This is a genomic window from uncultured Gemella sp. (genome assembly GCF_963529685.1).
Lineage (GTDB): Bacteria > Bacillota > Bacilli > Staphylococcales > Gemellaceae > Gemella.
Genome location: NZ_CAUSAI010000008.1, coordinates 1 through 42,618 on the forward strand (window position 1 = coordinate 1; position 42,618 = coordinate 42,618).

66 protein-coding genes and 1 pseudogene are annotated in these 42,618 nt (G+C 31.6%); 4 read left to right on the forward strand and 63 right to left on the reverse strand.

Going from position 1 to position 42,618, the window contains the following annotated elements:
* The 43 genes from RWS90_RS02260 to RWS90_RS02465 form a co-directional block, all read right to left on the reverse strand.
* Window positions 1–3,505, reverse strand: a 3,505-nt coding sequence (locus tag RWS90_RS02260) for a phage tail tape measure protein (protein ID WP_314548347.1), incomplete at its 3' end; no start/stop codon positions are given.
* 202 nt (window positions 3,506–3,707) lie between these two features.
* The gene (locus RWS90_RS02265) at window positions 3,708–4,154 is read right to left on the reverse strand and encodes a hypothetical protein (RefSeq protein WP_314548348.1); all 447 of its coding nucleotides are present in this window, start codon (window positions 4,152–4,154) and stop codon (window positions 3,708–3,710) included.
* 51 nt (window positions 4,155–4,205) lie between these two features.
* Window positions 4,206–4,865 (reverse strand): hypothetical protein, encoded by a 660-nt coding sequence (locus tag RWS90_RS02270; protein ID WP_065377840.1) that lies wholly within the window; start codon window positions 4,863–4,865, stop codon window positions 4,206–4,208.
* Between the two features lie 12 nt (window positions 4,866–4,877).
* Window positions 4,878–5,300: a hypothetical protein gene (locus tag RWS90_RS02275; protein ID WP_314548352.1), complete on the reverse strand. Its 423-nt coding sequence runs from the start codon at window positions 5,298–5,300 to the stop codon at window positions 4,878–4,880.
* Complete coding sequence (locus RWS90_RS02280) at window positions 5,300–5,644, reverse strand: hypothetical protein (RefSeq protein WP_314548353.1); 345 nt, start codon at window positions 5,642–5,644, stop codon at window positions 5,300–5,302. Before RWS90_RS02280 ends, RWS90_RS02275 begins: the two co-directional genes overlap by 1 nt.
* Window positions 5,644–5,994 (reverse strand): phage head closure protein, encoded by a 351-nt coding sequence (locus RWS90_RS02285; RefSeq protein WP_314548354.1) that lies wholly within the window; start codon window positions 5,992–5,994, stop codon window positions 5,644–5,646. The genes RWS90_RS02280 and RWS90_RS02285 overlap by 1 nt, the downstream gene beginning before the upstream one ends.
* A complete protein-coding gene (locus RWS90_RS02290; RefSeq protein WP_314548356.1) occupies window positions 5,975–6,175 on the reverse strand; it encodes a hypothetical protein in 201 nt (66 codons plus the stop codon). Before RWS90_RS02290 ends, RWS90_RS02285 begins: the two co-directional genes overlap by 20 nt.
* Window positions 6,165–6,461, reverse strand: a complete 297-nt coding sequence (locus RWS90_RS02295; RefSeq protein ID WP_082147408.1) for a hypothetical protein — start codon at window positions 6,459–6,461, stop codon at window positions 6,165–6,167. The genes RWS90_RS02290 and RWS90_RS02295 overlap by 11 nt, the downstream gene beginning before the upstream one ends.
* Before the next feature lie 4 nt (window positions 6,462–6,465).
* On the reverse strand, window positions 6,466–7,593 hold the full coding sequence (locus RWS90_RS02300) for a phage major capsid protein (RefSeq protein WP_314548357.1): 1,128 nt from the start codon (window positions 7,591–7,593) through the stop codon (window positions 6,466–6,468).
* Window positions 7,594–8,271, reverse strand: a complete 678-nt coding sequence (locus tag RWS90_RS02305; protein WP_314548358.1) for a head maturation protease, ClpP-related — start codon at window positions 8,269–8,271, stop codon at window positions 7,594–7,596.
* On the reverse strand, window positions 8,240–9,490 hold the full coding sequence (locus tag RWS90_RS02310) for a phage portal protein (RefSeq protein WP_314548360.1): 1,251 nt from the start codon (window positions 9,488–9,490) through the stop codon (window positions 8,240–8,242). The genes RWS90_RS02305 and RWS90_RS02310 overlap by 32 nt, the downstream gene beginning before the upstream one ends.
* A gap of 25 nt (window positions 9,491–9,515) precedes the next feature.
* Window positions 9,516–9,671 (reverse strand): DUF1056 family protein, encoded by a 156-nt coding sequence (locus RWS90_RS02315; RefSeq protein WP_314548361.1) that lies wholly within the window; start codon window positions 9,669–9,671, stop codon window positions 9,516–9,518.
* Entirely contained in the window at window positions 9,671–11,356 is a 1,686-nt protein-coding gene (locus RWS90_RS02320; protein ID WP_314548362.1) for a terminase TerL endonuclease subunit, read from the reverse strand. The genes RWS90_RS02315 and RWS90_RS02320 overlap by 1 nt, the downstream gene beginning before the upstream one ends.
* Entirely contained in the window at window positions 11,356–11,910 is a 555-nt protein-coding gene (locus RWS90_RS02325; protein ID WP_065377848.1) for a phage terminase small subunit P27 family, read from the reverse strand. The genes RWS90_RS02320 and RWS90_RS02325 overlap by 1 nt, the downstream gene beginning before the upstream one ends.
* A 143-nt stretch (window positions 11,911–12,053) precedes the next feature.
* The gene (locus RWS90_RS07855) at window positions 12,054–12,380 is read right to left on the reverse strand and encodes an HNH endonuclease (RefSeq protein WP_399541456.1); all 327 of its coding nucleotides are present in this window, start codon (window positions 12,378–12,380) and stop codon (window positions 12,054–12,056) included.
* Between the two features lie 111 nt (window positions 12,381–12,491).
* Window positions 12,492–12,887 carry a hypothetical protein gene (locus tag RWS90_RS02330; RefSeq protein ID WP_065377850.1) on the reverse strand — a complete coding sequence of 132 codons (396 nt, stop codon included), beginning with the start codon at window positions 12,885–12,887 and terminating at the stop codon, window positions 12,492–12,494.
* 128 nt (window positions 12,888–13,015) lie between these two features.
* Window positions 13,016–13,723 carry a hypothetical protein gene (locus RWS90_RS02335; RefSeq protein WP_314548363.1) on the reverse strand — a complete coding sequence of 236 codons (708 nt, stop codon included), beginning with the start codon at window positions 13,721–13,723 and terminating at the stop codon, window positions 13,016–13,018.
* Window positions 13,724–13,826: 103 nt separating this feature from the next.
* A complete protein-coding gene (locus tag RWS90_RS02340; RefSeq protein ID WP_314548365.1) occupies window positions 13,827–13,997 on the reverse strand; it encodes a hypothetical protein in 171 nt (56 codons plus the stop codon).
* Window positions 13,998–14,165, reverse strand: a complete 168-nt coding sequence (locus RWS90_RS02345) for a hypothetical protein (RefSeq protein ID WP_314548367.1) — start codon at window positions 14,163–14,165, stop codon at window positions 13,998–14,000.
* A gap of 12 nt (window positions 14,166–14,177) precedes the next feature.
* A complete protein-coding gene (locus RWS90_RS02350; protein WP_314548368.1) occupies window positions 14,178–14,327 on the reverse strand; it encodes a hypothetical protein in 150 nt (49 codons plus the stop codon).
* Between the two features lie 15 nt (window positions 14,328–14,342).
* Entirely contained in the window at window positions 14,343–14,603 is a 261-nt protein-coding gene (locus RWS90_RS02355; RefSeq protein WP_314548370.1) for a hypothetical protein, read from the reverse strand.
* Window positions 14,603–15,100 (reverse strand): hypothetical protein, encoded by a 498-nt coding sequence (locus tag RWS90_RS02360; protein ID WP_314548371.1) that lies wholly within the window; start codon window positions 15,098–15,100, stop codon window positions 14,603–14,605. Before RWS90_RS02360 ends, RWS90_RS02355 begins: the two co-directional genes overlap by 1 nt.
* 11 nt (window positions 15,101–15,111) lie before the next feature.
* Window positions 15,112–15,552 (reverse strand): hypothetical protein, encoded by a 441-nt coding sequence (locus RWS90_RS02365; RefSeq protein ID WP_314548372.1) that lies wholly within the window; start codon window positions 15,550–15,552, stop codon window positions 15,112–15,114.
* 79 nt (window positions 15,553–15,631) lie between these two features.
* Window positions 15,632–15,760, reverse strand: a complete 129-nt coding sequence (locus tag RWS90_RS02370) for a hypothetical protein (RefSeq protein ID WP_314548373.1) — start codon at window positions 15,758–15,760, stop codon at window positions 15,632–15,634.
* Between the two features lie 3 nt (window positions 15,761–15,763).
* Window positions 15,764–16,255 carry a hypothetical protein gene (locus RWS90_RS02375; RefSeq protein ID WP_314548375.1) on the reverse strand — a complete coding sequence of 164 codons (492 nt, stop codon included), beginning with the start codon at window positions 16,253–16,255 and terminating at the stop codon, window positions 15,764–15,766.
* 2 nt (window positions 16,256–16,257) lie between these two features.
* Window positions 16,258–16,473, reverse strand: a complete 216-nt coding sequence (locus RWS90_RS02380; RefSeq protein WP_314548376.1) for a hypothetical protein — start codon at window positions 16,471–16,473, stop codon at window positions 16,258–16,260.
* 1 nt (window position 16,474) lies between these two features.
* Window positions 16,475–16,657: a hypothetical protein gene (locus RWS90_RS02385; protein ID WP_314548377.1), complete on the reverse strand. Its 183-nt coding sequence runs from the start codon at window positions 16,655–16,657 to the stop codon at window positions 16,475–16,477.
* Window positions 16,658–16,673: 16 nt separating this feature from the next.
* Window positions 16,674–16,937, reverse strand: coding sequence for a hypothetical protein (locus RWS90_RS02390; protein WP_314548378.1), 264 nt, complete (start codon window positions 16,935–16,937; stop codon window positions 16,674–16,676).
* A complete protein-coding gene (locus tag RWS90_RS02395) occupies window positions 16,927–17,097 on the reverse strand; it encodes a helix-turn-helix domain-containing protein (protein WP_314548380.1) in 171 nt (56 codons plus the stop codon). Before RWS90_RS02395 ends, RWS90_RS02390 begins: the two co-directional genes overlap by 11 nt.
* Window positions 17,087–17,530, reverse strand: coding sequence for an HNH endonuclease signature motif containing protein (locus RWS90_RS02400; RefSeq protein ID WP_314548381.1), 444 nt, complete (start codon window positions 17,528–17,530; stop codon window positions 17,087–17,089). The genes RWS90_RS02395 and RWS90_RS02400 overlap by 11 nt, the downstream gene beginning before the upstream one ends.
* Window positions 17,520–17,756 carry a hypothetical protein gene (locus RWS90_RS02405; protein WP_065377861.1) on the reverse strand — a complete coding sequence of 79 codons (237 nt, stop codon included), beginning with the start codon at window positions 17,754–17,756 and terminating at the stop codon, window positions 17,520–17,522. The genes RWS90_RS02400 and RWS90_RS02405 overlap by 11 nt, the downstream gene beginning before the upstream one ends.
* Window positions 17,743–17,958, reverse strand: a complete 216-nt coding sequence (locus tag RWS90_RS02410; RefSeq protein ID WP_065377862.1) for a hypothetical protein — start codon at window positions 17,956–17,958, stop codon at window positions 17,743–17,745. Before RWS90_RS02410 ends, RWS90_RS02405 begins: the two co-directional genes overlap by 14 nt.
* Complete coding sequence (locus tag RWS90_RS02415) at window positions 17,951–18,367, reverse strand: hypothetical protein (RefSeq protein ID WP_314548383.1); 417 nt, start codon at window positions 18,365–18,367, stop codon at window positions 17,951–17,953. Before RWS90_RS02415 ends, RWS90_RS02410 begins: the two co-directional genes overlap by 8 nt.
* Complete coding sequence (locus tag RWS90_RS02420) at window positions 18,360–18,779, reverse strand: hypothetical protein (RefSeq protein WP_314548385.1); 420 nt, start codon at window positions 18,777–18,779, stop codon at window positions 18,360–18,362. Before RWS90_RS02420 ends, RWS90_RS02415 begins: the two co-directional genes overlap by 8 nt.
* A 34-nt stretch (window positions 18,780–18,813) precedes the next feature.
* Window positions 18,814–19,230, reverse strand: coding sequence for a single-stranded DNA-binding protein (locus RWS90_RS02425; RefSeq protein ID WP_314548386.1), 417 nt, complete (start codon window positions 19,228–19,230; stop codon window positions 18,814–18,816).
* A 203-nt stretch (window positions 19,231–19,433) separates the two neighbouring features.
* Window positions 19,434–19,988, reverse strand: a complete 555-nt coding sequence (locus RWS90_RS02430) for a site-specific integrase (RefSeq protein ID WP_065377865.1) — start codon at window positions 19,986–19,988, stop codon at window positions 19,434–19,436.
* A 28-nt stretch (window positions 19,989–20,016) separates the two neighbouring features.
* Window positions 20,017–21,114 (reverse strand): hypothetical protein, encoded by a 1,098-nt coding sequence (locus RWS90_RS02435; RefSeq protein ID WP_314548387.1) that lies wholly within the window; start codon window positions 21,112–21,114, stop codon window positions 20,017–20,019.
* A 74-nt stretch (window positions 21,115–21,188) separates the two neighbouring features.
* The gene (locus RWS90_RS02440; RefSeq protein ID WP_065377867.1) at window positions 21,189–21,629 is read right to left on the reverse strand and encodes a YopX family protein; all 441 of its coding nucleotides are present in this window, start codon (window positions 21,627–21,629) and stop codon (window positions 21,189–21,191) included.
* 3 nt (window positions 21,630–21,632) lie between these two features.
* Complete coding sequence (locus RWS90_RS02445; protein ID WP_314548389.1) at window positions 21,633–21,839, reverse strand: hypothetical protein; 207 nt, start codon at window positions 21,837–21,839, stop codon at window positions 21,633–21,635.
* A complete protein-coding gene (locus RWS90_RS02450) occupies window positions 21,817–22,296 on the reverse strand; it encodes a hypothetical protein (RefSeq protein WP_314548390.1) in 480 nt (159 codons plus the stop codon). Before RWS90_RS02450 ends, RWS90_RS02445 begins: the two co-directional genes overlap by 23 nt.
* A gap of 9 nt (window positions 22,297–22,305) precedes the next feature.
* Window positions 22,306–22,485: a hypothetical protein gene (locus RWS90_RS02455; RefSeq protein WP_065377870.1), complete on the reverse strand. Its 180-nt coding sequence runs from the start codon at window positions 22,483–22,485 to the stop codon at window positions 22,306–22,308.
* Window positions 22,482–22,736, reverse strand: a complete 255-nt coding sequence (locus RWS90_RS02460; RefSeq protein WP_065377871.1) for a hypothetical protein — start codon at window positions 22,734–22,736, stop codon at window positions 22,482–22,484. Before RWS90_RS02460 ends, RWS90_RS02455 begins: the two co-directional genes overlap by 4 nt.
* Before the next feature lie 10 nt (window positions 22,737–22,746).
* Entirely contained in the window at window positions 22,747–22,932 is a 186-nt protein-coding gene (locus tag RWS90_RS02465) for a helix-turn-helix transcriptional regulator (RefSeq protein WP_314548391.1), read from the reverse strand.
* Between the two features lie 285 nt (window positions 22,933–23,217).
* Here RWS90_RS02465 and RWS90_RS02470 point away from each other — a divergent pair, with 285 nt between their 5' ends.
* From RWS90_RS02470 to RWS90_RS02485, 4 genes are all read left to right on the forward strand, one after another.
* Window positions 23,218–23,547 (forward strand): helix-turn-helix transcriptional regulator, encoded by a 330-nt coding sequence (locus RWS90_RS02470; RefSeq protein WP_314548392.1) that lies wholly within the window; start codon window positions 23,218–23,220, stop codon window positions 23,545–23,547.
* Window positions 23,548–24,201, forward strand: a complete 654-nt coding sequence (locus RWS90_RS02475; RefSeq protein ID WP_314548393.1) for an ImmA/IrrE family metallo-endopeptidase — start codon at window positions 23,548–23,550, stop codon at window positions 24,199–24,201.
* A gap of 20 nt (window positions 24,202–24,221) precedes the next feature.
* Window positions 24,222–24,689: a hypothetical protein gene (locus tag RWS90_RS02480; protein WP_314548394.1), complete on the forward strand. Its 468-nt coding sequence runs from the start codon at window positions 24,222–24,224 to the stop codon at window positions 24,687–24,689.
* Between the two features lie 178 nt (window positions 24,690–24,867).
* Window positions 24,868–25,938: a site-specific integrase gene (locus tag RWS90_RS02485; protein ID WP_314548395.1), complete on the forward strand. Its 1,071-nt coding sequence runs from the start codon at window positions 24,868–24,870 to the stop codon at window positions 25,936–25,938.
* Window positions 25,939–26,233: 295 nt separating this feature from the next.
* Here the strand turns inward: RWS90_RS02485 and RWS90_RS02490 are convergent, their stop codons facing one another.
* From RWS90_RS02490 to RWS90_RS02585, 20 genes and pseudogenes are all read right to left on the reverse strand, one after another.
* On the reverse strand, window positions 26,234–26,587 hold the full coding sequence (locus tag RWS90_RS02490) for a hypothetical protein (protein WP_314548396.1): 354 nt from the start codon (window positions 26,585–26,587) through the stop codon (window positions 26,234–26,236).
* Window positions 26,588–26,662: 75 nt separating this feature from the next.
* Window positions 26,663–26,842 carry a hypothetical protein gene (locus RWS90_RS02495; protein WP_314548397.1) on the reverse strand — a complete coding sequence of 60 codons (180 nt, stop codon included), beginning with the start codon at window positions 26,840–26,842 and terminating at the stop codon, window positions 26,663–26,665.
* A gap of 38 nt (window positions 26,843–26,880) precedes the next feature.
* Window positions 26,881–27,402 (reverse strand): ParB/RepB/Spo0J family partition protein, encoded by a 522-nt coding sequence (locus RWS90_RS02500; RefSeq protein ID WP_314548399.1) that lies wholly within the window; start codon window positions 27,400–27,402, stop codon window positions 26,881–26,883.
* Window positions 27,386–28,684, reverse strand: coding sequence for a DUF3440 domain-containing protein (locus RWS90_RS02505; RefSeq protein ID WP_314548400.1), 1,299 nt, complete (start codon window positions 28,682–28,684; stop codon window positions 27,386–27,388). The genes RWS90_RS02500 and RWS90_RS02505 overlap by 17 nt, the downstream gene beginning before the upstream one ends.
* The gene (locus RWS90_RS02510) at window positions 28,668–29,912 is read right to left on the reverse strand and encodes a DEAD/DEAH box helicase (protein ID WP_314548402.1); all 1,245 of its coding nucleotides are present in this window, start codon (window positions 29,910–29,912) and stop codon (window positions 28,668–28,670) included. Before RWS90_RS02510 ends, RWS90_RS02505 begins: the two co-directional genes overlap by 17 nt.
* Window positions 29,909–30,274, reverse strand: coding sequence for a hypothetical protein (locus RWS90_RS02515; RefSeq protein ID WP_314548403.1), 366 nt, complete (start codon window positions 30,272–30,274; stop codon window positions 29,909–29,911). Before RWS90_RS02515 ends, RWS90_RS02510 begins: the two co-directional genes overlap by 4 nt.
* Window positions 30,275–30,691 carry a hypothetical protein gene (locus RWS90_RS02520; protein WP_314548404.1) on the reverse strand — a complete coding sequence of 139 codons (417 nt, stop codon included), beginning with the start codon at window positions 30,689–30,691 and terminating at the stop codon, window positions 30,275–30,277. It abuts the gene before it with no gap.
* A 220-nt stretch (window positions 30,692–30,911) separates the two neighbouring features.
* Window positions 30,912–31,640 (reverse strand): CHAP domain-containing protein, encoded by a 729-nt coding sequence (locus RWS90_RS02525; RefSeq protein ID WP_314548405.1) that lies wholly within the window; start codon window positions 31,638–31,640, stop codon window positions 30,912–30,914.
* Between the two features lie 44 nt (window positions 31,641–31,684).
* Window positions 31,685–31,942, reverse strand: coding sequence for a phage holin (locus RWS90_RS02530; RefSeq protein WP_314548407.1), 258 nt, complete (start codon window positions 31,940–31,942; stop codon window positions 31,685–31,687).
* Between the two features lie 16 nt (window positions 31,943–31,958).
* Complete coding sequence (locus RWS90_RS02535; RefSeq protein ID WP_314548408.1) at window positions 31,959–34,298, reverse strand: hypothetical protein; 2,340 nt, start codon at window positions 34,296–34,298, stop codon at window positions 31,959–31,961.
* Window positions 34,299–34,646 carry a hypothetical protein gene (locus RWS90_RS02540; RefSeq protein WP_314548409.1) on the reverse strand — a complete coding sequence of 116 codons (348 nt, stop codon included), beginning with the start codon at window positions 34,644–34,646 and terminating at the stop codon, window positions 34,299–34,301.
* A gap of 23 nt (window positions 34,647–34,669) precedes the next feature.
* Window positions 34,670–34,852 (reverse strand): hypothetical protein, encoded by a 183-nt coding sequence (locus RWS90_RS02545; protein ID WP_314548410.1) that lies wholly within the window; start codon window positions 34,850–34,852, stop codon window positions 34,670–34,672.
* Window positions 34,839–35,609: a carbohydrate-binding protein gene (locus RWS90_RS02550; RefSeq protein ID WP_314548411.1), complete on the reverse strand. Its 771-nt coding sequence runs from the start codon at window positions 35,607–35,609 to the stop codon at window positions 34,839–34,841. Before RWS90_RS02550 ends, RWS90_RS02545 begins: the two co-directional genes overlap by 14 nt.
* 1 nt (window position 35,610) lies before the next feature.
* A complete protein-coding gene (locus RWS90_RS02555) occupies window positions 35,611–35,799 on the reverse strand; it encodes a hypothetical protein (RefSeq protein WP_314548412.1) in 189 nt (62 codons plus the stop codon).
* Window positions 35,789–37,744, reverse strand: coding sequence for a gp58-like family protein (locus tag RWS90_RS02560; protein WP_314548413.1), 1,956 nt, complete (start codon window positions 37,742–37,744; stop codon window positions 35,789–35,791). The genes RWS90_RS02555 and RWS90_RS02560 overlap by 11 nt, the downstream gene beginning before the upstream one ends.
* An 8-nt stretch (window positions 37,745–37,752) precedes the next feature.
* Entirely contained in the window at window positions 37,753–38,097 is a 345-nt protein-coding gene (locus RWS90_RS02565) for a hypothetical protein (protein ID WP_314548414.1), read from the reverse strand.
* Between the two features lie 8 nt (window positions 38,098–38,105).
* A complete protein-coding gene (locus RWS90_RS02570) occupies window positions 38,106–39,026 on the reverse strand; it encodes a hypothetical protein (protein ID WP_314548415.1) in 921 nt (306 codons plus the stop codon).
* 4 nt (window positions 39,027–39,030) lie between these two features.
* Window positions 39,031–41,220 carry a phage tail spike protein gene (locus RWS90_RS02575; protein WP_314548416.1) on the reverse strand — a complete coding sequence of 730 codons (2,190 nt, stop codon included), beginning with the start codon at window positions 41,218–41,220 and terminating at the stop codon, window positions 39,031–39,033.
* On the reverse strand, window positions 41,220–41,942 hold the full coding sequence (locus RWS90_RS02580) for a hypothetical protein (RefSeq protein WP_314548417.1): 723 nt from the start codon (window positions 41,940–41,942) through the stop codon (window positions 41,220–41,222). Before RWS90_RS02580 ends, RWS90_RS02575 begins: the two co-directional genes overlap by 1 nt.
* A pseudogene (locus RWS90_RS02585) lies at window positions 41,926–42,618 on the reverse strand (phage tail tape measure protein); the annotation flags it as partial. The pseudogene RWS90_RS02585 and the gene RWS90_RS02580, both read right to left, overlap by 17 nt.

Consider the following 42,618-nt stretch of genomic DNA (forward strand, 5'->3'; position numbering starts at 1 on the left):
TACTCTTAGCTTGATTTATAAACGGCGTTGCGTTCCCTTGTGCCATTATTGATTTCACTGGTGTTTCTGTAGCGTTATATCCGTCTAAGCTAAATTTAGCTTGGTCAATTACTGCACTAGCGTTGTCAGTTGCATTAATGTTTTTGTCTGGAACATTTAGTGATGCAAAATCTAACAAGTTATTGAATGCTTTTGTGATATTAGGTGTCGCATCATCTTGCACCATTATTGATTTAGGTGCTATATCCATGTCTTTGAATTGACCTATTTTTCCGTTAACGTTATCCAACGGCTGACTTGCATTATCTACAATTTCAACATTCTTAGGGTGTATTCCTATACTATTTAAGAAATTCAAGTCATCTATAGTCATCTTAATAGTGCGACCTTGACTCTCAGAAATCATAATAGCTTTTTTAATGTCTGGTAAAGCTAATGCACGTTCATAATCGTTTTTGAAGTTGAAAGCAATGTCGCCCCCTTTATATTCAATACCGATTGTCTTGAACCCGCCTTCTTTAGCAGCCCATTCGTCAAGAGCTTTATTCATTTCTTGGACTTTCTTCTCGGCGCTTCCAAGACCTTTAATGTAAGTCTCTTTTGCTTGGTCAATTATTCCCATTTGTTTTAGCGCTGCCAATTTTGCTGTCGCTGTTGTATCGTCAAACGCTTCTTGTAATATCTTCTGAGCTTCCTTACTTTCAGTCGCTGCTTCTGTAGCTGTTTTACCTACTTTTTTGTAAGCTTCTTCTAGTTGGTCTAATTCTGATTTAGTAAGCACCCTGTTTTCTCTAGAGGCACTTGACAAAATATCGTTAATTGTGTCTTGTGCTTGTTTTGTTTCGTTAATAATAGAGTCATAATGTTTGCTTATGTTTTCTTTTTCCTGACTATATAATTCTTCATTAATTAAGTTGTTAGCTTTCTTTTGCTCCAACGCCGACATCTCAGCCGCTTTACGTTGTTCTAAACTTTGAACAGTTGCAGCAGTCACATCACTTACACTCTTAATCTGTGCAAGAGCGTAATCAGCCGTGATTCTGCTACCTTCTAAATACTTACTATTTAAACTTGCTAACGAGTTCCCTAATATGTTAGCTGCTACTTGCACACTGCTTGAAATTTGGTTAACGTCCTCGTCTGATAAACTTAATGCCTTTTTAAGTTGTTGTCTGAAACGCCCGTCAAACTCCAATTTGTACCATTTACCGTCTTTAAAGTTCTTGTTTATGTTTTCCATAATCTCGGTGTTTGCAGCTTGAACTTTCTTAATCTCACTTTTCACAGCTTCTGAGTTACGTTTAACAGCATCTCCCATATGGTTAATAGAATTCCCAGATTGTTCAGCACCTTTAATCACGGCGTCATACCATTCTTTATATTTACCGTTTGTAAGCTCAATAGCGGCTTCATGATTTCGACTATGTTTAGTCATTTCACGATAAATCGCCGTTCCTACACCGACAAACGCAGCTCCTATTAATGCAGCACCCGCAACATAAGGGTTAGTTAATAATGTTGCCATACTTCCTGCTTTAGCTGCTTGTGTTCCGACTCCTGCTATAGATGTTGATAATTTAATCATGTCTCCAACTGACTTAGCTGTTGACATCTTACCAACCCATTTTACAAAACTTCCGATAGCTTTCACACCACTACCAATACCAGTAGTCATTCTACCTAATACAGACATGAAAGGTCCAAAACCTAGAGTCGCTAGTTGTACAGCTGTTGGTAGTTTACTAAACCACAACATCATATTTCCTAGTGAGTTTACTAATGGTTTTGAGGCTGTTAGAGCTTGTGCCAACTTAGGTAATAATTGTGAACCCATTTCAATAGCCATTTTCTGTATTTCATTCTTAGCCATTTTAAGTTTACTAGCACTAGTTTGATATCTAATACTAGCTTCTTTAGTCAAAGCGTTGTTTTCTTTCCAACCTTTATTTGCAATATCTAACGCTTTTCCTAATCCACTATCACCATTTAATGCACCAGCTAAACGTTTGATTGCATCTGCTTCACGAATACCAGTGATACCTAATCCAGCTAATACTTCATTGACATTTCCACCATTTTCTTTTACTTCATCTAATCCTTTTAATAACATTTGTAATGCTTCTACAGGTCTATTTCTAAATGCGTTGGCAAATTCATTAGCACTTACTCCAGCAGCACTTGCGAATTTTTGTAATCCATCTCCACCAGAAGCTACTGCATTTTGCATTTTGTTCATAACTTGAGTCATTGCACTACCACCGGCTTCTGCTTCAATACCAACAGTACTTAATGCAGCTGCCAAACCTAATACATCTGCTTCTGCCATATTAGTTTGTTTACCCATTCCGGATAATCGTTGTGCCATTTCTACAATAGATCTCTCGTTAGTAGCAAAGTTATTACCTAACTCAACTATTGATGACCCAAGATTTCTAATGTTACTTTGACTAGTTCCCATAACTGCCATGAATTGAGCTAAACTTGTTGCTCCTTCTTCTGCTGATAAGTTAGTAGTTGCTCCTAAGTCTGCTATTGTTTTAGTGAAATCTAGAATGTTTTCAGTTTTAATACCTAACTGTCCAGCTACTTCACCAATCTTAGCTAACTCATTAGCGCTTACTGGGATTTGTGTTGATAAATCTAGAAAACCTTGTCTGATTCTATTTAACTGTTCCGGACTTCCATTAACAGTTTTTACTACACCAGCAAAACTACTCTCAAAATCTATCGCTGCTTTACCTGCTAAATACATTCCTGTTGATAGTCCAGCTGTCATTTTTGATAGTCCATCACCAAATCCACTCATCTTTTGTCCAAATGCTTGAACTCTTCCACCCACATCATTGAAACGTTGAGCTACATCCGCTAGCTTCCCACCATTATTTCTAAACGCTGTGTGTGTTTGTTGCATTGCATCTCTTAGTTTGAAATAACCAGTCTCTGCATTTGCTATTTTTGTTGGTAAGCTTTGTAATTCTCTTTGTTGACTACTAAACGTACCATTTAATGATTTAATTTGTGTTTCTAGAGCCTTCACTTCTTTCTCTGTATTTTTATACGCTTTAGAAGTGTTTGCTACTGTATCTTTATATTTCAACGCTGCTTCACTTGTCTTACCATACGTTTTTTGTAAGTGTTTCAAGTGTTCTTTTTGGCTTTCTAGCAGCGTTCCTGTAGTTTTTAATGTTGATTGTTTTTGTTTTAATGAGCCAGTAAGCTTATCAATCTCTTTTGGTAATTGGCTTGTTGATTGCTTAAGTGCATCATATTTTGATTTTAATAAATTTACATTACTTGCAGATTGTTTCATCTGTGAAGATAAACCATTCATTTTAGCTTTGTAAACATCATAAGCTTTTCCACCACTACCAAGAGATGCTATATTTCTTCTAGCTTCTGCTTGTAATTGTCTTAAGGCGTTTTCACCTTGCTTAAGAGCAGAGGTAAAACTGCCCACTCCTTCGGCTGTCAGTATGACACCGACTTTATCCATATATCCTGACAAATTTTTACCTCCTAAAACATTTTACTAAAGTTCATTTCTTTTACTTCTTCATCTTCTTTTGGTTGCTGTTCACCTTGACTATAGTTATCTTCGATATATTTGTTTATCATATACACAATGTACTCTAAACTATAGTCAAACATGAACTCCTTTTTAGACATTCCAAACCATGTTCTACAGCGATAAAACAAGTCATCCCAATCTATTTCTTGCTTTTTTTGTTCTTCTTGTTTTTCTTCTGTTTTAGTTGATGGTCTGAAATATTCACTAGGTCTTCTACCTTTTCGTTTAAAATATTCTTTCCCATTTCACTATCATCTGTAATTCCTAACATTTCTAATAATGTTGCTGTTTGGTCTCCATACATAGCTTCTTGGTATTTCAAGATGAATAATTCTAATTCAGTATCATTTACGTTCTCTAGTACTTCTTCTATTGTTGTTTTATAACCATTTGCCTTAAGAATTGACACTAAAAATTTAGCTGTTGCTACATTTTTTTCTTTTAAGTAGACATCATTCCACTCTCCCTGCTTGATTCCAAAATCAGCTTCTAGATATAACCATACTGCTAAATTTGATTTTAATTTAATTTCTCTTCCTAAAATATCTGTTTTAAATGTTTTTACTGTCTTAGTAAATATACTCATTGATTATCCTCCAAAAAAATAAAGAGCTAACAAATTGCTAGCTCTTAAAAATTATCCTGCTACAACTACTGTCTCATCAGTTGTTCCTGATTTAAGACATTGTTTAAGTGTTTCTGCATCATAGAAACCTTGTAATAATAATTTCTCACGATCATATTTATCAGTCTCACGTAAATCGATTTTACTGAATACTGATTTGTTTTTACTACCAATGACTGGGTAAGCTTTGATTGTAACTTGTGAGATGTTTTCTTTTTTCTCATCTGTTTCAGTTTCTGCGTTAAAGTCTGGACTTTCGATTTGACATACTGGGAAGTTATAAATAATTTCTTTTCCGTCTTCATCAGTTACAGGGAAAGACCAACGGAACTGTTTGTAACGTGGAGAGTCTCCTTGTACGTAAGCACCGTTTGCTAATTTAGTCATACCTGACATTTCTTCTAAGAAACCATCAGGGAAAAATCCTATATCTACTGTCATTTCAACACTAGCGAATTTTACAATATCTCTCGCTTTGATGTTTGAAAGATATACTGTTTTCTCTTTAATTTGTCCTTTGAACGCTACTTTATCAATAGCGAATACTTCATATGTTTTGTCGTCATACGTTAAACCTTGTGAACTTGTAGCTTCTGTTTTTACTTTTTGTAAATACCCAGCTCCTACACCAGTTAATAACGCTTTGCTCACTGCTTCTTTTGTTACTGTCATTTATTGTTCCTCCTAAGTGTCTAATAGTGCTTCTTTTACTTTTCTAGCGAAAGGATCTTTATGTTTCATTGCTGCAGGTCTCACATGTGGATTTGGTGGTTTATATACACGCCCTTTTCTATATCTACGTTCTCGTTTACCAGTCCTATTTCGACTAGTATGTTTAGAAAATCCGGCGTGCCAACCAATCTCATGGAAATACAAATGTAAATTAGGTCTTCCAGCCCAACCAATAGAACTTTCAAAGTTGCTATGTTTGGTTACTATCCCGTCTACCCCTGCACCTGTTTTTTTTAATCCTTTTCCGATTGCTATGCTTTTAGCATCTTCTTTTATTTCTTCTGCCTCTTTAACTATAACTGCATTAACTTTACTTGTATTACTAGCGATTTTATTAAACTTCGCTATTGCGTTATCAAATCCAAATACTTCCATTATGAGTAAATCTCCATGTAATACATGAATTGAGTTTCTTTAGTATCTTCATCTACATCTATTATTTCGTGCCATGCTCCTGTATTTAGAGTGGTGTCTTCTATTGCAGTTTGAAGTTTATTCAATATCTCTGAATTGTCTAAATCATGTGGTTTTGCATCAAATAAATTAAGTTGGTAAGTGTGATGTTTTTTAAACTTTTTATTAGAAGAGCGTTTCTCCATTGTTCCAACATGAAAATAAACTAGTTTCGGAAATTCTTCCCCGTCACTAAATCCATAAGATAATGGTATGTCTAACTCTAATCCAGTTATAGTATTAAAAATCAGTTCTTTTGTTGTCATTATTTAACCACCTCCACTAATGATATTTCTGTTTCATTTTTGACGTGGTTGTGATATATCCTAGCAATCGTGTATTTCTTGTTATTAATTATCACAAATAGTTTACTTAACAAATAGTCATTAATATTAGTAAATAGTCTGATTGCTATTCTTGTTGTTACTTCTGTATCAACTTGTAGTGATTGATACTTTTCGTTAGCAGATACACCTAGATAACGAAACCAAAACTTTCTAATTTCTTTTTCTTCATGTTCTGCTAACTTAGTATTAAATTTATCTTTCTTGTGGACGTATTCCACAAACTTTACTATTCCATCATTATATGATTGGTTAATCCTGTATTGTCTCATATTCTGCTACCTCTTTTTCTGTAGTAGCTTCTTCAATTTTTTCTAAGAAGTCTTCACCATATTCAGATAGATTTTCAAGCATTTCTTCGTAACGTTTTTCTGAAACTTCCAACACATCACCTACTGAATATAGTTGAGATGTGTGAATGTCTGCGAACTCTCTTAAAATTCTAATCTTCACTTGTTTCAGTTCTCCTTTCTTTTTCTAATCTAATTAATAAACTTGATATTTCTCCTAAAAAATTAATGTCAAAATATTCTAATTTGTCGTTGTATTCATATCTTGCACGCTCAAACACTAATGATTTACCTTGTTCGTTGTTCTCAATGTCAAAGAAACCACATTTTTCACACAAAACTGAATAAGAAAAAGACAACAACCTTTTTAGATTATCGTCTTCATCATCATGTAAGATATGCAGTTTATCTTTAAATTGTTTTAACAACGTTTCTGAAACATCAATCATAATCTTACGCTCCAGCTACTAGAGTTAAGTTCTTATCAAATTCTAATTTTGCAACAGCTTCTTTATCTACAGGTTTCACATCAAAACGAGTGATTAAACGAGTATCATAAGAGTTACGTGTGAATGCTTTACCACCAACATCAGTTGATTTGATTTCTAATTCATTTAATTCATATACACGTACAGCTTCTTTTAAATCTCCTATGTATAGTGGAAATTTGTTAGCAGTCTCGTTTGGTAAGTGTGTATTAGGTAATACAATTACTTCTTTACCAAATAATGTACGTTTTGTTGGATCAGTTACTACTGGTTGTAGTAAATAGTTTCCATTTTTATCTTTTAAACTGTCTAACACGTTAAAACCATCTTGGTTAGTTAATACTTTTGTATTATCTAAAAAGATAGGATCTAATGTTACGTTGAAAGCTTCTTTGATTTCATCAACTTTAGTAATTGCTTTTTTAGTTAAAGTTTTTAACACAGCAATAATTTCTTTGTTTTCTGTTACTACTTGTTTTTTCATGAACCATTTACCTAAGTATGCAAGTAAGTTCTCTGGAGAGTCTTGTAATAAGTAACGTGATACAGGTAGAATTCCTCCGAAATTTTTAACTTTGTAATTAATTCTCTCGAATACTTCTGCGTTTATTTCTTGGATTTCTCCTAGTTCAGTAATGTCAGTAAGTCCAGTTAATTGAGTTGTTTTTTCATATACTTCACTTCCTGATGGAACTACTACTGAACGAACATCAACGTAATCTTTTAATGAAATGAATGAACGTCTGTACTCATTAATTGCAGTTCTAACATCTTCTGGTACTAAGTAACCACCGTTTTCTCCTTCTGATTCTTTAAGTGGTCCAGCTGCATTAACAATACCTGATTTGATATAGTTTTTAACAGCTACTAGTCCTGTTTCTTCTTTTTGTTCTTCATGTAAATCAACAACTTTATCATCATGTTTTAATGAAATTAAGTTTTGAATTTGGTTGATTTCTTCTGTATATCCTTTGATTTCTTCCATTAATGAGTTCGCTAACTCCTTGTCTCCATTATTAATAGCATTTTCTGCCGCCGTTACTTTCTCTGCTTTTAATTGCATTAATTCTCTTAATTTTTTATTCACATTCATCTAGATTACCTCCAAAAATTCTAAATATTGTTTTGCTCGCTCCGTTTGATATTCATAGTTTTCTTTAATTAATTCTTTTGGAGCATTTTTAAATTTGTATGCTTGTTCTTTAGTTAAGCACGCTGCCATTTTAACTGGCTCTGAAACCTCATCACAAAGACCTAAGTTAAAACATTCTTCTGCATTTAACCAGCTCTCTTTGTTCATTAGTTCTCTAATTGTAGCTTCATCTGTCTTATCTTTAACTTTCGCAAGATAAGTATTTACTATTGTGTCATTGATATGATCTAAGTCATCAGCCATTTTCCTTAAGTCGTTTGCATTACCATATAATCCTGTCCATGCATTATGTATCATCATCATTGCATTTTTTGGCATTATTACTTTATCAGCACCCATTGCTATTACTGTTGCAATAGATGCAGCCAAACCATCAATATATGCTGTCACAAATCCCTTATGATTCTTGATTAATGTATGAATTGCTTGACCGTCAAACACATCTCCGCCATTTGAATTAATATGTAGGTCTATTGAACTAACATCACCTAAGTTTTTTAATTCTTCTGCGAATAATTGTGCTGTCGATTTATCTTCCCACCAGTCATATCCAATGTCAGAATAGATGAAAATTTCTGCCTTTCCATCATTCAAGGCTTTCATCTTCCACTTGTTCATTACCTTTCGCACCTGCTTTCCATAATTGATATTCTTTAATTGTGTCAACTGGAGCATAGTTTAATGACATGAATCGCATATCACCATACTCTGTATCAATAGTTGACATATCTTCTGAACGTAATATGTCATTAATTGTATAAACTCCGACATGTTGCATTTTTTCATAAAATTCTGCTCGTGATTTTTGGTCTGCTCTTAATTCTGCTTCCATATTGAATTTGAAATAATATCCACGCTTTCTATCTAGTTCTGTTAGTATCTTGGCATTTAGTTCAGATTCAATATTGGTTACATAAGGTAACATAACGTTTTTCACATAGTCCATTGATTGTGTTAGTGCGTTAGAGTGAGTTAATCCGCTGTAGTCTCCATATTTATATGGAGGAACTTTAAAAATACTAGCTATTTCTGCCTTGTTGTATTTCATTGTTTCAATGAACTGTGCATCAGATTGTGGTATTCCCACACTTTGATAATCTATATCCGGATTTAATATAGCAACGTTGTTATTTTCAAGGTGTTTTTTCCATGATTCTGCAACTGTCTCTTTGTTTTCAGTTGTTAATGGTGTTCGTGTTGACTTAAGTATTGCTAATGGAATACCTTCTCTTTTGAATAAGTTAGAAGCCATTTCACGCCCTTTTTGGTTTCCTTGAATACTTTCCCTTAGTACTTGAACTGGAGAACGCCCAATTAATCCATTAATCGACAAGTTTTTAAAATGTAGCAACTCTTCACTATTTAATACCATTGGTTTCCCTTTGTAGGTAGTATGGTAAGTTACAGTGTTAGTTTCTGCGTGATATAATACTTTTGTTTCTTTAGGATCTAACGGCACGATTTCTCTTACTTGTCCTCGCTTATCTATTTCTAGATAGTGATAACTGTTACCCCACAAATTTAACTGTGTCATTACTAAGTGTTTCCACTCAAAAGAAGTCATGTTCTTGTTTGGTTGGTCCTTAAGCAACGGATATGCTGTATGTTTTTTCGCTTTTTCCACTGTTCCGTTTACGTCTTGTAATAAGTTCAACGGATATTTCGCTAAGTCGTCAGATAATACTTTTACAGAGCTGTAAACCTCTGATGTATTAATAGCACTTTCTTCATTAATAGTATTTCTGCTGCTATTAAATATTTTTAAAAACCAGTCTGCTGGATTTCTTAAATCACTTAATTCATTTCCACCTGTCGGTGTTTTATTTCTAAATATCATCCTCTTTTCTCACCTCCTTTCAAAGCTAAAGTTGTCTTTCTAAAACATAGCTACACAACATTAAGACTACTCCTAACACTGTGAAACCTATTGTTTTACAAAATAAAAAGCCTGCGTACACAAAAGACACAAGGCTTGCTAAGAATAATAATCCTATTAATATTTGTAATAATGTTTTCACTAGAAACTAAATTCTCCTTTATCTATCATTTCATTTAAATCATAGCCAATATTATCGCTATACATTGCACGTGTAAAAGCGAAAATACCAGCCGCTGCCATATCTATCCTATCGCTAGACTTTTTCTTGTCTAACATGATGTTATCTTGAGCATCTGATTTTGTTACTGCGTTACCCATACACCATGTGAGAGCTTTGTTTCCATCATGATGTATTTTGCCTTCGTAAACACATTCTCTAAAGTGTTTCGTAGGTTCATTAAGTGTAAGTACACCTTGACGTATTTCAACCATTAGATAACCTAATTTTTCCATTGTCTGAGACCATTGAGTAGCGTTATAAGGGTCATAACACACTTCTTGAACGCTATATTTGTTTCTTAATTCCTCAATATAATCAATTACAAAATCATAATCAATTACTTCTCCTGGTGTCTTAACAATCCAACCTTCTTCTATCCATTGAGAGTAGTTAACACGGTCTGTATTCATACGTTGAAACAACATATCTTCCGGCATAAAGCCTTTACTTCTTATTGCGTATTTATCATCACCTAATACGAATATAGAAGTAACTGCTGTTAAGTCTAGTCTCTTTGATAAGTCAACTCCAACAAAGCACGGTTTACCTTCTAGTTCATCATCTGATACTTCACAAAGCTTCCATTTCCCCATGTCCATATATTTATTTTCTGGAGCATTTACCCAGATGTTCATATTCTTTGTTAAGAATTTAGACATAGTTTCCGGCTTATCTAGGGCTTCTTTTAATCTTTCACGTAAGAATTTTACACCCTCTGAATAGCTAGCTAATATTGGATTAGCTTTTAACCAATTCGACTCATCTTTTATATCGTCGCCTTTATCTAACTCACACACCATAGCGTAATAACCATTATTTTCAACTGGATTGTTAGGATCTAATAATTTACTAACATAATCATATTCAGTTGAATAGCATGGATTATTTAAGTTAAATCCAGCTGTTGTAATAATTACAATTAATGGTTGACTTCTTGCACCTTGTCCAGATTCTATTACATCTAGTATTTCATCTGTTGGATGTGCGTGATACTCGTCCATTGCTCCTACCTGTGGGTTAAAACCGTCCGCTGTTTTTCCAGAGTCACGAGAAAGAGCCATAATATAACTGTTACTTTTCTCATGTTCTATTAAGCTACGTGTTATTTTAAATCTGTTTCTGATTTGACTACCTTGTATCTGTGCTTTGATTTCCTTAAACACAATGTTTGCTTGGTCTCGCTTAGTCGCTCCTATATATGCTTCTGATGATGATTCACCAAAGGCAGATATTTCATAAGATAAGCAACAAGCAACATCTTGTGATTTTGCGTTCTTACGTCCTACTTGATAGTAAAACTTTCTAAATCTTCTAATACCTGTATTTTTATGAACCCAGCCATATATATTAGACCAGTTAAAAATTTGTATTGGAGCAGGATCTATATTTTGTCCAGCTAGTTTACCTTTTGTGTGTTTAAATAATGACATCCACTCTAGAAAATTCATAGCTTTGTCATCATCAAAAATAAAAGGAAACTCTTCAGTTCCCTCTCTTTCTAAATCTTTTATAAATCTTAAACACGCCCATTTCTCTTTTTCACAAGCTATTCGTTCTCCATCAACTGCTTGTCTCGCCCACTCCTTCATTGCATCTTTTAACATTATAAATTAGCAAACCTTTCTTTTACAGGATCTACTGGGGCTTCTGAATAAGCTTTATCCATAGCAATTTTCGCCCTTGCTACTGGTGTCAATCCTAGTTCAGATTGTAGAGATTTGAGTGTGTTAAATAAATCTTTTTGTCTAATCAGTAATGGATGTTGTCCGAGTCCATAATCTTTAGTTCGTTCTGCTTCAACTAATTTACCATGTCGTCTAAGCTCACGTTCTGTTTCTTTGTTATAACCTTGGTCTGTCATCAATCCATCACGTTGTATAATCTGACTACAGTCTACGTACTTCTCGTAAGTGTCACAATAAATAGCTAACACATGTAAGTCTAGATTATTTAGTAAATCTATAGAGTCTGCTTGTGCAACAATAAACCTAAATTCTTTCTTTGCTAAGTCACCTAACCACTTAGGTGGCTTTAGTTTATCTTTTGGTAATTTTAACTCGGATTCTACCTGTTTTCTAGCCTCTAATTTTTGCTTTGAAACACCCTGTCTTTTTCCGCTCAAAACCTTGAGAGACATTGGTTCTGCTTTCCTTGCCAAAATCATCACCACCTTTCTAAATTTTACTTATTTGAAAAAAATAATTAAATGCATTTTGCGTACGAATGAGGGACGCCCGCTCCTGTGGAGATTGGTCATCTGAAATTTTTCACGGGGGGGTATACCCCAGGAAATAACCACCCCTACTTCTTGTAATGCTCAATCTTGTTGTGGCACTCCTTACACACACACTCGAGGTTAGAGAGGTCAAGTCGTCTAGTCCAATCTGTTCTAACTTCTACTTTATGATGAACTAGGTTAGCTAGTCCACCACACATAGCACAAGTGAAACAGTCACGCTTCAACGCTTGTTGCCTTACCTCTCTCCACTCTTTGCTTTTATAGAACTTCATAACTTCATCATGCTTACGTTGTTCGTTATAGCTTTTATTTGAATATTGATTATGTTTATTACAATATGTTCCCTTACTGATAAGAGTTCTACATTTATGATGTTTACATTCCTTCATATCCACCTCAACAAAAAAAGAGAGATATTATTTATTTTAATATCTCTCAATTATATTAATCTCATACTACTATTATATCATAGACAAACCCGACAAACCCGACAACTTTTATTATGAGTTTAAAATATAAAACAATTTATCCTTAAGACTTTGTAATCTTCTTTCTACAGTTCTAGTATGATAACAAACTTCTGTTGCTACCTCTTCAACTGTTAACTTGTAAGTGTAACGAAACTTAAGGATCTTCTTATCACGTACATCTACTAAGCTATGTTCTAATCTATCTACACACTTAATAGCATAGTCATCTTTCTCAAAGTCATAGTCAGATAATTTATTTATTATATTATTCTCATTACTATTATTGAAATTACTATTATTAGTTTTTATTTCATCATCTCCAGATAATTTATCTTTCAAATAAATATTAAGTTGTTTCTTTATCTTAGGATATGCTTCTAAATAATAGTCAACATCATTCCTTGTATAATTAAATTTCTTATTCATCATTCCACCTAATTTAAAAGTATGTTGGGAAAGCTAGGAAAAACCAACGACTGCTTGTAAATATTATTTTGGAGAAGCTTTCACATATATTATGATCGACCTAGCTTTATTATTATTATATAAATATTCTAAACGCTTTTAAATAGTTCACGACAACAAATTTTATCAATTACTTTACACATTGTATTTATATCTCCATTAAGTTCAAACAACCACTCTTTCTTGTGATACATGTTTGATTTAATCCAGTGTAACTTGACTTCTTTATTTATTGTAATAGTCTTGTTTTCAAAGTTAATAGCATAACCGTAACCATACTTAACACTTAATCTTCTTGCTATTGCGTAAACTATTTCTTCATTACGTTCTTCTCTTGCTCTCACATTAATCCTAGTGCCAACTACAACAACTGAATCAATGAATCTATCTAGCTGCATACCAAGAAGATATTCTATTCTTCTAAAATATATCTTCTTAATATGATTACCTTGACGCTTACCTATAAGTCTTCTTACCTGTAACACATTAAACTTATTGCTACCTTTAGTTCTAGTCTCAGATATAAGTTCTTCTAAGTAGTCTAAGTATCCCATATCAAACTTAACCAACTCAACATTCTCACTCATTGTATGTAAGTAACAATATATATGTTTGTCTAAATCAAAGTCTCCTAGTTTTTTTAACTCGCTTAAATCATCAAGTGTCATTATGTATTTATCTTTCAACATCATATTATAAATATATTTGTAAGTATCATAATCATCTCCTGATAATGATATATCTTTTTCTAACTCTTCCATCACTGATGGATAAAACTTAACTAGATTTCTTATCACTAAAATCACCCCTATAATACCTGATTATAAATATTAGAAAACTTAACGCTATCACACACATTACTCCTACGATTGTTAATGCTAATATTTTAATCATTGCCTTTTATTCCTTATCCTTTCTGTTCTCTAAACTTTCTACTTTTAAATTTTTAGCACTTATTGTTTCTATACTTGAATGTTCTGAAATATATTTAGCTAACCTTTTTAATTCTTCTTGATTTATAGTTAAACTTTCTCCGAATATATATCTCTTAATTTTCTTTAGGAAATTCATTTATTTCTCCTTAACTTTAACTATAATTTTTTCTTTCTGTAGATCCTCTATAAAATCTGGTACATCTCTTGCATATGATTTTTGATATAGTAAGCTTAACGCTACTGCAAGTTCTAACATATCTAATTCTATATGATCTTTATTTTCTTTACCTTGTATCTCTATCATAATTATTTTCCTCTATAAATTATTTAAAGTATTCATAAACCAAATAAATGTAATTATTAATATTATCAACAATACAGCCATTGTTGTCCTAAAATATTTTTTAGTCATTCCTTCGCCTATTTTCTCTAATGCTCTTTCTATTTTTTCTAAGTATTTCTCCATTAATGCAACACCTCTTTATTCTTCTAATCCTCCGTTATATTGTGGAAATTCCATCCAGTAAATAATATTATCATCAGTATATTCAAAACCTACTCCGTTATCAAATTCTATCCATCTGTCAGTATATGTATCAACAAACCCTCCTCTGCATGATGGAACAGTTACCAACACTTCTTCATTAATTTCTGGCACAGGGCCTTCCCACATAGTTTTATAACTATGTTCTGTTTGTTCCTCTATAGGTAACGGCTTTACCTCTAATTTATTCCACTTCATTAACACAACACCTCTTTTATCTCTTCTCCGAACTCATCAATACACGCTTGTGCTATTTCTCGTGTTTTGAAGTAAGGTAACTTTTTAAAGCTATTACTAATTACAGTTGAAATAGTTTCAAATTCACAACAACTATAATCATAAAAAATATAGTATTTATTCTCTTTTTCCCAATCAGGCTCCCAACCGTCATTTTTAATCTTCGCCCATTGTTGTAATTTAAACAATAGCTTACGTTCTTTTAGATGTTGTTCAGCTTCATCTTCTGTGTTGAAGTATTCACCCATTTTAAAATAGTTTTTATCTATAGTGCTATCACTCCAAAATTGTGACTTAGTTATCGACTTATCACCTCTATGGATAAAATATACAGCCCCTCCATCCTTTGGATAAGTCAGTTCAAACTCTTTCTTATCATCTTCTAACTTGCTTATAAACTCATCTCTTAACGCTTTTGCTTTTTCATCGTATTGTTTTAATAGTTCTTCTTTATTCATGCTATTCTCCTTTAATCTAATAAATTCATTTTAATCGACATACCAAACTTAGCTATAAATTCTGCTGCTATTTGATGTGTTTTAAAGCAAGGTAGCAACCCTATATGATTGATAGCATTTCTCCTAGCAATATAAAAGTGTCCGGTAGATGTTGTTAACTCAACACAATACTTATCTTGATGAACATTGCACCAATTAGGACGCCACCCATCATTATATATTGCAGCCCAATCTTCCATATCTTTTATTAAACGACGTTTTTTATCATACTTAATAGCAGCATCTTCAGTCTTAAACACTAACCCACGTTTTACACTTTGAATAACAGTACCTCGACCATATGCGCTAGTCAACCAACAAGATCCATCTTTCTCCAAGATATAATACTTGTTCAACACTTCTTTTTCAAAATCAGCTTTTTGTTTTAACATTTCTTTTACTTGTTCTTCCATTAGCACAACACCTCTACATATTAAATACTTGATATAAACTATACGCCAACAATACAAGCATAAATATTGTTGCCATAATCTATAAAATTATTTTCGTTCTCAAACTAATATATTTGTTACAAAACAAAACTGTAGGATCTATAATTTCTGTTTTTATTGTATTCTTTAATTCTTCTACAGCTTCTTGTGTTGTATTAAGTTTGTTCATTTTCTATCCTCCCAAACTAGGGTTAATTGCTTCAAAATGAAAATCATTATACTCTTTTTCTTCATCTTTCACTAACTCCCCATCTATAACGGTGATGTATTGTTCAAATTCCATACCACTCTCACTAGCATATATATTAAAATCAACATGATAATTTTTACTATGCTCTACTAAAAGTTCTTGAACATCAATGCCCCACGCTTGTTTAACTTCTAAAGTTAAATAACAATCTGTATCATCATAAACACTAAAAATTGATATTTCTTCGCTTTCTATAAAAAATCTTCTAGAATTTTTCAAATGTAAGAATTCACTATACGATTTGTTATATTTAAAACTACATTCCATTGAATCATCTATCATTTTTATGTCAATATATTCAGGTCCTGAAAGAATGCTTTTTAATTTAACTAATCTAATTTCATTTTCTATGAAATTTTTTAGATCCTTTTTCTTACCTCTAATTTTTAAATATCCTTCACACCAATTCGGCATTTTTAATCCTCCTCAATCCCTTTATATGCAATACGCTCAACTTCATTCATATCGATTTCATTATCTCCAACTATACATATCTCGCTTGAAAAAATGTCCTCTTTATTTTCTGTGAAAATTTCACAAATTTTATTTACCTCTTCTACTGTTGTCTCTGTTTCTAACATTTCACCGTTATGAAAATATACACGTAATATATATTTGTCGTGTTTAATCATATTATCTCTCCTCAATATCAATTAACACATACCATGTTTCAACGTCTTCAATCACTGTATAACCTATTACACGTTCATTATCTTCCAATATCGGTTGGTCGATATCGCTGTTGCTAATAAATTCGTTAATGTCGTTCGCTATCATTTCTTTTGTTGTTTCTATTTTTACTACTCTTTTAATCATTGTTAATCTCCTTTTTTTATATGTATTTATTTTTAATTAATTCTAAAATTTTTTCAGAGCTTTCTTTAACATTTGTATAATAACTTTGCATATTAATTGTAGCTCCTGTTAGGTAAGGACTAATTTCTGAAATCTTATTTATATTTATATATACTTTTTCTTCGTCCATATCAGAGGTCAATTCAATAAACGGTGTGCCTGCTGTAATGTCTCCAGTTTTATCATCTATTTTATATTTCTGTGTAACTCCGTAATAAATATTTTTTAAATCATTTTTCATCCTTCAACACCTTCATTATCTTTCTTAACGTACTACTTCTTGTTACAGTTAATCCCTTACGTACTTCACGTATTGTCTTAACATGTAATCCTGTTAATGATGCTAACTCTTTGTTAGTTATTCCTTTTTCTCTTATTAGCTCGTTAATATTAGTTTTCATTTTCTTCTGTTTTCTTTCTTTTACCTATCGCATAAATTAACTCACTTAAATCAACACACGATCTCATTAATTCTTTATCTTTTAATATGTGTTTATATTTTCTATTTAAAATTAATAATGCTCCTCTAGATATTAGTTTTAAATTATCTATCTCAAAATTAGTTTTATTGCCATCTAGAAATATTACCACCTTGCCTTTCGGAACTTTTCTATTATGATACTGTTCCCAAACAAATCTATGTTTAGATATCCATTTATTTCTTTCTACTTTTATTTCAACTATTCCATCTACACTTGTTCTTTCGGAATACAATTCTCTAAAACATGCTGGTGTATGTCCTTTTTTAAAGCTTGTTCTGTTAGCTCCCATGTACCCAGTTACACCTTTATTCCAAGGGATATGTCCTTTTTTAAAACTTCCGCTATTTCGCATTTTCAATCATCAATGGTAAGGACGCTCCTCGACCAAATTCATTTTTATATTTTTCTGCTTCCAATGCTAAATCTGCGTTGGTTATAATAGTATTCCCTATAGTTGTAATAGTCTTAGCTCTAGCTATTTCTTCTTGTAAACTTTCTCCTTTTAAGTTTTCATCATTAATTCTTTCTAATGCTTCAAATAAATGATTATTTAGATCTATTAATTTATTTCTTGCCATATTCTCCTCCTACGTCATCAACGTAAATAATAGCTGTTCCACCTATAATACTGATTTCTTTTATTTCTTCGTTTTCTTCTAGTGGAGGTAGGTCAATGATTTCTCCTCTTTTATAAGCTTCTATGTAGCTTTCTATTTTATCTTCTGTGGTTTCTATAACATCTACTCTTTTAGCATTTTTAAACATTGACTTTTTATACATTGTTTTCTCCATATTCCTTTCTTATTTCTTTCAATTTATTTTCTAACTGTTTCTTTTTATTTACCCATGCTTTAATATTTGCTTCTGTAAATGCTACACTCCAACGCTCTTCATTAAGCGTTTTTTGTAATTCTAATAAATTTTTATCCACATCAGAAAGTGCTGCTAATATATTATTTTCTGTTTGTTTAAACTTCAATGATAATTCATCTTTGGTATCATCTCCACTTAAACTTTCATATATCTCTTTTAATCTCTTATAGTTTTTAGATCGTGGCGTTCTTCCTCTTTTCCATGCTAATAAATTCTGTGAATCTACCCCTAGCTCGATTGCTAAAATAGCTTCGCTCCAGTTCATTTTTTCTTTAATAGTTTCAATCATTTCTTTAATAGTTACGACTTTATTCATTTTCCTTAAACTCCTTTACCCTTGTTAAATGTTTGTTAACTTCTTCTACAATTACAGGTTCTATATCTAATCCAGTTTCAACTAAAAGCTGTTCTTTTATCTCACTCATATCAAATAGTATCTGTCCAACTTCTTTCATTTTCGTATCACTTACTACTTCAAATAATTCTCTAATAGTACGTTCAATTCTTTTAGCACCATAATTATGATTATTTCTTAAGCTCCATGCTAACGCTAAACAAAAGTCACCAATGAAATCTGCTACTTTTAAATTAACTTCTGTATTTAATCTTTTAGTGTAGCTATCTTCTATTTCACTTATGGTTAAATCTATTGCTTCTCGCTTTGTCAGTTTCTTCTGTCCAGGCTTTGTTATACTGAAATTATTTCTAATGATTTTCTTTTTTCCCATTTTTTATTCTATCCTTCCCAAGAAAACATATTAATTATTGTTCCATAAATGGATTGTACTCGCTGTTGAAATCATAGAAATCAGTAACATTGCTTGCTTCTGAATATCCTTGTTGATTGTTATTACCTTGTTTTTTACTCTCCAAGAAATTAACTTTATCTGCAATTACTTCTGTAATATATACTGTTTTTCCATCTTTCCCTTGATAATTCCTTGTAGAAATTCTACCCTCTACACCAATCAAACTTCCTTTATTTAGAAATCGTGCCATATTCTCCGCTTGTTTCCCATAAGCAGTACAACCTATAAAATCTGCTGGAAATTCTCCTCTTTCATTTTTAAAATTTCTATTGACCGCTAATGTAAAATTAACAGCTGCTTTATTTGATGTAGTGTATCTTAATTCTAAATCTCTTGTTAGTCTTCCTACTAAAACTACGTTGTTAATCATTAATTCTTCTCCTTAATTTATATTTTGAATGAATGAGTGAGTGATTAATTTATAATATAAGTATGTATCATATCTTATAAAGTGTTACATCTAGTTAATATCTTCAAACCTTACTGTTATCAGTATTTTAAATATATTGCATTTTTACCTATGTAATGTTTCCCTTATTGGTTACATAATGAATTTTATTTTTAAAATGAGGTCTATAATCCACCCCATTTTTTAACTGCTTTACTCATCTCATCACGTTCTATTCCGATATATCTTAATGTAATACTAGGATCATGATGATTGAATAATTTCATAAGTGTTACTACATCCTTACTTTCTTTGTAAAAATGATAACCAAACGTCTTTCTAAAACTATGTGTACCTATATTCTTTATCCCACACTCTTTAGCACCAGTCTTTAATATCCTGTATGCTTGTGTCCTTGTGATTGGTCTGTTAGAGTTCTTATATCGTGTCGATTTAAACAAGTATTCTTCATCTTCTTTATCCATGCAATACTCATCTAAGACACGCTTTAATTTAGGTAATACAACCATCTCTCTTAACTTTCCAGTCTTCATTTCACGCCTTCTTATCTTATCCCTGTTTCTTACATCACCAACCTTTAATCCTAATAAATCACTAATTCTAAAAGCTACATTTATTCCCATGTAGTAAAGTAAGTAATCACGCTCACTCCTGCTTTTAAAATAATAATTCATTGCATCTAGTTCTTCTTGTGTCCTAAGTGGTTCTACAAACTCCAAATTGATAACCTCCTGTTAGAAATTATCACTAAACATCATTGCGTTCTTTTCCTTTTGTTAATTCACTCATCATTTCCTTGTATGCTTCTTCATCTTCATCAGTAACTACTCTTTCATCCTTTGTTTTACTCTTGCCTGATATCCTATCTTTCAAGTAATCTGGAACAGGTACAACGTATTTACCAGGAATATTATTTGTTTTTCCTCCTGTAAATGTCGAAATACTACTCTCGTATTGTTCTTTAGCATTAAACAGGACTGCTAACATGTAATTCTGATGGTTTGTAGGATACTTAACTTGACTTAATCTAGAAAAAATATAATTAATATGTTCATGCCTTAACTCTGTTAATCTCTCTACTACTTCACTAGCTTTTACACTCTGTTTACCTATGTGAAGTCTAGTATCAGGAGGCATTAAACAAATATCAACAGCGTATTTAATCCACTTGTCTAATTCCTTTTGTTTATTCATGCTGACTCGGGAATACCCAAAGCTGTCTTTGAAATACTGTGTGTTGTATTTCTTTTTAAGACTATTAGTTTTATTATTTTCATCATTCACTCTCTCATCCATTAGCTCATTTTTTTCGCTATATATAATATTATTAGAATGAGATGATATATAATCATTATTAATTATTCTTATATTATTCTTATGTATAGGTTGGCTCATTTTGAGCATTTCAGAATTGTTCATTTTGAGCTTTTGCATTGGTTCATTTTGAGCTTTTGCATTTGTTGTATTTGACAACTGCTTTTTATTCTTCTCTTTTTCCAATTTTATATAAAGTTCTTTTACTTTTTCTTTATTAACTCTATACCATTTTGTTCTGTCTGCACCGAACTTGTTATAATCTCCGGTTATCAAAAACTCTTTTGCTATTAGATCTTCAAAGGTTCTTCTAACTGTAGAAAATGATAAGTAATCAAAATCTTCTTCATACCATCTTCTAATAGATTTATAAGTCCAATAATGTCCGTCCTTATACGCCTTTTCATCTCTATTTTTCCGATTTATTTCTATCCAATAATGAACACGCTGCAGTACTGTAGCTGGTCTATCTCCAATTTCTCTTGCTAACGTTCTATCAAATACTATTGGCTGTTCGTCAAACAATAACACAAACATCACCTTCTTCTTTTGAAATCTTGCATTTTTGGATTAATTATGATATATTATAGGTAATCGCTGAACGTCTATTTAGACGTTCTTTTCCTTTTTTTATTAATCCTTTTTTCTACGCTATTTAAACAAATAACTTTTTTATTGTTATTAATAATCTTATCTAGTAGTTTTTTATTTCTATGAATATCTCCAATTATTTCTAAATCATCATTTATCAATCCTAATTGGGCTGGAATATACTGCTTAAAATCCACTTCAAAAGATCCGTCTTTATATCTCACTATTCCAATATCTTTATCAGTATTTTTAACGATATCTCCGCTAAATATTTCATTTCCTTTTTTGTCTTTTAAATCACTTCCATACATGATAATCACATCATTTTTCTTTACATTGATTGATTGAATATATCTGCTTTCATACTTTCTTCCTAGTGTGATATAATCCCCATACCAACCAATAACTTTATACATTTTTTTATCAACGTATGCTCTGAAATTAGGAATATTCATTAGCTAACACTCCTCTTCTAAATACTTTTGTTTTAATAGTTTAGCTGTGTGAGAGAAATATTCTGCTAGTACTTCAAATAATTCATAACTTTCAAATCCTGTTGGAAACTTTTCTTTTACGTAAGGTTCTACCTTAAGACCATAATCATTTAGATGCTTTAGCATTTCCATTTGTTTTTCACTAAAACTATTCTTTATTTGTACTTCCAAATCCTCCACCACGCTTATCTCCTTTTAATCTAACTCCATAACTTACTTTAGGCACTTTATAGAAAATACCTTGTCCAATTCTTTCGCCTTTTTTAATTGTTAGATGTTTGTTTGTTAAATTGTTAAACTCTAGTAATATATGTCCTTCGTTTTTAGAATTGTTATAATAATCTGAATCTACAACTCCTACACCGTTACTCATTATTAGACCACGGTTAACTGGTAAGCTACTTCTAGCAAATATTAATAGACATTCATTTTTTGGCATAAAGGCTTTTAATCCAGTAGGTACTAAAGTTGCTTCACCTTTAAATCTAAATGCAGGGATCACAATTTCTTGACTAGCTATGAAATCAACTCCCGCACTATGAATTGTAGATTTTATAGGTAATTCACCGTTCATATCGTCTATTAATTCAAATCCTCTTCTACAGAATAATTTTTTTAACTTGTTCATACATTCCTCCTAAAAATATTTTTTACTGAAATCTTTATCAAAGATCCCTTGAATTAAAAAACCAAATCCAGTAGAAAATCCTGCAATCTGTCTCCAATCGATATTTGTTAAAGTAAGGAAACATACACTTACTACAGCGATTGTCCAATATATAATGTGTAATTTATCTTTTTTAATTTTTAGCTTCATTGCCATACTCCTTTAAATAATTCTACTTTGTTAATTAAATTGCTATCCTGGAAATAATCTCTCCAAGCTAGATAGTGAACAAAAGCTTTAATTTCTATCCCGTTACATTCTTTTAAATAAGTTTCTCTAGGGTAATAATCTTGTTCCCATAGTTTTATAAATTCATCTTTATACTTATTAAATTTTGTAGTTCCAATGTTAGGAAAGATCTTAGAAGCTCGTTCTGGATTTAACCATATTGTCTCTAACATTTTATACCTCCTATTTAATATTTAAGAAAGCATTTATTTTGTTTATTACCTTCTGTGATCCCTTGCCATAATTTAGTAAATCTGAAATTACAGGTTTTGAAACTCCGATACCATGTGCTAACTTAGTTCTTGTTAAATTTTTTCTCGCTAGTTCAACCCTAACTTTACAAATCCACTCTTGTAACTCTGGTGTCATTGACAAGCTCCTTTCTTTTTTAAAGATAGTAAGTTAACAAATTTAGCTAATTTTCATTGACATATCTTAACATATTTGATAATATATAGGTATGTTAAAGACACTAACAAATAATTGTTAAATTCACTTTGGCTGGCGTTTTTAAAATCAATTAGTTTAGTTAGTTTGTTAACAAATTTATTAACTTACAATAATAATTTTAGCATATTTGTTAAATGTAGTCAATAGATTTTTAGCATATTTGTTAAAAAATATTTTGTAAGGCTTAGAAAGGTTGTTATACCAATGCTTTATGAAAGGTTAAAATATTTAGCAAATCAAAGAAAAGTATCATTTAATCAAATTGAAGAAGCTGTAGGTTTTCCAAAAAATACATTATATAGATGGAATAATATTAAACCTTCAATAGATAAAATAACAATAGTAGCAGATTATTTTAACGTTACTACTGACTATCTATTAGGTAGAGAAAATAAAGAATACCCTACTATGTTCAGAATTAATACTGAAGGTTTTTCAAAAGAAGATGCTGAAGAGATGTTAAATGAATTACAAAGATATCAAAATATGTATCGCTTAATGTTATTAGAGCGTAAGAAAAAGGAGAGTGAATAGATGTTCAATATCGCACATTCTGAGTATTATAGGATAAAAGATGAAATATATCCTTTTATTTCTCAGGTTGCAAAACATTATAATAAACCAATATCACATATCAGACATTATGACATTAGTGAGTATTGTGAAAACAATATGAATGTGATTATCAAATATCCTAAATTCAATAAACTAATGGTTGATGGTTTCGCAGATAAGTTAGATGATTATTTTATAATTACCATTAACAATCAAGGAATACGACAAAGAAAAGTGTTTACTTTAATGCACGAAATAACACATTGTTTATTGCATTTTAAAGATACCCCTAGACATTTTTCTTCTGACGTAGATAGACACACACAACACGAAATAGAAGCTAATGTAGGTGCTAGTCTATTACTTATTAATGATGAAGCATTAGAAGAATGTCTATATAGAAAATATTCGTTTGGTAGAATGTTAAATACTTTCGGGTGTAGCAAAAACGCATTACGTACTAGACTAATAAATTACTATCAATATAATTTATTTATAGATAATTGCGACGCTAAAAAAATAGTATTTAACTTTGGTAAGGGAAATGTTAAACAGTTCTTTACATTATTTGAAAATCATAAATCAATAGAACATTTAGCAGCAATGCAATTACAGTACGAGAGTTACTGTTAATTGACAGGAGGGAAATTATTATGAAAAAATTAATTAAGATGCTTGTAGTATCTACAATATTATTAACTGGTTGTAGCTCAACTAAAGCAGAAACACCACAGGAAAAAACACCAGAACAAATTGGTCGTGAAAGGGTCGCTAGTATTTTGACTGTAGAAAGAATAGATTATGAATCTGATGGTATAGGAAAAATGGAAATGACAACAAGTGATTTCAATTTTGTAACACAAAAACAATTTCACGACTTTGTGTTTGATCAAAAAAATAGAGCAAAATTTAAAGAACTTAAAATATATTTAAATAATAATGCTACAATCGAAACCATCAATGGAGATAAATTGATGTATGTAATCCCAAATAACGACCCAATACTAAAATATGATTATATTCATTTTCAGTATAATAGAGAAAACGGGTTATATACACATATTGGAACTAATAAAACTTTAGAAATTACTTTAAACCCTGGTTATCCAAGTTATAAATAAAAAAACTCACGCCCCCGCCAAGAGATGTGAGTTTGTCAACTGTAAGTCCATTTTGAGTATTATTATATCGTCACATAACAATATTACTCTCAAAATTACTTAAGATGTGGAGCGAACCTCGCTCATTAATTTAATTATATCACACATCTTACTATTAATAAAGAAAGGATGTGTTAGTATGTGGGTAGAAAAAAGTAAGAGTGGAAAATACGTATATCGTACACGTGTTAAAGATGTGACAGGTAAAATAAAAAGAATTAGTATCACTCTTGAAAAGAAAGATAAAAGATTAGCTACGGAAATACTTAGGAAAAAGAAACTTAAAGAAGAAACATTTGTAGATCTCCGAATTACATTCTTTACAGCTTTAGAAATGTATTTAGAGAGAGTTAAAGATGAAATAAAAGTTAGTACATATAAACTATATGAAAGTAGAATTAGTAAGACAAAGAGAACTAATTTCGATACACCGCTATTAAACGTTAACTCTCTTTATTTAGATACGCTAGTCAAGAAAATAGCTGTAACAAATAATAGCTATAATATTTATTTAAAGTTCTTTAAACGAGTCCTTAGAATGATGTATAAACTAGATTATATAGAAAATATAATGTGGTTAGATAAACTTGATTTAAAAGAACATAAAGTTAATTATGATGGAAAGTACTTTGAAAAAGAACAAATAGAAGTTATATTAAAAGAAGTTGAGAACAATCAGTATTATCACGATATGATAAACTTTATGATTAATTCCGGACTAAGGATTGGAGAAACACTAGCACTTACAGAAGATGATATATTAGATAATGGAACACTTAATGTTGATAAAAATATAGATCACTATAAAAATATATCTTCTCCAAAAACTTATGACTCTAAGCGTGTTATATCATTAAATAAAAAGTGTCAAGAGATCCTTAAGAATAGAGTTGAAATGAATAAAATTAAATCCGATATGTACAGTTATTATACTGACAACGGAATACTGTTTCCTAAAGCTAACGGAGACTATAACTCATATAGTGCTGTTAGTAAATGGACTCGAGATAATATTCACTCTGTTAAATTTACATTTCATAAAACACGCCATACACACGCTAGTTTATGTATGGATGCAGATATACCATTAGAATTAATATCCGCTCGTCTAGGTCATAAAGGAACAGAGATTACAAGAGCTGTGTATATTCACAAAACTAAAAAAGCAAAACAAAAAGAATTAGATATATTTAGAGATATAGAATTTTAAAAAAGGCAGTTATTTAAACTGCCTTAATTTTTTGTATATATTTATATATCTTTTAATAGTTAAAACTCACATGTCCAATGATTGCCCATTGTCTTTGTTTAGTGGTGTAAAATTGTTATTATAACAGCGTTTGTAAAGGTTATTCCATAAACCCTTTCATTATATTACTAACATTTTATATAATGTTATGTGTTGTTAAATGATTGATTTAATAATGTTTCTTGTTATTTATATTTTCATATAACATCATATAAATTTAACTTGAGTCCATTTTTTGCTCACTTAAATTTTAAAATTAATCACAGAGAATATCTCCTCTTCTTATTTCTACCACGTCTGATATATTTACATCTTCTGTGCCATCTTGACTCTCATATATTAAAGAAAATACATTGTTTGAATCATCTTCTATTACTCTTACATAGTAAGTAAAGTTATCTTTAGAAACCATATACTCTAAGTCAAAAACATCTATGAATTTTTGTATAGTCTTAAAATATTCTAAGCTATCAAATTGTTCTTGAAAATCTTTGAAATCTTCAATATTTTCTGTGTAGATCCCCTGATTATCTTTTTGTATATCGTTATTTCTTAATAGAAAATTTTCCATTCTTAAATTGTTAAAACTGTTTAAATAATATCTTTTCATCTCTTCCACCTCTGGCTTATTTTAACATAAATTTACAAAATAAAAAAGAGGTAGTTTTATTTCTACCTCCAATGATTAATCTTTTCTAGCTTTTCTTTCTTTTAATAATTCTTCAAACTCAGGAATATCTTCACGTTCCATAGTTTTAATAAAATTTCTTGCTGTGGATCTCTTATTAATATATCTTTTTCTTTCTCTATTGTTATCATCCCACTTTTTATTTCCTCTTAATTTTGCTTCTGATAATTTACCCATGTTATCGCTCCTAAATATTTTTTATCATTATATCAGAATTAATCGGAATCAACAACCCATGATTTTGAAAAAGATTTATCTTTAAATAATGAAGCTAATCCGCTTAATTGTTTTAATCTTAACAGTTCATCTGCATCCATTCCAATATGTCTCATTATCCATGTGTCAGAACAACCACTCTCTACTAACTCGGAAACAATATTTGTCATAAGTTCTACATCATGACTACCTCTAGCTCTGTTATGTCTAATAGTTGAAGCCATTCTATCGCTAATAGGTTTATCAATAACAGATACAGGTAAGCGGCCGTTTTCTCTTTCAAATATATCTTTATGTTTTTTCATAACAGTATATCTATGAAATCCGTCTACTATCTCGTATCTATCTTCATCTTCTAAATAGTAACAAACAATAGGCATTGTATAACCATCTTCTAATATAGACTTATATAATAACTTCATTTCTGGTGGTGCTACATGGTTTGGATTATAACTGTTAGCTTGTATCTTTTCAATAGGTATTGCCTTAATATTATATACTGGACTACAAAATTGTTTCATATTTCTTCATTGTCTCCTTTCTTCTTTTAAGCTGCTCTTTGCTTATTCCAAAAGATAAACTTTTACAGAAGTAATCGTTTTTAATAATACACATTGCCATCCTTTTCCACGTTAAAACATCTTGCTTGCTGTCTAATTCTGGGATAGTATCGACAACATGTTTAAATCTAATTATTTCTTTATCTTTGTTTCCTCTGTTACTTATTTCTCCAGTTTGAAATACTGCGTCTTTATAATTAATATTTAATATATCTATATCTTCTTTTCTCATTCCTGAACCTTTTTCAGTCCACCATTTTATAAACTTATCAAACTTTTCTCTATAGTGATTGCTTGCTGTTTCTGGTAAAGTATCTAATAGAAAGTATGTGAAACTTTCCCATGTATGACCTTTTGGCAATTTATAATTTGCTGTATTGATTGATGAATGAGCATATATATTACCAAAATTTGCACCAGCTACCCTACCTACAATTTTAACCCATGTTTTAGGCTCAATTATTTTAAACATATTTAATCCTGCTTTTGCTGTATCTCCAAAAGGTTCATCAATTCTCATACTATGAATTGATACACCCGCTTTATACATTAGATCATAGAATTTATTATACTCATTACCAGTTTTCCCATAATAAACCCATATATCTTCTGTTGTCCAATCATACACAGGATAGAAATTAAACACATTCTTATCTACTTTTGTAGAGTACATTGTATCTTTATACCTAGTTTTATTTTGATTAGTTAAAGCACGCCATCTATTCAAACTTTCTTGTGTTCTGATACCAATTATACAAGCTGTTTTTTCTCCTTTACCATACCAATTTCCAAACTTTGCTACAAAGTCTTCAAATGTCATTTTATACTTGTAATAATCAATAGTGTTATTGTCTACATTTATAACATAATCCATTGTTGGCATTTCTCTTACCCATATATCTTTCTTTTCATTTTCCCACCAGCTCCACGTCATCTCATCATAAGATAAGCTGTTGTCGGTTTCCATAGGTAAACACACCCAGTAAGGTATAATTACATCTTTATATTTATCTATCATACTTTTTGCATAATCAATAGTCATTTGATAATGTGCTTCTATATCGATAAATAATACACCTATTTTTCTATTTCTTCGTTGTGCTTCTTCGCACATTAAATGCATACAAACCCCACTATCTTTTCCACCAGAGAAAGAAACATATATATTTTCAAACTCATCAAATATATATTTAACTCTTTCTTGTGCTGCTTCATATACATTTAAATTACAATACTTCTTCAAAATAGCTCCCTCCTTGTTCTATCTTATCTATCAACAATTCTTTAAGATCTCTTTTCTTTTCATTATTTTCTAAGATCATATTAAATATTCCTAAGTCTGATGTGAAATATATATATTCAATATCATTTTCTTGTCCTATTCTTTTTATCCTACTGATTGCTTGTTCTGTTTTTGAGTAGTCGAAAGTTATACTAGCAAAAGCTACCTTGTTACAAAATTGTAGATTAAGTCCATAAGCTCCTGTACCCAGTGTCATTACTAATGCTTTATTATCATTTTTAAACTTATCAAGAATAACAGCACGTTCTTTTAATGATGTAGATCCTGTAATTAAATAACAGTTCAATTCATTAGCTATATTTTCTGCTTCTTCTATGAATGTACAAAAGACTATTATTTGACCTTGATTTTTAATATAATCTGCTATTTCTTCGTGTCTTTTTTTATCATTAAAACAAGATAATGCTAGATTTTGAAATTGTTGAATTATATTCTCTCCTTTTCCTAGAGAGTTTAGTAATGCTTGTTTTCTATCGTTATAAACTTCTCTATTATCATTACTAGCAATTATCCTTATATGCTGTGTTGTTTCATCTTTATCAAAGTTAAAATCACATTCATATATATATGGAGCTATTAAATGATGTAGAAACTCTATATTAACATCAGACAGTTTGTAAAATTCTCTAGGGCGTTGTCCAACTTTCTTATATGATATTTTCTTAAAGAATACATTTAGAAATTCTTGCTTACTCATATTTATTATTTTATAGCTCAAAAAATTCATCTGATTGTAAATGTCCCATTCATTTTTAGTTAGCGGTGTACCATTTAAAATTAATCTATACTCACTTTCTTGAGCGATACTCATTAATCTTTTATAGCGTTTTGTATCATCATTTTTAATAAATATACTCTCATCCGCTACAATAAATACTTTCTTGTTCTCAATAGCATTTAAAAGCTCTATATACGTTTTATCACTACTTGATAATGTTTCATACCCAGTAATGATATACTGCCTGTTAAATTGCCATTTAATAAGCTCTTGTTGTAGATTATCTTTAGTTGAGCAAGGTGTGAAAAATAATACTAAGTCACTATCAGTTGTATTTATTAATTCTAATGCTACTCTTGTTTTGCCTGTTCCTTGTTTCATGAACAAAGCACCTACTTTTAATCTTTTGAATTTATCAAACGCCCATTGTTGAGTTTCGGTTAACATCATCTCTCTAACTCCTTGATTATTTCTACTTTTCTATCAACTTTAACAGGTTCTGTTATTTCTAAAAAACTAGTGTCATCAGATTCAGTAAGTTGTCTGAACTCTCCAGCTAAACCATCTCCAGTAAACTCAATACTGTCTAGTTTTCTACCTCTCTTATCAGTTTTAAAAACTTTAAATACAAAATCATCTGTATAGCTTAATGTTAGAAAATATCCGTTTCCTTTTCTCATCTCTCTTACTAGCTTTGCTGGATGCCAAAATTTATATCCCTTGTAATTAGAACGGTTTGGCAGTTTGATTAAAACTGCCGCCCCTGTGTCGTATTCTATGTTTTGCTTGTTAAATTGAATTGTTTTCCACATTTAAATTACATCCTTTTTAGTTTTATATCCTTTGTAGTAACAGTTGATATTACTTTTTGTTACGTTGATGAATCTGTATTTTTCTAAGTCTAGTGTGTTTATTTTTTCTAGGATCTCATCTAGTTTGTTGTTGATTATATCCACGAAATCTAGTTTACTAGCTTTAATATTTATTAGTAAGTATCCTCCGTCTAAGTTGTGGTAATTGTTGTCTGCAGAATGATTAGATAATCTCACTGAGTAATTTCCAAAATCTTTATAAGCACTATCTTTCATGCTTGATAAATTCCATCCTTCTAATTTTGAAAACTCTTCTGAAAGTTCATCCATTTTTTTAGCGTATTCTCTACGTTGATTATCTGTAGCTGTAAAGCTGCGTTTTCTATAAGCGTTGTATTTTTTTCTTCCGAATCTCATTTTTATTTACCTCTCTTCTTATCTTTACAATTATATTTTAACACGCTCGAGCGTGTATGTCAATAGATAAATTAAAAATTTTTAACGGAAATTTTAAAAAATTTCTATAGAAAAGGAAATTTAGGCATAAAAAAAGAAGCCTAGCAATTAAGCTAGGCTTTAGGGAGTAAATTATGAAAAAATATTCATCTATGTATATTTTATCACTAAATATATTTAATTACAAGTATCTCCATATACCATAGTCAGTTCCTGAAGCTAATTCCATGCTAGCAACATATCTACGTTCTCCACTATGACTTACGTAAGACAGCCATTCATAACCATCTGCGTAACAATAATGTGTGTAGTTGAACTCCTCGCCTTTAGAGTAGTTTGCAACTACCTCAGCACTCGTTGAAGGAGCTGACCTCACGTTTAACCCCTCTACACCAACTGTAAATACTCTTGGTTTGTCTAGTTCGTATAAATCGGTTGTAACTGGGGTGCTTGCTGGTGTATCATCAACCGGATAATAGAACCACCCTACAATCCCTTCAAAATCTCTAGTTATATATCTTGCTGGGCCACCTACATATAAGCTATCCCAGTTGCCGTCAACGTTTTGTTCGATTGTTCTCATTGTGTATCCGTCTGAATCTTCAATAACAACCCCAGTATGTCCGTATGAATGACCTGCTGTATAGGTAGTATCCATTACAAATACCGCTCCAGCTCTTGGTCTACTGTTAAGGTCTCCCACAATGTTATATTCAACTCTATAACCTAACGCTGCCGCACTGTCTAACAGGTTGATTGCGTTACCCCATAATGTTTTCCCAAAGAAATATGAACTTAAATAATTTGGTAGGTCTACACATTGAGTTCCATATGCTCCGTCTTGGTCGACTCCAATTCCTAAATCTGCGATACGTCTTGCTTCGTTTACTATATCTGTTGTTCTAACCATTTTTAAAATCCTCCTGTGATTTGAATAAAATAAAAAGACTATTTCTAGTCTTGTTTTGGTTCTTTATATGTTAAGGCTTGTTCACTATCAGAAAAGCCATGTGTTGTTGGGTCGTTTACTATTCCCAACAATCCTAAAAGTAAAAATACTGTGTCAACAACGCCATTTATATTTGTGTTGAACACTTCAGTATTTAGATTATATCCTAGCAACATTGCAACTTGTTTGACAAGTAATAGTAATGCTGCAATAAAAGCTATTACAAAGCGTTTATTCTTAAATCGTACTTTCCAGTTTATCATTGTGTTCACCTCCTTTCTAGTTTGCAGGCCATAGGTCGCTTGTTAAGTAAGATATTGAACTTACTCTTATATCTCCAATATCTCGGTCTGTTGGTACTGGGTCTGTAAATTGAAAACGCAACATATTCCCGTCTCCAGTTCCTCCTAAATACCATGTACCATAAGGTGTTCCTTTATCGTTGTATATCCCACCTATTAAAGATGATTCTGAACGGTATCCTTGCGGTACACCGTTCAAACCTAAAATAAAGCAGTTTCGCTCTCGGTCTGACGGTTGTATTTGATAACCAGCACCTCCTCGCCTTACTATACCAAACCAGCCCCAACTCAATCCTCCGAATTGATAAGATACTACATTATTAACACGTCTTACTTTGACGTAAGAACCTCCTAATTTCGATACTGATTGAAGTACTTTCCAACCTGTATCGCCAATTAAAACTTCCCAACCAGTGTTACCTGTTCCAGTCTTTTTAATCCATTTTAAAGCTCCGTTAGTAACTGCTTCATCTACGTATGTAGTACCAACGGGTGCCGTTACTGTTCCGTTTGGCATTCCTCGACCGTGAATTTCCCACTGTTTAGCTTCAATAACTTTTAATCGCTTATCTAGTTCGGTTGTGTTTCCAGTATTACCAGTGTTAGTTGGTAAGTAATTATGTATGTTTTGTGTTGTGATAAATTTCAAGTTATCACTTTCAGAAAACTCAAAGTCCGGTTCGTAAGAGTCGGGCAACGAACTTCCTACTGTATATAGCAACGTTTCAAGTTTAGCTTTTTTTCGACTACCTGTAACAACTAAGTGGTTATCATAATTATCGGTGTATATTCTACCATAATTCTGTGGTAACCCATATTCGCTAGAGTTGTTTAAATATTCTTCCGCTCTAAGTCCATCCGTTGATTTAAACGGCATTTCAAATTTTGTATAAGATTGCGTTCTTAATAATTGTAGGTCGCTATTTACCATGTTTAACTCTCGCTTCGTTGCAAAATCATTACTGTCAACATTCCAACTAGATTTTATATAATCTTGATAATTTCTATTTGTTAGAATATCAACACGTTGGTTTTCATCTTTATAGTTATAATTATCTGGAAATACCTTAGCTAATGCATACATCATGTCTTTAAAGTTTGTAAAACCATTTTTACGATATACTTTAGTTTCCGTTGCATTTTTATAAATATCTCCTAAATATATTTCTTTGGTTTCTTCACTAAGTCCATTTGACATTTCGTTAAAGTACTCTTCAATCCCTTTCTCGTTTGTTGAATTTCCTAAAACTCCACGGGTTGCACTTACAAAAGTATCTAAATCAACATATTTCTCCTGACCTTCTTCGTTCAAGAAAGCTTTTCTAAGTTGTTCTTTAGTAACAAGGTTGTCAACTGTTGGTTGACTGTTCTTTAATTCGTCTAACTGTTCCTTAGTGGCAAGCTTTGAAATGTCCTGGTGTTGAGTTAAATAACCTTTCTCATTTAATTGTGTTTCTGTAATATAACCATTAAGCGATTGATGCTCTGTTAAGTAATGCTTATCTTCTAGTTGAGTATTTGTTACAAAGTTACTAGTATCAATATTAGCTGTTGTTGGTCTATCTTCAAGTTCTTTAAGTTTTCGTTTAATTTCACTATCATCATAACTTGATGTCACTGGTCTAGTTTCTAACGCTGTAACCTTAGCAGCAACATCATCCACAGCTTCTTTTGTAGCTAACTTGCTAATATCCTGGTGTTGAGTTAAATAACCCTTCTCATTCAATTGTGTTTCTGTAACGTAACCGTTAAGTGACTGATGCTCTGTTAAATATCCTTTTTTCTCGACTTCTTCAACTGCTTTATTTACAATTGTTTCAGAACTTAGTATTTCTGTTTTTAAAGCGTAAGTGCCTTTAGCTTTCTCTAGCTCCTCTGCTAACACTTCTTTTGTTAGTACGTCTAATTTATCAACAACTACACCGTTAGCAAAGTATCGCTCTTTAACAGGTAGATTGTCTTTTAAATCATATTCAGACATTTTAACGTCAAAAGAAAAACTGTACACATCACTCTCTTTATTTTCGTTTTTCAGAATGATGTAACAGTTTACTCTTTCATTATCTGTGATTAAGCTTGTGTCAAACTTAAATTTAATCTTATTATCTTCAATTCTTCCTTGAGTTTCCCAATATTTAATTGACTTAACAAACTTGAATAATATTATTGCTTCTTCGTTAGTAAGTGTGTGATTGCCTATTGTAAGTTCAAACTCATTATTGTTTTTATCATGAGAGTAAAGCTCGCAATTACTGCGAACTTTAACTCTTTTATTTACTGTTGTGTTAAATGTTAGTTGTATTTTTTTATCTATCAATTATTTTTCCTCCTTTATAGGAAGTTTTCTACAGGTTATGAACAGGTCAGAAACGTAACTGTTACCTCCTAGCTCTTCATAAGATTTATAGAGTATAGTTATGTCCTCAAGTTCTTTAGAAGTTATGTAACCTCTTGCTATGATTTTGTTCATATCTTTAATTAGTCTATGCCTACTAATAGTCTTTGTTCCGACTGCTGTTTTTTGTGCAAGTTCCTTAATTTCCTTAAGTGTTTCGTTTATTTCTTTAAGATTTTTTTCGCCTTTTTCGTTGTACTTTGTAATAATCAATGTTAACAGTGGCGTTGCAACTCCAGTGCTTAATCCTAATATTAATCCGTCACTCATTCTAAATCCTCTTAACAGAGATTTTAGTTTTCTCTGTGTCTTTCTTCGTATTCTTTTTCTATTCTGTCGACTTCTCCTTGAACTACTACCCTTAAGTTACCAATATGAGGAACATCCTCAATAGTTTTAGCTTTTGTAATAATCTGTCTTACAAATAATTGAACTAAATAATCATCTTTTTTAAATCTTAGTCTACTCGGTCTCATGACTTTCAGTACTCCCTTCGTTGTGTGGTAAGTTTCCATTATGTTCTTCAGTATGTTCATTTTCTTTCTCCTCTTCTTCAAACATTGATAAGATTGTGTTAATAACACTTCCCATAGCTTCATCAAGCTGTCCTTTTGTTACATATCTGTTCTTTTCATCTTCTATATCATCTTTTACATTTGTTTCTTTCCTTGTTAACACTATTTCTTTATATTTAGTGCCTTCTGCATTTGGCTTCCATACTTCAACTGATGTGTGGTCTTCTAATACTTCGTATAACTTACCTTCGTATTTAATCTTGTCTCCAGTTGAGTATTCAACACCTATTTCATAGTTATCAAATGCATTGATTATAGTATCTTTGTTATCATTAATAACTTTTGCATCTAACACATTTAATAGTAATGTCATTATTAACTTGTCATTACCTTTGTTAACTTTCGCTACTAACTTACGTAATGCTTTAACTCTGTCGTTTGGCTCTGTTTTGTTATTTGCTAATACTGTAACCTCTTCTTTTAAGTTAGCATACTCACTTACTAACGCTGGTGTACTTTCTCCCGTAAACATTTGTTGAGCTAGTTGTTTTCTAATCTCTTCAAGGATCTCACTATCACTAGCAGTAGCAAATTTACCAGGTAAATCTACACCACCGTTTAAATATACAGTTCCATTTCTAAGCGTAAATGTAATGTTTACTGAACTGTATCCACCGACAGTAGGTATTGCGTTTCTATTTGTAATTTCTAATGCCATACTACTCTCCTTTATTACTTAATTTTTCTACTAACTCCTTAAGCTCTTCGTTATTATTAATTAAGTCTTGAATTTTCTTGTGTTCAGTACTTAAATTATCATATGCTATCTTGTAGTTAGCTAATTCAATAGTTTTTTCTGATAGCTCCTGTGCTATTAAGTGAATTGGTTGTAATTGATTATTTTCCATTTTTTAATACCTCGATTTCTTTTGTTAATTCTTGAATACCTTTAATCAAATAAGGTATCATTTCAAATGCACTATATGATTTAATATCATCTGGTAATTGTTTAAATGCAGAATTTACGTATTGCTCGACATCTTGAGCCATAATTCCACATTCAATATCTTTTACTTGTCCGTCATATTCTTTGGTAAAGCTGTAAGTCTTTAACTTGCTAAGGACTTCTAAAGCGTTAATATTACTTTCTTTAATATTGCGTTTGTATCGCCTGTCAGAAATTTCTTTGTTAAGTTCCCACCAGTCGTAACCATACGAGCTATAGTATATATAAGCGAAACCGCCTTTTTGTTCGATTTTTTTATACTGTGGACTTGAGATCCACTGTCCTGAACCAAACTTTGTGCTATATTTAATTTCTCCAGTAACCCACAAGTCGTCATAGATTTCTGGGGCTTTCATAAATCTAGCTGTATTTTTACAGTACATTTCTCCAGTTTCTTTTACATACCACGCTTCAGGTCCTACTTTGTCCCAGCGTGCTCCCCAGTTAACCCAGAGTGCTGTTTGACCCCATTCGCCTTTACCGTTAGACATACCAACGTAGAATTGATTTTCTCCTGTAAGCCACGACCCTCCGCCTTTTTCGTGACGACCGATTTGGAAACCTCCTAAATATCCTTTATACGCTCGTAAAAAATCAGCTTCTAACTGAGAAGCTGTTATTTTAACTGATTTTAAGTTCCTGATGAACGCTTCTTTAGCAAACAGATTAGTAACTAACATATCATTAACTAATAGTTTGTTAATCATTGCTTGGTCTACTTTTAAATGTTCTGCTTTGATTGCCTCTGTGTTAATATTCACAGATTCTATCGTTCCGGCTTTAATATGTCCACCTGTGATTGTTTCTCCGGCAATCTGTCTACCTTTAATTGATCCGTCTACAATTAGCGTTGCGTCTTTTTTCTTAAACAATTTAAGATTATTTATCGCCATATTGATATTGTTAGTTTTACTAGCTTGTCTTAATCGAAATTGATAACTTTTAATTCCTTCAAAATCTTCGAATAATCTATCTATGTCAAGTGTTATGTCAACTTTACCACGGTCTCTAGCCAACGCACCTCTTGAAATTAACGGAAAAGCGTATATTTTACCATGAAAGTCAGTTGATGATACTGACATTATTAATTCAAATATAAATGGTAATTCTCCGTCATAGTTGGCGTCAAATGACAACTGGAATCTATCACTCTTCAGCAACACATCATTATCAATTAAATCTGTTATATCAATATACTCTTCATTAAATTCAAAACTTCTTCTTTTATCTAAATAAACTAAGTTATCATATGCTGGACCAATCATCATTTTATTTGTGATTGCTTTAATTCCTTCTGGTTTTGCAACTAACATACTTGATATGGTATTTCCATCAATAGTTGTTTTAGTTCCTAATGATATCCCTTCTGGTGTTAATGTTATGTCTGATTTTTTCAATGACTCCTCAACACTAGCACCTACTTTATTTATCCTTAAATCAAGGCTTGCTACAGCTTTATTGATATCTTTTTTAACCTGTGTACTTAATCCTTCTGCTGTACTTGTCAGAAGAGTTTTTAGTTCTTTATCTCGAAACTCTGTCAACATTCCTTTATTGTTAAGCTTTACTTTACCCCAGAACTCACTGTTAAAATCTCTCATTTGAATATCCAGATCTCTAATTTCTTTGAGTACTCCAGTAAGGGCGTTAGGTTGTTTAATCGGTGTTTCAAATGATGTTGCATCATTTCCCTTCTCGATTTGTAAATGATTAATCTGTGTTTCTCCAACGCAGCCCATGTGATAAAGCTTAATAGCTGCATCTTTTTTAAGTGGGGTAAATGTGAATTGGTATTTATTATTTCTAAAATTTGCTTGAGTTTTGACATCATTAATTTCTATATCCATTTAACCACCTACCTTTCAAAAAACTTAACAGTAACATTAGTTTTGTTTGTTAAATCTTCCCATTTCATCTTATTAATAAAAGCAGCTTGATTACTTAGTGTGATGTTATATTTATAGTTCTCAAATGTAATGCTTGTAAGTCCTTCTAATTCTTCATCATTAAATGTTACACGTCTTATTGCTGTTGTATTAGTGAACCTACTGTCATTAGCAACTAATATTAATTTATCTTGTTTAATTTCCACATAGCAGCCTTCTAGATATTTAAGTAAACCTTTTTGCCAAACTAACTTATTTCCTACATATCGTTTTTCGACTTCCTTATTTCCGACTAATAATTTTACTCGTTCCATAAGTCCACCTACTTCACAATGTCGTAAATAGTGTTGTTATCTTTTACTGCTAATGCATTATATTGTTGTTCAGTTCCACACCAATATTTAAGAGATTGTCCATTCTGTTGATTTAATATTGTGTTACCTTTTAAATCCTCAATATTGGGTTGCCATCTAGAAGGTACTTCATCTCCAAAGCTTATATAAGGTTCTGAAATTTTTATGTGTCCGTTTTTAACAAAGTATAGGAAAAACCAGTTTGTTTCATTACCAAAATTAATATTTTCAGTAATTGTGAATGTTTCTTCATATACTATCCATTTATCTTTTGGTAAATCACTTAAATTAATTCCTTTTAATGTTTTATTGATACTATGCTTTTTAATAGCTAAATATAATCCGTCTAGATGTGAATCAGAGTAAATATATATTGGCATTCTCAATACTAGTTTGTCTCCTTGTTTAAAACTGGTTTGAGTTGTGTCTATTTGAACACCAGCCCATGTATTACTTGTCGCTCCACTTTTCCTAACATCTAAACTATTGTGTCCGTTATAATCATTGACTACTATCGATAAATTTGGACTACTAGATGTTAGGATATTTGTATTAGGAAACAGCGAGTTAACTATTAAATTATAATTACCAACTACAGCATCTTTTCCCTTATCTCCTTTTATAGACTCTTTTTCAGATTGTGATAATGCTTGAAACGTTACAACACCGTCTCTTCCTGGAGGTCCTTGAATACCTTGTATTCCCTGGTCTCCTTTAATTCCAGCTAGGTATTTTAAATCGGAGAATCTATCACGACCATTACCGACCTTAGCTTTTCCAGTTTCGGTCTCAATTCCAATTTCTCCGTCTAACAATATTAAATCGCTAAACTCCCAATCACTAACACTCATTCTTTTGTGTTGCACTCTTATAGGTATTTTTTCTGCCATTTATTTATTTTCCTCCTCCATCAAAAATATATGTCGGATTTTCACTCCAACTTCCTTCAATGTCATTTTCGTTTCCATCTGCATATTCAAGATAAACAATAGGTACTGATATTGTTGCAGCATTTCTTATTAATGTAGGTGCATTTAATTCTTTAAACCATTTACTAACTACTTTGATATAATATTCAGAGTCATATATTCTTAAATATTTAGCTTCTTGTTCTCCTACATTAAATTCATGTTCTCCTGTTGGAAATGCTCCATACTTATCAATCAACATAACGTTAGCTGCGTGTGGTAATGCTCGACTCAATCTCACAGTTACATCATAAAAATCACGTTTTACACAAACAGCTTCCCAACTAATCGTATATTGTTGTCCTAGTTCAAAACCATCTCCATTATGAGTTACCTCAATATATTCTGTACCTGGTGGAATATATCTCTCTGAAGAACCTTCTAATCTATTTTTACTGTAGATTACACTATCCTCTGTTCCCATCATTTTTATAGTTGCTTCTGAAATGGTTTTATTTTCTTCTACTTGCCTTCTTAAATCTTCAATACTAGAACTACTCATGTTATCTATCTTATGATTAAGCTCTGTAATACTATTATTTATTTCTTCTCGTATTTCGTTTTTAACTACTTCTGCTTTAGCTTTAGAAACTTCAATACCATCTTCTATTTGTTTCTTGAATAACTCTTCTTTTTTCTCGAAAACCTTATTGACATTTTCTACTTGTTCTTTTACCTTCTTCGCAAAATCATATGATATTGCATCTGTATATGCATTAGCTCTAAGTTCTGCTGTTTGCGAACTGCTAGATATTTCGCTACCTAACTTGCCTTCTTTGCTACCTAACACAAAGCTTTTCCAACGTTCTAACATAGGATCATAATGTGTTTCCACAATACGTATTCTTTCATCAACATCATATTTAAGATATTTAAGAATAACTGTATCTCCTCGACTAATCTTTTCAGATAACTGTTCATAAGATACTTTAATTGAGTTCTTTGGCTTGTCTATATTATCTTTTGTGAAATGTTCCATAGCCCACTCTTCAAGCTCTTCTGCGGTTTGTAGTTCATTGTTTGATACTGCCATTTCATTGATAAATGGATAATCATTAATTAATGGACTTTCCACAACTAAGCTAATTGTTATTTCTTCATCAAGTGCTGCCATTTCTTCTTTTTGTTGAGCCTTGAGTTTATCTATCTCTGCTTTTCTTCTATCTGCTTGTGCTTGGCTTTCTAATTTACGTTGTGCAGCTTTTGCATCTCTATCTCTGTATTTATTAGCAACCTCATTAGCAATCTGTGAGTAAGATTTAACAGTGTGTCCGCTACGTTTAGTCTTCTTAGTTTGTTTTGATAACTCACGAGCATAACGACTGTTAATCTCCTCTTGCATTTGCTGTGATTTTTTCTTTGCATTATACTCTTTAGAAGCTCGCTTTTGAGTTTCTCTTAATGCAGCTAACTCTTTCTTGTGTTGCTCTCTTAATTCCTTTTTATCTTCTTTATCTCCAACCTTGAAAGTTGATGTAACATACAATCTTGTTACTATATCATCTATGTTAGATGAGTTAACGAAAGAAGATATATTCTTAGCTGTAGTAAGTACTTCTTGAGTATCTGTTCCCAACTTCTTCAACACATTTATTTGAGTGTCGTGTAAATCTATATCTCCTTTAAATGTGTCTGCGATTTGTCCTAATAAATCAAATGCTGTTTTGCTTTGTGTGTCATTCTCATTTTTGAATGTAGCAAATGAATTAGTCTGTGTTATGTCAGACCAATACGTGAAGTCTTTTTCTTTTGATAAAAAATTAGCGTACCATTCATCTAACACTGTTTGACAATTTGAATCTAACCTAGCAAATTTACTTACTAATCGATTACTATAGTCAAAAGTCTTTTGGTACGCTGTTACTGTTATACTTTTATCATTTTCATTTAGTTCTATATCTCTAATTCTAAATAGATTTGTACGATTATCTTCATTAGCTTTAACTATCATTCCTTTTTCTATCATGCTGTACATATCATTATCTACAGTAGGATATTTGAAAGTTAGCTTATAAGTTGAATTTAATACCCAGTGTATATCAGAGTCGTATGCATTATTTAACACAATTCCGTTGTATGTGAAGTCTTTTTCAAAGGGATCATATAAATATAACATTATGCAAACGCCCCCCATCTACACTCAATATCTACTTTAGTAATTCCTTGTCCGATAGATATTCCATTCTCTCCTGGTTTAACTTCAAAAAACGGTCCTAGCATAACACCATTTAAGAGATCTCCGTTTTTATCAAATACATTTTGATATCCTTGTTTACATTCAATTACTACTTTCTCTTTAATCTCTTTTAATCTGATTACTTGAGTTCCTATTGTCAAGGTTGTAGCTTCTGTTGTATTGCCATACACAGTTACTTTAGGGTACATCTCAACGTGTGAAGAATTGTTTAACACTCCGTTACTAGTATATGTCTTTAAGTCTTTATCTACGCTGTACGAAAAAGGATTACAAGTAAACGTTACGTCTATTTCGTATTCATCTACTTCTCCTAATTTAGAACGTATTGCAGAAACTGTTAATACTTCATAATATCTATATGGATTATTAGAAGCTACTAGTTTTCCGCTACCTTCTAACCACGCTAAAACACCATCTGTTTCTGATAAGCTAACACCATGTATAAGTAATTTATATGGTTTTTCAACTAATTCATAAGCGTTAGATGTCCTTACTACACCGCCTGACATATCATCTGATGTAAAAATTTTATCTTTCCTTTTCGCTTTGTTAATTCCGTCATTTTCAGTTACGTAAATGTCAAAAGGAAAGTCGGCAGTAGACTTCCCTTTAAACGTTAATTTATTAAAGTGTAACGGCATTTCTACCACCTCCAAAACTCATTGTTTGTACTTCCTTCATGCTTCTCACTAATTTTTGTTCTATTGTGTCAACTAACACATTGATATCTTCTTTATTATTAATATTATTACCAGTAACATTAATTGTTACGTTGATTTCATTACCATTGTTTTTAGCACCATGTTCAGCCAATGCACCGCTTATACCTTTTATTTTTTCGCTAGTTGATAACGGTGTAATGTTAACTCCGTTCTTAGTTACTCTGAATAATTCTGGTCCAGCTTCTCCAACTATACCAGTATAATTAGGTTGTAAGCTTTCAGTCTGTCCAATGTTTCCACCTCTTGCGAACATTCCTATATTTCCACCTGTTGCAAAGAATCCAGGAAAACTAGGTATTCCGGAAACACTGCTCATTACTCTAACAACACTGACAACTTCACGAGGAATACTATTTAATAACCCTATAACACCAGAGATTACACCACTAGCACTATCAATAGCACTTAATACCTTAGGCGGTGTCGGTGTTGCGTTGAAACTATCAGCACTACTCTTAGCTTGATTTATAAACGGCGTTGCGTTCCCTTGTGCCATTATTGATTTTGTTGGCGTGTCTGTTGCGTTGAAACTATCAGCACTACTCTTAGCTTGATTTATAAACGGCGTTGCGTTCCCTTGTGCCATTATTGATTT

Excerpts from the sequence above, each read along its gene's own strand:
- RWS90_RS02265 (WP_314548348.1), bottom strand. The coding sequence starts at position 4,154 with ATGAGTATATTTACTAAGACAGTAAAAACATTTAAAACAGATATTTTA.
- RWS90_RS02270 (WP_065377840.1), bottom strand. The coding sequence starts at position 4,865 with ATGACAGTAACAAAAGAAGCAGTGAGCAAAGCGTTATTAACTGGTGTA.
- RWS90_RS02275 (WP_314548352.1), bottom strand. The coding sequence starts at position 5,300 with ATGGAAGTATTTGGATTTGATAACGCAATAGCGAAGTTTAATAAAATC.
- RWS90_RS02280 (WP_314548353.1), bottom strand. The coding sequence starts at position 5,644 with ATGACAACAAAAGAACTGATTTTTAATACTATAACTGGATTAGAGTTA.
- RWS90_RS02285 (WP_314548354.1), bottom strand. The coding sequence starts at position 5,994 with ATGAGACAATACAGGATTAACCAATCATATAATGATGGAATAGTAAAG.
- RWS90_RS02295 (WP_082147408.1), bottom strand. The coding sequence starts at position 6,461 with ATGATTGATGTTTCAGAAACGTTGTTAAAACAATTTAAAGATAAACTG.
- RWS90_RS02300 (WP_314548357.1), bottom strand. The coding sequence starts at position 7,593 with ATGAATGTGAATAAAAAATTAAGAGAATTAATGCAATTAAAAGCAGAG.
- RWS90_RS02305 (WP_314548358.1), bottom strand. The coding sequence starts at position 8,271 with ATGAACAAGTGGAAGATGAAAGCCTTGAATGATGGAAAGGCAGAAATT.
- RWS90_RS02310 (WP_314548360.1), bottom strand. The coding sequence starts at position 9,490 with ATGATATTTAGAAATAAAACACCGACAGGTGGAAATGAATTAAGTGAT.
- RWS90_RS02320 (WP_314548362.1), bottom strand. The coding sequence starts at position 11,356 with ATGTTAAAAGATGCAATGAAGGAGTGGGCGAGACAAGCAGTTGATGGA.
- RWS90_RS07855 (WP_399541456.1), bottom strand. The coding sequence starts at position 12,380 with ATGAAGGAATGTAAACATCATAAATGTAGAACTCTTATCAGTAAGGGA.
- RWS90_RS02330 (WP_065377850.1), bottom strand. The coding sequence starts at position 12,887 with ATGAATAAGAAATTTAATTATACAAGGAATGATGTTGACTATTATTTA.
- RWS90_RS02340 (WP_314548365.1), bottom strand. The coding sequence starts at position 13,997 with ATGAATTTCCTAAAGAAAATTAAGAGATATATATTCGGAGAAAGTTTA.
- RWS90_RS02345 (WP_314548367.1), bottom strand. The coding sequence starts at position 14,165 with ATGATAGAGATACAAGGTAAAGAAAATAAAGATCATATAGAATTAGAT.
- RWS90_RS02350 (WP_314548368.1), bottom strand. The coding sequence starts at position 14,327 with ATGGAGAAATACTTAGAAAAAATAGAAAGAGCATTAGAGAAAATAGGC.
- RWS90_RS02355 (WP_314548370.1), bottom strand. The coding sequence starts at position 14,603 with ATGAAGTGGAATAAATTAGAGGTAAAGCCGTTACCTATAGAGGAACAA.
- RWS90_RS02360 (WP_314548371.1), bottom strand. The coding sequence starts at position 15,100 with ATGAATAAAGAAGAACTATTAAAACAATACGATGAAAAAGCAAAAGCG.
- RWS90_RS02365 (WP_314548372.1), bottom strand. The coding sequence starts at position 15,552 with ATGGAAGAACAAGTAAAAGAAATGTTAAAACAAAAAGCTGATTTTGAA.
- RWS90_RS02370 (WP_314548373.1), bottom strand. The coding sequence starts at position 15,760 with ATGAACAAACTTAATACAACACAAGAAGCTGTAGAAGAATTAAAGAAT.
- RWS90_RS02375 (WP_314548375.1), bottom strand. The coding sequence starts at position 16,255 with ATGCCGAATTGGTGTGAAGGATATTTAAAAATTAGAGGTAAGAAAAAG.
- RWS90_RS02380 (WP_314548376.1), bottom strand. The coding sequence starts at position 16,473 with ATGATTAAACACGACAAATATATATTACGTGTATATTTTCATAACGGT.
- RWS90_RS02385 (WP_314548377.1), bottom strand. The coding sequence starts at position 16,657 with ATGATTAAAAGAGTAGTAAAAATAGAAACAACAAAAGAAATGATAGCG.
- RWS90_RS02390 (WP_314548378.1), bottom strand. The coding sequence starts at position 16,937 with ATGAAAAATGATTTAAAAAATATTTATTACGGAGTTACACAGAAATAT.
- RWS90_RS02395 (WP_314548380.1), bottom strand. The coding sequence starts at position 17,097 with ATGAAAACTAATATTAACGAGCTAATAAGAGAAAAAGGAATAACTAAC.
- RWS90_RS02400 (WP_314548381.1), bottom strand. The coding sequence starts at position 17,530 with ATGCGAAATAGCGGAAGTTTTAAAAAAGGACATATCCCTTGGAATAAA.
- RWS90_RS02405 (WP_065377861.1), bottom strand. The coding sequence starts at position 17,756 with ATGGCAAGAAATAAATTAATAGATCTAAATAATCATTTATTTGAAGCA.
- RWS90_RS02410 (WP_065377862.1), bottom strand. The coding sequence starts at position 17,958 with ATGTATAAAAAGTCAATGTTTAAAAATGCTAAAAGAGTAGATGTTATA.
- RWS90_RS02415 (WP_314548383.1), bottom strand. The coding sequence starts at position 18,367 with ATGAATAAAGTCGTAACTATTAAAGAAATGATTGAAACTATTAAAGAA.
- RWS90_RS02420 (WP_314548385.1), bottom strand. The coding sequence starts at position 18,779 with ATGGGAAAAAAGAAAATCATTAGAAATAATTTCAGTATAACAAAGCCT.
- RWS90_RS02425 (WP_314548386.1), bottom strand. The coding sequence starts at position 19,230 with ATGATTAACAACGTAGTTTTAGTAGGAAGACTAACAAGAGATTTAGAA.
- RWS90_RS02440 (WP_065377867.1), bottom strand. The coding sequence starts at position 21,629 with ATGAATATTCCTAATTTCAGAGCATACGTTGATAAAAAAATGTATAAA.
- RWS90_RS02450 (WP_314548390.1), bottom strand. The coding sequence starts at position 22,296 with ATGAACAAGTTAAAAAAATTATTCTGTAGAAGAGGATTTGAATTAATA.
- RWS90_RS02455 (WP_065377870.1), bottom strand. The coding sequence starts at position 22,485 with ATGAAGCTAAAAATTAAAAAAGATAAATTACACATTATATATTGGACA.
- RWS90_RS02460 (WP_065377871.1), bottom strand. The coding sequence starts at position 22,736 with ATGTTAGAGACAATATGGTTAAATCCAGAACGAGCTTCTAAGATCTTT.
- RWS90_RS02465 (WP_314548391.1), bottom strand. The coding sequence starts at position 22,932 with ATGACACCAGAGTTACAAGAGTGGATTTGTAAAGTTAGGGTTGAACTA.
- RWS90_RS02470 (WP_314548392.1), top strand. The coding sequence starts at position 23,218 with ATGCTTTATGAAAGGTTAAAATATTTAGCAAATCAAAGAAAAGTATCA.
- RWS90_RS02475 (WP_314548393.1), top strand. The coding sequence starts at position 23,548 with ATGTTCAATATCGCACATTCTGAGTATTATAGGATAAAAGATGAAATA.
- RWS90_RS02480 (WP_314548394.1), top strand. The coding sequence starts at position 24,222 with ATGAAAAAATTAATTAAGATGCTTGTAGTATCTACAATATTATTAACT.
- RWS90_RS02485 (WP_314548395.1), top strand. The coding sequence starts at position 24,868 with ATGTGGGTAGAAAAAAGTAAGAGTGGAAAATACGTATATCGTACACGT.
- RWS90_RS02490 (WP_314548396.1), bottom strand. The coding sequence starts at position 26,587 with ATGAAAAGATATTATTTAAACAGTTTTAACAATTTAAGAATGGAAAAT.
- RWS90_RS02495 (WP_314548397.1), bottom strand. The coding sequence starts at position 26,842 with ATGGGTAAATTATCAGAAGCAAAATTAAGAGGAAATAAAAAGTGGGAT.
- RWS90_RS02500 (WP_314548399.1), bottom strand. The coding sequence starts at position 27,402 with ATGAAACAATTTTGTAGTCCAGTATATAATATTAAGGCAATACCTATT.
- RWS90_RS02510 (WP_314548402.1), bottom strand. The coding sequence starts at position 29,912 with ATGATGTTAACCGAAACTCAACAATGGGCGTTTGATAAATTCAAAAGA.
- RWS90_RS02515 (WP_314548403.1), bottom strand. The coding sequence starts at position 30,274 with ATGTGGAAAACAATTCAATTTAACAAGCAAAACATAGAATACGACACA.
- RWS90_RS02520 (WP_314548404.1), bottom strand. The coding sequence starts at position 30,691 with ATGAGATTCGGAAGAAAAAAATACAACGCTTATAGAAAACGCAGCTTT.
- RWS90_RS02525 (WP_314548405.1), bottom strand. The coding sequence starts at position 31,640 with ATGGTTAGAACAACAGATATAGTAAACGAAGCAAGACGTATCGCAGAT.
- RWS90_RS02530 (WP_314548407.1), bottom strand. The coding sequence starts at position 31,942 with ATGATAAACTGGAAAGTACGATTTAAGAATAAACGCTTTGTAATAGCT.
- RWS90_RS02540 (WP_314548409.1), bottom strand. The coding sequence starts at position 34,646 with ATGAGTGACGGATTAATATTAGGATTAAGCACTGGAGTTGCAACGCCA.
- RWS90_RS02545 (WP_314548410.1), bottom strand. The coding sequence starts at position 34,852 with ATGAGACCGAGTAGACTAAGATTTAAAAAAGATGATTATTTAGTTCAA.
- RWS90_RS02550 (WP_314548411.1), bottom strand. The coding sequence starts at position 35,609 with ATGGCATTAGAAATTACAAATAGAAACGCAATACCTACTGTCGGTGGA.
- RWS90_RS02555 (WP_314548412.1), bottom strand. The coding sequence starts at position 35,799 with ATGGAAAATAATCAATTACAACCAATTCACTTAATAGCACAGGAGCTA.
- RWS90_RS02560 (WP_314548413.1), bottom strand. The coding sequence starts at position 37,744 with ATGGATATAGAAATTAATGATGTCAAAACTCAAGCAAATTTTAGAAAT.
- RWS90_RS02565 (WP_314548414.1), bottom strand. The coding sequence starts at position 38,097 with ATGGAACGAGTAAAATTATTAGTCGGAAATAAGGAAGTCGAAAAACGA.
- RWS90_RS02570 (WP_314548415.1), bottom strand. The coding sequence starts at position 39,026 with ATGGCAGAAAAAATACCTATAAGAGTGCAACACAAAAGAATGAGTGTT.
- RWS90_RS02575 (WP_314548416.1), bottom strand. The coding sequence starts at position 41,220 with ATGTTATATTTATATGATCCCTTTGAAAAAGACTTCACATACAACGGA.
- RWS90_RS02580 (WP_314548417.1), bottom strand. The coding sequence starts at position 41,942 with ATGCCGTTACACTTTAATAAATTAACGTTTAAAGGGAAGTCTACTGCC.